At 72.4% G+C, this 56,010-nt stretch carries 52 protein-coding genes and 1 riboswitch (1 of these 53 only partly in view); of the genes, 18 read left to right on the plus strand and 34 right to left on the minus strand.

Going from position 1 to position 56,010, the window contains the following annotated elements:
• Both AB0J10_RS29490 and AB0J10_RS29495 read right to left on the minus strand, forming a co-directional pair.
• Positions 1-884, minus strand: an 884-nt coding sequence (locus tag AB0J10_RS29490) for a DUF5931 domain-containing protein (RefSeq protein WP_363065757.1), incomplete at its 3' end; no start/stop codon positions are given.
• Positions 885-923: 39 nt separating this feature from the next.
• Entirely contained in the window at positions 924-1,676 is a 753-nt protein-coding gene (locus AB0J10_RS29495) for a lysophospholipid acyltransferase family protein (RefSeq protein WP_363065856.1), read from the minus strand.
• A 188-nt stretch (positions 1,677-1,864) separates the two neighbouring features.
• Here AB0J10_RS29495 and AB0J10_RS29500 point away from each other — a divergent pair, with 188 nt between their 5' ends.
• Both AB0J10_RS29500 and AB0J10_RS29505 read left to right on the plus strand, forming a co-directional pair.
• Entirely contained in the window at positions 1,865-2,644 is a 780-nt protein-coding gene (locus AB0J10_RS29500; protein ID WP_363065759.1) for an alpha/beta fold hydrolase, read from the plus strand.
• Positions 2,637-3,272: a hypothetical protein gene (locus AB0J10_RS29505; protein WP_363065761.1), complete on the plus strand. Its 636-nt coding sequence runs from the start codon at positions 2,637-2,639 to the stop codon at positions 3,270-3,272. Before AB0J10_RS29500 ends, AB0J10_RS29505 begins: the two co-directional genes overlap by 8 nt.
• Positions 3,273-3,455: 183 nt before the next feature.
• On the opposite strand, the gene AB0J10_RS29510 is transcribed toward AB0J10_RS29505, so the two are convergent.
• From AB0J10_RS29510 to AB0J10_RS29535, 6 genes are all read right to left on the minus strand, one after another.
• Positions 3,456-4,283: an endonuclease/exonuclease/phosphatase family protein gene (locus AB0J10_RS29510; protein ID WP_363065763.1), complete on the minus strand. Its 828-nt coding sequence runs from the start codon at positions 4,281-4,283 to the stop codon at positions 3,456-3,458.
• A gap of 250 nt (positions 4,284-4,533) precedes the next feature.
• Positions 4,534-5,475 carry an ROK family glucokinase gene (locus tag AB0J10_RS29515; RefSeq protein ID WP_283301076.1) on the minus strand — a complete coding sequence of 314 codons (942 nt, stop codon included), beginning with the start codon at positions 5,473-5,475 and terminating at the stop codon, positions 4,534-4,536.
• A 61-nt stretch (positions 5,476-5,536) separates the two neighbouring features.
• Positions 5,537-5,992 carry a DUF5304 domain-containing protein gene (locus AB0J10_RS29520; RefSeq protein ID WP_363065765.1) on the minus strand — a complete coding sequence of 152 codons (456 nt, stop codon included), beginning with the start codon at positions 5,990-5,992 and terminating at the stop codon, positions 5,537-5,539.
• Between the two features lie 58 nt (positions 5,993-6,050).
• Entirely contained in the window at positions 6,051-7,340 is a 1,290-nt protein-coding gene (locus AB0J10_RS29525; RefSeq protein ID WP_363065767.1) for an ArsA-related P-loop ATPase, read from the minus strand.
• A gap of 11 nt (positions 7,341-7,351) precedes the next feature.
• Entirely contained in the window at positions 7,352-7,801 is a 450-nt protein-coding gene (locus tag AB0J10_RS29530) for an SRPBCC family protein (protein ID WP_363065769.1), read from the minus strand.
• Between the two features lie 65 nt (positions 7,802-7,866).
• Positions 7,867-8,628, minus strand: a complete 762-nt coding sequence (locus AB0J10_RS29535; RefSeq protein ID WP_363065771.1) for a metallophosphoesterase — start codon at positions 8,626-8,628, stop codon at positions 7,867-7,869.
• Between the two features lie 237 nt (positions 8,629-8,865).
• Here AB0J10_RS29535 and AB0J10_RS29540 point away from each other — a divergent pair, with 237 nt between their 5' ends.
• Entirely contained in the window at positions 8,866-10,662 is a 1,797-nt protein-coding gene (locus AB0J10_RS29540; RefSeq protein WP_363065773.1) for an AMP-dependent synthetase/ligase, read from the plus strand.
• Here the strand turns inward: AB0J10_RS29540 and AB0J10_RS29545 are convergent.
• Together AB0J10_RS29545 and AB0J10_RS29550 are read right to left on the minus strand one after the other, a co-directional pair.
• On the minus strand, positions 10,650-12,305 hold the full coding sequence (locus AB0J10_RS29545) for a GMC oxidoreductase (protein WP_363065775.1): 1,656 nt from the start codon (positions 12,303-12,305) through the stop codon (positions 10,650-10,652). The genes AB0J10_RS29540 and AB0J10_RS29545 overlap by 13 nt on opposite strands.
• A 574-nt stretch (positions 12,306-12,879) precedes the next feature.
• On the minus strand, positions 12,880-14,022 hold the full coding sequence (locus AB0J10_RS29550) for a glycosyltransferase family 4 protein (RefSeq protein ID WP_363065777.1): 1,143 nt from the start codon (positions 14,020-14,022) through the stop codon (positions 12,880-12,882).
• 129 nt (positions 14,023-14,151) lie between these two features.
• On the opposite strand from AB0J10_RS29550, the gene AB0J10_RS29555 reads away from it, so the two are divergent.
• Positions 14,152-15,441, plus strand: a complete 1,290-nt coding sequence (locus AB0J10_RS29555; RefSeq protein ID WP_363065779.1) for a glycosyltransferase family 87 protein — start codon at positions 14,152-14,154, stop codon at positions 15,439-15,441.
• A gap of 44 nt (positions 15,442-15,485) precedes the next feature.
• Here the strand turns inward: AB0J10_RS29555 and AB0J10_RS29560 are convergent, their stop codons facing one another.
• The 5 genes from AB0J10_RS29560 to AB0J10_RS29580 all read right to left on the minus strand — a co-directional run bounded on the left by AB0J10_RS29560 (position 15,486) and on the right by AB0J10_RS29580 (position 21,165).
• A complete protein-coding gene (locus tag AB0J10_RS29560) occupies positions 15,486-16,658 on the minus strand; it encodes a hypothetical protein (RefSeq protein WP_363065858.1) in 1,173 nt (390 codons plus the stop codon).
• A 288-nt stretch (positions 16,659-16,946) separates the two neighbouring features.
• Positions 16,947-17,975: an NlpC/P60 family protein gene (locus AB0J10_RS29565; RefSeq protein ID WP_363065781.1), complete on the minus strand. Its 1,029-nt coding sequence runs from the start codon at positions 17,973-17,975 to the stop codon at positions 16,947-16,949.
• Positions 17,976-18,173: 198 nt separating this feature from the next.
• Positions 18,174-19,202, minus strand: coding sequence for an NlpC/P60 family protein (locus AB0J10_RS29570; RefSeq protein ID WP_363065782.1), 1,029 nt, complete (start codon positions 19,200-19,202; stop codon positions 18,174-18,176).
• Positions 19,203-19,521: 319 nt separating this feature from the next.
• Entirely contained in the window at positions 19,522-20,880 is a 1,359-nt protein-coding gene (locus tag AB0J10_RS29575) for an NYN domain-containing protein (RefSeq protein ID WP_363065784.1), read from the minus strand.
• A 42-nt stretch (positions 20,881-20,922) separates the two neighbouring features.
• Positions 20,923-21,165 (minus strand): hypothetical protein, encoded by a 243-nt coding sequence (locus AB0J10_RS29580; RefSeq protein ID WP_269730878.1) that lies wholly within the window; start codon positions 21,163-21,165, stop codon positions 20,923-20,925.
• 113 nt (positions 21,166-21,278) lie between these two features.
• On the opposite strand from AB0J10_RS29580, the gene AB0J10_RS29585 reads away from it, so the two are divergent.
• Together AB0J10_RS29585 and AB0J10_RS29590 are read left to right on the plus strand one after the other, a co-directional pair.
• Positions 21,279-22,004, plus strand: a complete 726-nt coding sequence (locus AB0J10_RS29585) for a rhomboid family intramembrane serine protease (protein ID WP_363065786.1) — start codon at positions 21,279-21,281, stop codon at positions 22,002-22,004.
• The gene (locus AB0J10_RS29590) at positions 22,001-22,282 is read left to right on the plus strand and encodes an Lrp/AsnC ligand binding domain-containing protein (RefSeq protein WP_269730876.1); all 282 of its coding nucleotides are present in this window, start codon (positions 22,001-22,003) and stop codon (positions 22,280-22,282) included. The genes AB0J10_RS29585 and AB0J10_RS29590 overlap by 4 nt, the downstream gene beginning before the upstream one ends.
• A gap of 205 nt (positions 22,283-22,487) precedes the next feature.
• On the opposite strand, the gene AB0J10_RS29595 is transcribed toward AB0J10_RS29590, so the two are convergent.
• From AB0J10_RS29595 to AB0J10_RS29620, 6 genes are all read right to left on the minus strand, one after another.
• Entirely contained in the window at positions 22,488-23,981 is a 1,494-nt protein-coding gene (locus AB0J10_RS29595; protein WP_363065788.1) for an aminotransferase class V-fold PLP-dependent enzyme, read from the minus strand.
• Between the two features lie 226 nt (positions 23,982-24,207).
• A riboswitch (SAM riboswitch) is annotated at positions 24,208-24,325 on the minus strand.
• Positions 24,326-24,399: 74 nt separating this feature from the next.
• Positions 24,400-25,464, minus strand: coding sequence for an anthranilate phosphoribosyltransferase (trpD, locus tag AB0J10_RS29600; protein ID WP_363065790.1), 1,065 nt, complete (start codon positions 25,462-25,464; stop codon positions 24,400-24,402).
• 152 nt (positions 25,465-25,616) lie between these two features.
• On the minus strand, positions 25,617-27,239 hold the full coding sequence (locus tag AB0J10_RS29605) for a ubiquinol-cytochrome c reductase cytochrome b subunit (RefSeq protein WP_363065792.1): 1,623 nt from the start codon (positions 27,237-27,239) through the stop codon (positions 25,617-25,619).
• Complete coding sequence (locus AB0J10_RS29610; RefSeq protein WP_363065794.1) at positions 27,236-28,285, minus strand: Rieske 2Fe-2S domain-containing protein; 1,050 nt, start codon at positions 28,283-28,285, stop codon at positions 27,236-27,238. The genes AB0J10_RS29605 and AB0J10_RS29610 overlap by 4 nt, the downstream gene beginning before the upstream one ends.
• The gene (locus AB0J10_RS29615) at positions 28,282-29,091 is read right to left on the minus strand and encodes a c-type cytochrome (protein WP_363065796.1); all 810 of its coding nucleotides are present in this window, start codon (positions 29,089-29,091) and stop codon (positions 28,282-28,284) included. The genes AB0J10_RS29610 and AB0J10_RS29615 overlap by 4 nt, the downstream gene beginning before the upstream one ends.
• Before the next feature lie 66 nt (positions 29,092-29,157).
• The gene (locus tag AB0J10_RS29620; protein ID WP_093653333.1) at positions 29,158-29,778 is read right to left on the minus strand and encodes a heme-copper oxidase subunit III; all 621 of its coding nucleotides are present in this window, start codon (positions 29,776-29,778) and stop codon (positions 29,158-29,160) included.
• A 189-nt stretch (positions 29,779-29,967) separates the two neighbouring features.
• Here AB0J10_RS29620 and AB0J10_RS29625 point away from each other — a divergent pair, with 189 nt between their 5' ends.
• Positions 29,968-30,366 carry a hypothetical protein gene (locus AB0J10_RS29625; protein ID WP_363065798.1) on the plus strand — a complete coding sequence of 133 codons (399 nt, stop codon included), beginning with the start codon at positions 29,968-29,970 and terminating at the stop codon, positions 30,364-30,366.
• A 28-nt stretch (positions 30,367-30,394) separates the two neighbouring features.
• On the opposite strand, the gene AB0J10_RS29630 is transcribed toward AB0J10_RS29625, so the two are convergent.
• From AB0J10_RS29630 to coxB, 4 genes are all read right to left on the minus strand, one after another.
• Positions 30,395-31,648 carry an Ig-like domain-containing protein gene (locus tag AB0J10_RS29630; protein ID WP_363065800.1) on the minus strand — a complete coding sequence of 418 codons (1,254 nt, stop codon included), beginning with the start codon at positions 31,646-31,648 and terminating at the stop codon, positions 30,395-30,397.
• A 120-nt stretch (positions 31,649-31,768) separates the two neighbouring features.
• Entirely contained in the window at positions 31,769-32,167 is a 399-nt protein-coding gene (locus AB0J10_RS29635; RefSeq protein ID WP_138055782.1) for a cytochrome c oxidase subunit 4, read from the minus strand.
• Positions 32,164-33,894, minus strand: a complete 1,731-nt coding sequence (gene ctaD / locus AB0J10_RS29640; protein WP_363065802.1) for a cytochrome c oxidase subunit I — start codon at positions 33,892-33,894, stop codon at positions 32,164-32,166. The genes AB0J10_RS29635 and ctaD overlap by 4 nt, the downstream gene beginning before the upstream one ends.
• Positions 33,891-34,838 carry a cytochrome c oxidase subunit II gene (coxB, locus tag AB0J10_RS29645; protein ID WP_363065804.1) on the minus strand — a complete coding sequence of 316 codons (948 nt, stop codon included), beginning with the start codon at positions 34,836-34,838 and terminating at the stop codon, positions 33,891-33,893. Before coxB ends, ctaD begins: the two co-directional genes overlap by 4 nt.
• A 340-nt stretch (positions 34,839-35,178) precedes the next feature.
• On the opposite strand from coxB, the gene AB0J10_RS29650 reads away from it, so the two are divergent.
• The gene (locus AB0J10_RS29650; RefSeq protein ID WP_363065806.1) at positions 35,179-36,546 is read left to right on the plus strand and encodes an aminotransferase class V-fold PLP-dependent enzyme; all 1,368 of its coding nucleotides are present in this window, start codon (positions 35,179-35,181) and stop codon (positions 36,544-36,546) included.
• Between the two features lie 149 nt (positions 36,547-36,695).
• Here the strand turns inward: AB0J10_RS29650 and AB0J10_RS29655 are convergent, their stop codons facing one another.
• Positions 36,696-37,670, minus strand: coding sequence for a carbohydrate kinase family protein (locus AB0J10_RS29655; protein WP_363065808.1), 975 nt, complete (start codon positions 37,668-37,670; stop codon positions 36,696-36,698).
• Positions 37,671-37,800: 130 nt separating this feature from the next.
• Here AB0J10_RS29655 and AB0J10_RS29660 point away from each other — a divergent pair, with 130 nt between their 5' ends.
• Entirely contained in the window at positions 37,801-38,031 is a 231-nt protein-coding gene (locus tag AB0J10_RS29660; RefSeq protein ID WP_363065810.1) for a hypothetical protein, read from the plus strand.
• Positions 38,032-38,138: 107 nt separating this feature from the next.
• On the plus strand, positions 38,139-39,626 hold the full coding sequence (locus AB0J10_RS29665; protein WP_363065812.1) for a hypothetical protein: 1,488 nt from the start codon (positions 38,139-38,141) through the stop codon (positions 39,624-39,626).
• A 54-nt stretch (positions 39,627-39,680) separates the two neighbouring features.
• Here the strand turns inward: AB0J10_RS29665 and AB0J10_RS29670 are convergent, their stop codons facing one another.
• Positions 39,681-40,037 (minus strand): iron-sulfur cluster assembly accessory protein, encoded by a 357-nt coding sequence (locus AB0J10_RS29670; RefSeq protein WP_017950180.1) that lies wholly within the window; start codon positions 40,035-40,037, stop codon positions 39,681-39,683.
• 305 nt (positions 40,038-40,342) lie between these two features.
• Between AB0J10_RS29670 and nadA the strand changes: the two genes are divergently transcribed.
• Positions 40,343-41,554: a quinolinate synthase NadA gene (gene nadA, locus AB0J10_RS29675; protein WP_363065814.1), complete on the plus strand. Its 1,212-nt coding sequence runs from the start codon at positions 40,343-40,345 to the stop codon at positions 41,552-41,554.
• A 269-nt stretch (positions 41,555-41,823) separates the two neighbouring features.
• Here the strand turns inward: nadA and AB0J10_RS29680 are convergent, their stop codons facing one another.
• The 4 genes from AB0J10_RS29680 to AB0J10_RS29695 all read right to left on the minus strand — a co-directional run bounded on the left by AB0J10_RS29680 (position 41,824) and on the right by AB0J10_RS29695 (position 45,206).
• The gene (locus AB0J10_RS29680) at positions 41,824-42,510 is read right to left on the minus strand and encodes a response regulator transcription factor (RefSeq protein WP_363065816.1); all 687 of its coding nucleotides are present in this window, start codon (positions 42,508-42,510) and stop codon (positions 41,824-41,826) included.
• Positions 42,507-43,775: a sensor histidine kinase gene (locus AB0J10_RS29685; RefSeq protein WP_363065818.1), complete on the minus strand. Its 1,269-nt coding sequence runs from the start codon at positions 43,773-43,775 to the stop codon at positions 42,507-42,509. Before AB0J10_RS29685 ends, AB0J10_RS29680 begins: the two co-directional genes overlap by 4 nt.
• Positions 43,776-44,120: 345 nt before the next feature.
• Positions 44,121-44,399, minus strand: a complete 279-nt coding sequence (locus tag AB0J10_RS29690) for a hypothetical protein (protein WP_138055773.1) — start codon at positions 44,397-44,399, stop codon at positions 44,121-44,123.
• Between the two features lie 12 nt (positions 44,400-44,411).
• Positions 44,412-45,206: a PspA/IM30 family protein gene (locus tag AB0J10_RS29695; RefSeq protein WP_363065821.1), complete on the minus strand. Its 795-nt coding sequence runs from the start codon at positions 45,204-45,206 to the stop codon at positions 44,412-44,414.
• 289 nt (positions 45,207-45,495) lie between these two features.
• Between AB0J10_RS29695 and AB0J10_RS29700 the strand changes: the two genes are divergently transcribed.
• The 3 genes from AB0J10_RS29700 (at position 45,496) to AB0J10_RS29710 (ending at position 49,068) form a co-directional block, all read left to right on the plus strand.
• Positions 45,496-46,092: a DUF3043 domain-containing protein gene (locus AB0J10_RS29700; protein WP_363065823.1), complete on the plus strand. Its 597-nt coding sequence runs from the start codon at positions 45,496-45,498 to the stop codon at positions 46,090-46,092.
• Positions 46,093-46,268: 176 nt separating this feature from the next.
• The gene (locus AB0J10_RS29705; RefSeq protein WP_363065825.1) at positions 46,269-46,979 is read left to right on the plus strand and encodes a methyltransferase domain-containing protein; all 711 of its coding nucleotides are present in this window, start codon (positions 46,269-46,271) and stop codon (positions 46,977-46,979) included.
• Positions 46,980-47,199: 220 nt separating this feature from the next.
• On the plus strand, positions 47,200-49,068 hold the full coding sequence (locus tag AB0J10_RS29710; protein WP_363065826.1) for an ABC transporter ATP-binding protein: 1,869 nt from the start codon (positions 47,200-47,202) through the stop codon (positions 49,066-49,068).
• Positions 49,069-49,381: 313 nt separating this feature from the next.
• Here the strand turns inward: AB0J10_RS29710 and AB0J10_RS29715 are convergent, their stop codons facing one another.
• Positions 49,382-49,588, minus strand: coding sequence for a hypothetical protein (locus AB0J10_RS29715; protein WP_363065828.1), 207 nt, complete (start codon positions 49,586-49,588; stop codon positions 49,382-49,384).
• 116 nt (positions 49,589-49,704) lie between these two features.
• On the opposite strand from AB0J10_RS29715, the gene AB0J10_RS29720 reads away from it, so the two are divergent.
• From AB0J10_RS29720 to AB0J10_RS29730, 3 genes are all read left to right on the plus strand, one after another.
• Complete coding sequence (locus tag AB0J10_RS29720; RefSeq protein WP_363065830.1) at positions 49,705-50,904, plus strand: bifunctional adenosylcobinamide kinase/adenosylcobinamide-phosphate guanylyltransferase; 1,200 nt, start codon at positions 49,705-49,707, stop codon at positions 50,902-50,904.
• 290 nt (positions 50,905-51,194) lie between these two features.
• Positions 51,195-52,298: a nicotinate-nucleotide--dimethylbenzimidazole phosphoribosyltransferase gene (gene cobT, locus AB0J10_RS29725; RefSeq protein WP_363065832.1), complete on the plus strand. Its 1,104-nt coding sequence runs from the start codon at positions 51,195-51,197 to the stop codon at positions 52,296-52,298.
• 520 nt (positions 52,299-52,818) lie between these two features.
• The gene (locus AB0J10_RS29730; RefSeq protein WP_363065834.1) at positions 52,819-53,574 is read left to right on the plus strand and encodes a hypothetical protein; all 756 of its coding nucleotides are present in this window, start codon (positions 52,819-52,821) and stop codon (positions 53,572-53,574) included.
• Here AB0J10_RS29730 and AB0J10_RS29735 read toward each other — a convergent pair.
• Complete coding sequence (locus tag AB0J10_RS29735; protein ID WP_363065836.1) at positions 53,457-54,245, minus strand: hypothetical protein; 789 nt, start codon at positions 54,243-54,245, stop codon at positions 53,457-53,459. The genes AB0J10_RS29730 and AB0J10_RS29735 overlap by 118 nt on opposite strands.
• Before the next feature lie 68 nt (positions 54,246-54,313).
• Here AB0J10_RS29735 and AB0J10_RS29740 point away from each other — a divergent pair, with 68 nt between their 5' ends.
• Complete coding sequence (locus AB0J10_RS29740) at positions 54,314-55,108, plus strand: adenosylcobinamide-GDP ribazoletransferase (protein ID WP_363065838.1); 795 nt, start codon at positions 54,314-54,316, stop codon at positions 55,106-55,108.
• Between the two features lie 184 nt (positions 55,109-55,292).
• Here the strand turns inward: AB0J10_RS29740 and AB0J10_RS29745 are convergent, their stop codons facing one another.
• On the minus strand, positions 55,293-56,010 hold the 3' portion of the coding sequence (locus AB0J10_RS29745; RefSeq protein WP_363065840.1) for an endo alpha-1,4 polygalactosaminidase. The gene runs 86 nt beyond the window's last position; the window shows 718 of its 804 coding nt (coding positions 87-804); its start codon lies beyond the right edge, outside the window; its stop codon occupies positions 55,293-55,295.

Genomic DNA, 56,010 nt, shown 5'->3' on the forward strand with positions numbered 1-56,010 from the left:
GGGCCCGGGCCCCCCGGGGGGCCGGCCGGGCGCCCCCCCCCGCCCGCCCCCCCCCCCCCCCGCCCCCCCCCGCCCCCCCCCCCGGCCCCCCCCCCCCCCCCGCCCCCGCCCCCCACGACCGCGCCCTGGGTCTCGTCCTCCGACACCCGGGACGCGGGGACCAGTCCGCCGGCGACCAGGGTGCGCAGGGCGACCTCCTGCTCGCCCGCCATCCGGCCGAGCTCCGCCGCCTCGCCCCCGATCGCCGTGCCGCGCCGCTGGACCATGGCCAGCACCTGCAGCACGCTGTCGTGGATGTCGCGGGCCAGCCGCTCGCGTTCCCGGGTCGCGGCCTCGATCTCCAGGGCGCGGGCCAGGGTGCGCTCGGAGGCGCGGGCGACCTCGACGACGTACCCGATGGCGATGGACGCGACCCACACCAGCAGCACGTTGTGGAAGGTGTCCCGGCTGGGCTCACCGCGTTCGATGATGTTGGCCACGGCCACCAGGGAGGAGGCGAAACCCGCCCAACGCCAGCCTCCCTTGATCGCGAAGGCGAGCACCGAGCCCGCCGTCCAGATCGACGGCAGGGTCGGGCCGTCGATCTGCTGCGCCTGCGCGTCGGCGAGCGGGGTGAGCAGGATGCCGGTGAGGGCCACGGTGAGATCGGCGCCGAGGAAACGCTTGGTGCAGGCGGCCGCGTTCGCCACCCTCGGGAGCGTCGCCAGCGTCCAGACCACCAGCACGGCGAGGAAGCCGACGGCCACCGAGGGGCGCTCGTACCCGTCCCGGGCGAAGACGAAGAGCAGGACCGCATAGCCCGTCGTCAGCACGCGGTAAGCGGTCAGCGCACGCCACAGCGGCAGCTCCACCGACATGCGTACGACCCGCTCACGCCTGGCCATGCCTCGATCCCCCCAAACCGTCCGGCCGGACGGACGACGCTACCGGTCGCCGCCCCGCTCCGCCCCGCCGTCCTCCTTCGCGGCCCGGCCCGCTTCCTTGGCGGCCTCCTTCGCCGCCTTCTCGGCGTCCGCGATCTGCCGCTTGGCGGCCGTGGCGTAGATGTCCACGTACTCCTGGCCGGAGAGCTTCATGATCTCGTACATGACCTCGTCGGTCACCGAGCGCAGGATGAAGCGGTCGTGGTCCATGCCGTGGTAGCGGCTGAAGTCGAGCGGCTTGCCGATCCTGATCCCCGGGCTCATCAGCTTGGGGACCACCTTGCCGGGCGGCTGGATCTTCTCGGTGTCGATCATCGCGACGGGGATGACGGGCGCGCCGGTGGCGAGCGCCACGCGCGCCAGACCACCGGGCTTCCCGCGGTAGAGCCGGCCGTCCGGGGAACGGGTGCCCTCCGGGTAGATGCCGAAGAGCTCACCGCGCTCGATGACCTCCACTCCGCTCCTGATGGCCGCCTCCCCGGCGCCGCGCGCTCCGGAGCGGTCCACCGGCAGCTGGCCGACACCCTTGAAGAAGGCGGCGGTGAGCTTGCCCTTCACGCCCGGCGAGGTGAAGTACTCGGCCTTGGCGATGAACGTGACCTTGCGGTCCAGGACCGCGGGCAGGAAGAAGGAGTCGGAGAAGGACAGGTGGTTGCTCGCGAGGATCGCGGGCCCCTCGGCGGGAATGTACTCGAGGCCCTCCACCCAAGGCCGAAAGGCGAGCTTCAGCGCCCCGCCGATGGAGAACTTCATTGCGCCGTAGATCAACTCGAGTGCCTTCCTGGGATCCGTCGAAAAGACCTTAACCCCTGGCGGGACCGCGCTCTCCTCCGTGGTCCCGTGCCGGGCGGGCTCAGCCCTGGTCGGTGTCGGTCCCGTCGCGTACGGTGAGTCTGCCCACCGGGGGGACGCCCCCCGGGCCGCCCCGAAAGGAGATTCCGGTGCCGGTCCTTCCTGGAGCCGAGCCGTACCGCCACGAGGGTGGCGAGGTCGGCGTCCTTCTCTGTCACGGCTTCACCGGTTCCCCCGGGTCGCTGCGTCCGTGGGCGGAGTACCTCGCGGAGCGCGGACTGACCGTCTCGCTGCCCCTGCTGCCGGGCCACGGCACCCGCTGGCAGGACATGGCGGTCACCGGCTGGCAGGACTGGTATGCGGAGGTGGACCGGGAGCTCCGGGCGCTGCGCGAGGAGTGCGGCCAGGTCTTCGTCCTCGGGCTCTCCATGGGCGGCGCGCTGGCCCTGCGGCTGGCCGCCAGGCACGGCGACGCGATCAGCGGCATCGTGGTGGTGAACCCGGCCAACAAGGTGCACGGTGCGGCCGCGCACGCCCTGCCGGTGGCCCGCCATCTCGTCCGCACCACGAAGGGCCTGGCCAACGACATCGCGAAGGAGGGCGTGGACGAGGTCGCCTACGATCGCGTCCCCCTGCACGCCGCGCACTCGCTGCGTAACTTCCTCCGGCTCGTCGACGGTGAGCTTCCGCAGGTCACGCAGCCGATGCTGCTGATGCACAGCCCTCAGGACCATGTGGTGCCGCCGGCGGACTCGGCCCGCATCCTCGGCCGGGTGTCGTCGACGGACGTCCGGGAGGTCCTGCTGGAACAGAGCTACCACGTGGCGACGTTGGACCACGACGCGGAGCGGATTTTCGAGGAGAGCCACGCCTTCATCGGCCGCCTCGCTCCGAGTGTCGGCAAGAAGGGAAGCACGACCGGTGGCTGAGCAGCACGACGCGGACCGGGACCGGGATCCGCAGCCCATCGACGAGGAGGCCGCCTGGGCGGCCATCGTCGCCGGGTACGGCGAGGAGCCTTCGGACCCGCCGGGGGCGAAGCCGTTCAAGTCGGTGGAGGACCTCGCGGGCCTGCAGAAGTCCGTCCGGAACGAAGGACCGGAGCCCGGGGACGGCGACCGCGCCCGCGGCGCGGACCGCGGGAACGACAGGGGCGACGGGAACGACGGGGGCGACGGGGAGGACGAGCGCCCGCGGCCGGAGAAGCCGCTGGGCGGCTCGGTCGTGTTCGCACCCGGAGTGGGTGGCGGGCCGCGCGACTACGAGGTCGCCGAGGCGGCGGACGACGACCTGGACGAGACCGACGAGGGCCATTTCGTCCCGCCGGAGCCCCCACCGCTGCCGGAGGCCGACACGACCGCGAAGTTCGCCTGGCTCGCGGTGATCGGCGGGCCGGTGCTGCTGCTGCTCGCCGTGATCCTGCGGTGGGACATGACGTGGTGGCTGACCACGCTCGGCGTCGGCGGCTTCCTGGGCGGCTTCGTCACACTGGTGGCGCGGATGTCGCACGGGGACGACGAGGACGACGACGACCCGGGCCGGGGTGCTGTCGTCTAGGTCCGGGTCGCGGTCCTCCAGGGCGCGCCCGGAGGCAGTACCGCGACCGGAGCCGGGGCGGACCTGACCGCAGGACCGGAGCCGGCCGCCGTGTCGAGGCCGGCCCCGACACGGAGACGACAGGCGACGGCCGGGACGGGGAGTGGCCGCCGGCGACCGCACCCGGAGGCCGCGCACGACGGGCTACGGGCGATCGCGCCCCGGCGACGGCCCTTCCCCGGAAGCGGGGCGCGTCCCGGCGGCCGGGGCGGCGTCGGCCGGGACACGCAGGGCGGCGAGGACCGGGAGGTGGTCCGTGGCCGCCCTCAGATCGGTCTCGCTGACCCCGGGAAGCCCCAGGGGGACCCCGCAGCCGAGGACCTCGATACCGGAGGTCACGAACACCGCGTCGATCCGCTGGTGCGGGTCCCCCGGGGTCGAGGTGTACTCGCCGCCCCAGGGGCTGACCTCCCAGGCGTCCCTGAGCCCGGCAGCCAGACGCCGGAAACTGCGCCCGCCGGGATGCTCGTTGACGTCGCCGGCGGCGATCGCGTGCGGCACGTCCATCGCGTCGAGCCGGTCGAGCAGCATTCCGGCCTGGGCGTAGCGCTCGTCGGACCGCAGGCTCAGATGGCAGCTGAGCAGCCCGATCCGGGCACCGCCGACACGGACGACGGCGGTGGCGAAGCCGCGCCGGTGCAGACCCGGGGTGAGCGGCAGCAGGACGTCCTCGGTGCGCTCGACGGTCACCCGCAGCGAGCACAGCAGCAACGGCCCCGCGGCGGTCGCGCCGCCGCTCAACATCACCAGCTCGCTCCTGGCCGCGAGCCGGGCGGCGTGCTTGCGCCACCGGAAGAAGCGGGGGGCTTCCTGGACGAAGACGAGATCGGGGCGGCAGGCGCGGATGACGCGGGCGAGGGCGTCCTCGTCGTCGCGCATCGAGCGGATGTTGTAGCTGAGGACCCTGATCACGGCCGAACCGTCGGGCTCGGTGCGGGAGTTGGGCAGCGGTCGCGTCTCGGACGTCACCATGGGCCTCAAGATAACCGGCCCCGGCCGTGTCGCCCCGCCCCAGCACACCGGGCGTGCCGCACGGGCGGAGCGCGGTGCGGCCGGGACGGGCAACGGTCCGCCCGGTCCCGACTGTTCCCGACGGGCCGGCCCCGGGCGCTGCGGGCCGCGGCGGGTCGACCCGCAACGCTCCGCCGGCGACGGCCCCGGGAGCGGCGGAGCGGGGTGCCCGCCGCCCCGGGAGGGGCGGCAGGCACCGGAAGGGCGGGCGTCAGCCCTGGCGGGCGAGGTCCGCCGCGCCGACGAGGCCCGCCTTGTTGCCGAGTTGGGCCGCGAGTACCTGGGCGTGCGGGCGCCACTGTCCGCCGATGAGCCACCGCCGGAAGGACTTGCGGATCGGGTCGAGCACCAGCTCGCCCTCGTCCGAGACGCCGCCGCCGACGATGAAGGCCGAAGGATCGAACAGCGAGGCCAGGTCGGCCAGGCCCGCGCCGGCCCAGCGGGCCAGCTCGCGGAAGGAGTCGACGGCGACCTTGTCGCCCTGGCGCGCCGCCTCGCTGACGTGCCGGCCCTCGATGCCCTCGGGGGTGCCGTCGCCGAGACCGAGCAGGATCGCCGCGTTCTCGGGGGACGCCGCCGCACGCTGGCGGGCGTAGCGGACGAGCGCGCGCCCGGACGCATACTGCTCCCAGCAGCCCTGGCTGCCGCAGCCGCACAGCAGGCCGTCGGGGACGACCCGGATGTGGCCGAACTCCGCCGCGACGCCGAAGCGGCCGCGGCGCAGCTTGTTGCCGATGATGATGCCGCCGCCGAGGCCCGTGCCGAGCGTGATGCAGATGACGTCGTTGTGGCCCTGGCCCGCGCCGAACCGGTACTCGCCCCAGGCCGCCGCGTTGGCGTCGTTCTCCACGACCACCGGCAGGCTCACCCGCTGCTCCACCTTGTCCTTCAGCGGCTCGTGCCGCCACTGGATGTTCGGAGCGAAGAGGACGGTGGCACGCTTGTCGTCGACGTATCCGGCGGCGCCGATGCCGACCGCCTCGATGTCGTGCCCCTTACCGGCTCCGGTGACGGCCGAGCAGATCGCATCCACGATGCCCTCGGCGGTCGGCGGAGTGGGCACCGTGTGCGTCTCAAGGATGGTGCCCTCTTCGTCGACCACGCCGGCCGCGATCTTGGTGCCGCCGATGTCGACGCCGATGGTGAGTCCCATGTGTCCCTCAGTTTTCGGTCGAGCCCCGCTATGGCCAACCGTACCGGAGGGAGTCCCGGCCTCAGTCCAGGTCGATCTTCTCGCTCGGGCCGGGGCCCTCGTCCGGCCGCTCCCGGCGGGCCGGGCCGTCCGCAGGGGCGGACGGCTCGTTCCGGGTCCAGCGGCGCTCATGGCCTTCCACGGCGGAGCGGTACGCGGCCAGCAGCTCGTTGCCCGCGGCGGCGAGATGGTCGAAGACCTGCGGGTTGCGCTCGATGACCGGCTCGACCGCCGACTTCGCCTGGCTGATCAGCTGCTGCACGGCCCCCTGCCCGGCGAGGCCGAGCAGCGGGTTCTGCAGCGACGACATCTTGTCCGCGACCGCGTCCAGCAGCTTGCGCAGTTCCTCGCCCGCGGTACCGGTGGCCTGCTGCCCGTACCGCTCGCTGCGGCGGGCCCGCTCCTCCTCCAGGTCCTCGGCGCACGCCGTCGCCCAGGCGTCGGCGTCGACGGCGGGACGTTCGGTGGCATCGCTCATGGCGTACTCCTCGGAAAGTGCCTCGTACGTCGACGGTACCCGAACGGGGGGCGGCCGTTCAGCGAACCCGCGGCCAGAGTCCGGGGTCGGGCTCGAAGCGTATGCGGAGCTCGCCGTCCCGGAGCGCGGCACCGCTGACGGTGCAGCGCCGCAGCACGGACGGGAGGAGCAGGACGCGCCGGAACGGGCCCACGGTCAGGAAGAGTTCGTCGTCCCTGCGGACCAGTCGGACGCGGTCCTTGGCGGCTCCCGGCAGCGGCAGCCGCCAGACGAGCACACCGTCCTCCGCCCGGCGGTCCTCCACCGTCCAGGCGTTCCCGGGGACGGGTCCGGCGGTGCTGCCGGCGGGCCCGTCGAGCAGCTCCGCGAGTTCGCCGGGTTCCCGGGGGTCGCGGTGGGTGTACGGCACCTCCAGGACCGGTACGGCACCGAACTCCTCGCGCCAGCCCTTGAGGGCGCTCTGCTGGCGCCCCGAGAGGGCACTGAGGAAGGGGTCGGCGGAACCGACCGGGACGATCCGGTTCGCGACCACCATGTCCGGGGCCGGCCCGTGCAGGGCGAGGCCGAGCCGGGCCGTGCGCAGGGCGCTGTCCGCGGCCTCGGGACCTGGTTCGGCGACCAGGCGGACCGAGGCGTCGGGGCTCTCGACCAGGGCCTGGACGGCGGCCAGCTCCTCGTCCCACCGGGCGGCCGTCTCGTAGAGCCACTGCGCGGGCATCGGCACGCCCGCGAGCTGGGCGAGCACGGGGCGCAGCGAGCGGGCGGCCCGGCGCTCCGCGGGGATCAGCCGGCGGAGGTAGCGGCGCAGCTGCTCGGGCAGGGCGAGCAGGGCGAGGGCCCGGCGCAGGGGCGGAAGGTCGACGACCAGCAGGTCGTGGCCGCTCCCGGCGGCGTGCCTGAGGGCGCGCAGCAACGCGAACTGGTCGCTGCCCGGGAGCTCCGTCAGCTCGCCGTCCTCGAAGGGCGCGGCCCCGAGCAGGTCGAGCGCCGCCCCGGCCCGCTCCTGGAAGGTGAGGAACTCGTGGCGGAAGTCGGTGCCCGAGTCGACGCGGACGACGGTGGGGCCGGGGACAGGGGTGTCCGCCCCGCCCGGTCCCGCCCGGCCCGGACCTGCGGCTGCGGAGCCCGATCCGGAGGAGTCCGGACCGGCGGCTGCGGAATCTGCGGAGCCCGGCCCCGGGGAGTCCGGCCGCCCGCCGGCCGCGGGCTCCGTGCCGGCGGGCGCCTCGGAGGGCTCGTCGGACAGCAGCAGGACCCGTTCACCCCGCCGTGCCCCGGCAAGGGCGAGTGCGGCCGCGACGGTGCTCCGGCCGGCCCCGCCGGTGCCGGTGACGAAAACGGTGCGCATGGAGGGGCGGTTCAGCCCTTCGGAACGGACTCGACGCGCTTCTTCAGACCGGCCAGGGCGCGGTCGATGATGACCTTCTCCGCCTTGCGCTTGATCATCCCGAGCATGGGGATCTTGACGTCTACGGTCAGCTGGTACGTGACCTCGGTCCGCTCCCCGCCTGCGACCGGCTTGAGCGCGTACGAGCCGTCCAGCGCGCGCAGCATCTGGGACTTGACCAGCGTCCAGGACACCTTGTCGTCCCCGGTCCAGGTGTAGGCGAGGACGTGGTCGTCCTTGATCGCGCCGGCGTCGAGCACCAGCCGGACCTGGAGCGCGCGGCCCCGGTCGTCCTTCTCCAGGACCTCCGTCTCCTTCACCTCGCCGGTCCACTCCGGGTAGCGCGCGAAGTCGGAGATCACCCCCATCACGTCGGCCGGGGCCGCGTCGATGGTGATGCTCGAGCTGGTGTGTTCCGCCATCGCCTTGGCTCCTCCAGTGAACGCCGGACGGGGTTGCGGTGTGCAATCTATCGCGACCCGGGCGGTCACCATTCCAGGGCCCACGGCCGCCCGGTCGCCGCGAAGTGCCCGACGTTCACGCACTCGGTCGCGCCGATCCGCATGCGCCGTGCCAGCGGCTGGTGCACATGCCCGAAGAGGGAGTACCGGGGCCGGGTCCGGCGGATGGCGTCGAGCAGGGCCGTGCTGCCGCGCTCGAAGCGGCGGGCGACCGTGTCGTACGTCAGTTCCGGCACCTCCGGCGGGATGTGCGAGCACAGGACGTCGACCTCGCCGAGCGCCTCGACCTTGGCGGCGTACTCCTCGTCCGAGATCTCGAAGGGGGTGCGCATGGGGGACCGCAGCCCGCCGCCGACGAAACCGAACACGAGCCCGTCCAGCTCGATCCGCTCACCGTCGAGGACGGTGGTGCCCGGGCGCGCGTACTCCGGCCAGAGGGCCGGGACGTCGACATTGCCGTAGGTGGCGTACGTCGGCGTGGGAAACGCCGCGAACAGCTCGCTGTACTGCCTGCGCACCGCCGCGAGGATCACGGCGTCCCGGTCGAGGCCCGCCCAGAGGCTGCGGCCGAACTCGCGGGCCTCCTCGAAGCGCCGTGCGGTGCGCAGCTCGACGATCCTGTCCGCGTTCTCTACCCCGAAGAGTTCGGGGAAGATGCCGCGCGAATGGTCGGCGTAGTCGAGGAAGAGCACCAGGTCGCCGAGGCAGACCAGGGCGTCGGCGCCGGTTCCCGCCCTGGCCAGATCCGTCGCATTGCCGTGCACGTCACTGACCACATGGACTCGCATGCCGATCACCCTAGAGTGGTCGCCCGATTCCTAGTAGAGGGCACCGGACCTGCGGTTACTTCCGAGTCGTCCGGCTGGTGGAATAGTGTTCGCGATGGTGCGGCACACAGGTGTGACGCAGGGAACATCTGGCCGGGACCCCCTATCGGGAACTGAGTACTGATGGGTAACGTCCGGGCAGTCCCCGGTGCGTTCACACAGAGCCGTGGCGCCGGCGCCCGATGAGGAGCAGCAGTCTTGCGTGAGTTCAGCCTTCCGGCCCTGTACGAGGTCCCGACGGACGGCAATCTGACGGATCTCATCCGCCGCAATGCGACGCAGCACCCCGAGGTCGCGGTCATGGGCAGAAAGGTCGCCGGGGCCTGGGCCGATGTCACCGCCGCGCAGTTCCTCGCCGAGGTGCGGGCCGCCGCGAAGGGCCTGATCGCCGCGGGTGTGCAGCCCGGGGACCGGGTCGCCCTGATGTCGCGGACCCGCTACGAGTGGGTACAGCTCGACTTCGCGATCTGGAGCGCCGGCGGTGTGACCGTCCCGGTGTACGAGACCAGCTCGCCGGAGCAGGTGCAGTGGATCCTCGGGGACTCCGGCGCCGTCGCCGCGATCGTCGAGAGCGAGGAGCACGCCGCGGCCGTCGAGTCGGTGCGCGTCGCCCTGCCGGCGCTGCGGCACGTGTGGCGGATCGAGGGCGGCGCGGTCGCGCAGCTCACCGAGGCGGGGGCGGAGGTCCCCGACGGGACGGTCGACGAGCGCAGCGCGTCCGCCAAGGCCGACGACCCGGCGACCATCGTCTACACCTCGGGAACCACGGGCCGCCCCAAGGGCTGTGTGCTCACGCACCGCGCCTTCTTCGCGGAGTGCGGCAACCTGGTCGAGCGACTGAAGCCGCTGTTCCGCACCGGCGACAGCTCGGTCCTGCTCTTCCTCCCCGCCGCGCACGTCTTCGGGCGGATGGTCGAGGTCGCGTCGGTGATGGCGCCCATCAGGCTCGGCTGCGTACCGGACATCAAGGACCTCACCGACGAGCTCGCCTCGTTCCGCCCGACACTGATCCTCGGTGTGCCGCGGGTCTTCGAGAAGGTCTACAACTCGGCGCGGGCCAAGGCGCAGGCGGACGGCAAGGGCAAGATCTTCGACAAGGCCGCGGCGACGGCCATCGAGTACAGCCGCGCGATCGGCACCCCCCAGGGCGCGCCGTTCGGGCTGAGGATCAAGCACAAGGTGTTCGACAGGCTCGTCTACGGCAAGCTGCGTGCGGTGCTGGGCGGGCGGGGCGAGTTCGCGGTCTCCGGCGGCGCCCCGCTGGGCGAGCGGCTCGGCCACTTCTTCCGCGGCATCGGCTTCACGGTGCTGGAGGGCTACGGCCTCACGGAGACCTGTGCGGCCACGGCGTTCAACCCCTGGGACCGCCAGAAGATCGGTACGGTCGGGCAGCCGCTGCCGGGTTCGGTGGTGCGGATCGCCGACGACGGCGAGGTGCTGCTGCACGGGGAGCACATCTTCACGGGCTACTGGAACAACGAGGCGGCGAGCGCGGAGGCCCTGGCCGACGGCTGGTTCCACACCGGTGACATCGGCACCCTCGACGAGGACGGCTACCTCTCGATCACGGGCCGCAAGAAGGAGATCCTGGTGACCGCGGGCGGCAAGAACGTCGCACCGGCGGTCATCGAGGACCGCATCCGCGCGCACGCGCTGGTCGCGGAGTGCATGGTCGTGGGCGACGGGCGGCCGTTCGTGGGCGCGCTGGTCACCATCGACGAGGAGTTCCTGGCCCGCTGGGCCTCCGACAACGGCAAGCCGGCCGGTTCGACGGCCGCCTCGCTGCGCGAGGACGCGGATCTGCTGGCGGAGGTCCAGCGGGCGGTGGACGAGGGCAACGCCGCGGTTTCCAAGGCTGAGTCGGTGCGGAAGTTCAGGGTTCTCAGCTCCCAGTTCACTGAGGAGGCCGGCCACATCACGCCGTCGCTGAAGCTGAAGCGGAACGTGGTGGCCAAGGACTTCGCGGACGAGATCGAGGCGATCTACCGGGCGTAGTCCTCGGCGAGGACCCGCTCGATGTTGCGCTCGGCGAGCGCGGTGATCGTGAGGAACGGATTGACACCGATGGAGCCCGGCACGAGGGCTCCGTCGGTGACGTACACCCCGGGAGCGCCCCGGACGCGCCCGTGGTCGTCGGTGGCCCGGCCGAGCACACACCCGCCGAGCGGGTGGTAGGTGAAGTCGTCGGCGAAGGTCCTGTTGCCGCCGAACAGGTCGTACCGGTAGATCGTGGCGTTCCTGAGGTTGATGCGGTCGAACAGCTTCCTCGCGGAGTCGACGGACACCTTGCTCTGTGCCGGGGTCCACAGGAGCCGCATCGCGTCGGTGCCGGCGTCGTAGACCAGCCTGCCGCGCTCCGGGTTCCTGGTGATGGCCAGGTAGAGGCTGATCCAGTGCTCGAAGCCCATCGGCAGCGGTGCGATCTCGGCGAAGACGGGGTTGGCGGAGTTGGACCAGTCGTCGATGCCCATCACCGGCATGGTCGCCTGGTGGGCGCCGACGGTGTCCCAGAGGTGGTTGGCCCGGGCCGTCATGACGTTGCCGTTGGTGCCCCACCCGGTGCCGAGGTGCTCGCTGAGATCCGGCAGCGCGCCCGACTCCCGGGCGCGCAGCAGGAGTTCGGTGGAACCGAGGCTGCCGGCGCCCAGGAACAACCGGGTGCAGCCGATGTCACGGGTGGCGACGACCTCGCCGGTCGTGCCGATGCGGTCGACGGTGACGACGTACGTGCCGTCCGGCTCTCTTCGCAGCGCGCGGGCCCGTTGCATCGTCTCGATGGTGACGTTGCCGGTTCCCAGCGCGGCGGCGAGATAGGTCCTGTCGAGGCTGCGCTTGCCGTGGTTGTTGCCGTAGATGACCTCTCCGGCGAGCGCGGAGCGGACCGCCTGGCCGGAGGCCTCGCGCTGCATGTACCCGAAGTCGTAGACGTTGGGCACGAACACCGTCCTCAGCCCGGCCCTGGCGGCGTGCTTGCGGGAGATCCGCGAGAAGCGGTACCACTCGGTGGACTCGAACCACGCCGGGTCGACGGTGTTGACGCCCAGCATCCGCCGGGCGAGCGGGAAGTACCGGTCGTACATGGCCCCGGCGTCGACGTTCGGCAGCATCTCGGAGAAGTACGCGCGCTGCGGGACGACGGCCATCCCGCCGTTCACGAGCGATCCTCCGCCGACGCCGCGGCCCACGTACACCGACATGCTGTCGAAGCGCACGCGGTCGAGGACGCCGGGATAGGGGCTGATGTCCTTGTTGACGACGTCCAGCCAGAGGAACTGGGCGAGCGGGGCCTCGGTGCGGGTGCGGAACCACATCGAGCGGTGGTCCGGGGCGGCGGTGGTGCAGAAGACCTTTCCGTCGGGGCCGGGTGTGTCCCAGAGCCGGCCCATCTCCAGGACGAGGGTGGGGATTCCGGCCTCGCCGAGGCGCAGGGCGGTGACGGCGGCGCCGTAGCCGGAGCCGATGACGAGGGCGGGCGTGTGGTCGGCGGCTCCGGCCCGGGAGGCGGCCGGGACGGTCGTCGCGTGGGCGGTCGTGGGCGCGGGGCCGATACGGGTGAGGCCGAGCGCGGCTGCGGTCTGGAGGGCGCCGAGACCCAGGAGGTGACGGCGCGTCAGATTTGGTGTCATAGTGCGCAGCATGTGCGGATTTTCCGGTTCCGCCTATCCGCTGCGCGGAGCTTTCCGGCGCGGCGCAAGAGGGCGGTTCGCGCCGCGGGCGGGTGGATGTGGCCGGTACCGTGCGCGACCCGGGCGCGCCGGCGGGAGGCGGGCCCCGGGGCCCGAGGCTCGCGGGGCCGGAAGGCCGCGTTCGACGACCTGCCCGGACACGGCAGCACGGGCCTCGCCCGGCCCCCGCGCACGGCGTTCACCCTGTCCGGCCCCCGCGCACGCCGCCCGTCCCGGGGCGCCGCGGCGGGTCCCGGGGAAGCCCCGCACGGACCGGCGCGAGCGACCCCGGCGCGAGGGGCCACGGACCGGCGCGAGCGACCCGGCGCGAGGGGCCACGGGCGCGGGACCAGGGGCGAGGGGCGAGGGGGACGAAGGGGGCCGGTTCCCGGGGGCGCGGGCGGGCGGACCGGACGTCCGCGGGCGGTTCAGCCGGGCGACGCGCCCGCCGCCTCGGCGCCGCCGCCCGCCGCGCTCCGGGCTCCCGGTCCGGAGCGCCGGGCCTGTCCGACGGACCTACGAGCGGTGTCCGTCCGGATCTCCCGGCTCACAGCAGCGCCCTGAGCCGGTCCGCCAGGAGGTCCCGGCGCCAGCGTTCCTCCACCCACTCGCGGCCCCGCTCGCCCATGCGGCGGCGCAGGTCGGGGTCCTGGAGGAGGGTGACGACGCGGTCCGCGGACTCCTCCGGCGAGCCGCCGCGCACGACCCAGCCCGTCTCGCCGTCGAGCACCGCGTCCGGCGCACCGCCGGAGTCGCCCGCGACGACGGGGAGGCCCGTCGCCGACGCCTCCAGGTAGACGATGCCGAGGCCCTCGACGTCCAGCCCGCCGCGGCGGGTGCGGCACGGCATCGCGAAGACGTCACCGGCGCCGTAGTGCGCGGGCAGTTCCTCCCACGGGACCGCACCGGTGAAGCGGACGGAGGCCGCCACGCCCGTGTTCGCCGCGAGCTTCCGCAGGTCCTTCTCGTAGGGCCCGCCGCCGACGATCAGCAGCACCGCGTCCGGCACCTTCGCGAGGATCGCGGGCATGGCCCGGATCAGGGTGTCCTGGCCCTTGCGCGGCACCAGCCGGGAGACGCAGACGACCACCGGGCGGTCGCTGAGGCCGAGCCGTTCGCGCACCGCCTCGCCGCCCGAGCCCGGGTGGAAGGTCTTCTCGTCGACGCCCGGCGGCAGTTGCACCATCCGCCCGGCCGCCTCGGGCGTCAGCGCGGCGGCGATCCGCGAGCGCGTGTACTCGCCGAGGTAGGTGATCGTGTCCGTGCCCTCGCCGATCCGGCGCAGCAGCCGCCGGGATCCGGGCAGCTGGGCCCACCCCGCCTCGTGGCCGTGCGTCGTCGCCACGAGGCGCCGCGCACCCGCCCGCCGCAGCGCGGGAGCCATCAGCCCGAGCGGGGCGGCGGCACCGAACCACACCGAGGTGCACCCGTGCTCGCGCAGCAGTCCCACCGCGCGCCGGGTGACGCGCGGGGTGGGCAGCAGCATCGTCGTCCGGTCGCGGACCACCGTGAACGGCTGCTCGGCGTCGAACGCGGCCGTCGCCTCCGCCCCCTCGCGACCGTGCTTCCAGGTGGAGGCGTAGACGACGATATGTTCGGGGTCCAGGCGCAGCGCCATGTTGTGGAGGAACGCCTGGATGCCACCTGGGCGCGGCGGGAAGTCGTTGGTCACGACGAGGGTCTTGTCCATCGCCGCCGACAGTACCAACGGCGGTCGCGTCCGATCGCGGGCGGACCGGCCCGACCGGCATCATGACAACCGGGCCGGCACGGCGGCGGGGGCGGCGCACAGGGCACGGGACCGATCGAGCGGCACGGGGTGATCATGAAAGGCACAGGGCGTTCCGCCGGGGCGGGCGGCACCGCGGCGAGACCCGCCGCGTCCGGGGTCTCCGTGGCCGCGGCCGCCGGGGCCTTCGCCCTCACCAGGGCACTGCTGCTGCTCTGGGTGCTGAAGGTCCTCCCCGTCCGGGGCCCCGACGTGACCAGTGACGTCGAGGTGATCTACCAGGGCTGGTACGAGGTGCTGAGGACCGGCACGTACCCGCTGGACGACGTCACCTGGCAGTACCCGCCCGCGGCCGCGCTGGCGATCCTCTCCCCCGGCGTGCTGCCGTTCCTGGACTACGCGCGTGCCTTCTTCGTGCTGGCACTGGTCTGCGACGCGGCGGTCCTCGGGCTGCTGCAGTACGCGGGGCGGCGGCCCGGCAGGTCGACGAGGGGGATGTGGTTCTGGATCGCCGGGGTGCCGCTGCTGGGCCCGACGGCGTACGCCCGCTACGACCTGATGGTGACCGCGGTGGCGGTCGCCGCGCTCTTCGCCGCCGCCCGCCGGCCCGCGGTCGCCGGGGCGCTGGCCGGGTTCGGCGCCATGCTGAAGGTGTGGCCGGTGCTGCTGCTGACCGGACTGCGGCAGGGGCGGGCCTGGGGCGCCGCGACGGTCACGGCGGCGTCCCTGCTGCTGGTCCTCTCCGCGTCGATGCCGGGGGCCCTGGCCTTCCTCGGCTTCCAGCGGGACCGGGGCACCGAGGTCGAATCGCTGGGCGCGCTGGTCTTCCACGTGGCACGGCACTTCGGCTGGGAGGGACAGGTGCTGCTGAACTACGGTTCGGTGGAGTTCCTCGGCCCGTACGTCCCCCTGGTCAGCGGCGTGGCACTGGGCCTCACGGCCGCGGCCTTCGGCTGGCTGGCGGTGTGGCGGCTGCGGGCGTCGGAGTTCTCCACCGCGACCCCGGCGGACGCGGCGTTCACGGCCGTGCTCCTCTTCACGACCACGAGCCGTGTGATCAGCCCCCAGTACCTGGTCTGGCTGCTCGGGCTGGCCGCGGTCTGTCTCGCCTTCCGGTCGAGCCGGATGGCCCTGCCGAGCCTGCTGGTCCTGGTCGCCACGGGGCTCACCTTCCTGGAGTTCCCCGTCTGGTTCGACAAGGTGGTCGCGAGCGACCCGCAGGGGGTCGCGGTCCTCGCGGCCCGCAACGGCCTCCTGGTCACGGCCACGCTGCTGGCGTGCCGCCGCCTCTGGACGAGCACCGTCCGACCCCGTGGGCGGCTCGGCCGGCGGGCGCTCCCGGCCCGGTCCCACCGCGACAGGGCGTCGGTCGGGTCCTGAACCGCCGCGCGGACGACGCGCGGGGAGCGGGCCCGGACGCCGGATCACCGGGCCAGCCGCTCGCCCACGTACTCCCGCCAGTCCGCCGTGAAGCGTTCCGGGCTCGTGCCCAGCACCTTGTCGAAGGCCGACTCCACCGCAGCCTCGCGCGCCCCCGCGGCCCCCACCGTCCGGTAGAACGCGCGCAGCCGCTCCTCGCCCCAGCGGTCGGCGATCAGCTCGCAGGCCAGCCAGCCGCCCTCGTACGCCCGCCCCAGCGCCCGGGAGTCGCCCCCGAAGCGGAAGTCGGCATCGGCGGGCAGGGCGGTCGGGAGGTCGCCTCGGACCACGGAGCGGCGCAGTTCCGGTGCGGTCCGGCGGGGGTCCTGTCCGGAGCCGCGGTAGGCGGCCCAGTCGGCGAAGCCCTCGGAGAGCCAGAGCGGGGTGGCGGCCGAGGTGTGGGCACGGGTGGCCACGTGCGCGGTCTCGTGGGTGAGGACGACGCGCCGGCCGAGTTCGCCGAGCAATCCGTACGCCTCGGGGTTGACGGTCACCCGGTCCGCTGACGCCGGGCCACCGCCCCTGCCGGGGGCGGCCGCGCTGCCCGTGGTGACCGCCGCGACGCCCCGGTACTCCTCCGCGGGGGCTCCCAGCAGACGTCCCATGGCGTCCAGCGAGGCGGGCACCACGACCACGACGCGCCCCGCCCAGGCCCCGCCCCACGCGGCCGTGACGGCGGGGACGGCCCGGTCGGCGTCCGCCGCGATCCGCCGGAGCCGCGCCGGCTCCTGACCGACGCCGAGGACCAGGCTGTGGGTGCCGCGCACCACCTCGACGTCGCCCTGCTGCCACAGCTGCTGCCCGCCGCCGCGGCCGGGGCGGTCGGCGGTGATGTACCAGCGGCCGTTCCGCTCGGCCAGTTCCAGACGGCGCGCGGCGGTCACCGGGGAGGGGTCGTACCCGTCGAGCCGGTAGCGCAGCTCGGCGTCGGCCACGGCCCGGTCGCCGGCGCGCCGTACGCCGGTGAGCAGGTACTCCCAGGAGCTCAGCGGCATCTCGGTGAGGTTCGCGAACTCCGCGCGCCCGGCCGCCTTCAGCTGACGGGCGGAGGGGTCGAGGGCCGCCAGATAGCCCGCCTCGTCGTGGCGGAGCACCGCGGCGGCGCGGGCGTCGAGCGTGCGCTGGACCTGCCGGCCGGTGGTGTCCCGCCGGGGTGCGTCGGCGCAGCCGCCGGTCAGCAGGGATCCGGCCAGGACGAGACCGGTCAGGACGAGCGCCGTCCCGCGCCGCCGTCCCGTCCTCCGTCCGAGGAACCCCTCACCAGCCACCCTGCCGATCGTAGGCGAGCCGACGGGCGGGCCCCGGCGGACGCCTTCGGGGAGGCGGCACACCCCGGTCGGGGCACGGGGCGACCAGGCCCACGATCCGGAACGCGCACGGCCCGGAAGGCGATGGTCCGGACCGGCTCGGAGCGGTTCGGGACCGACCCGTCACGGCCCCCGGCCCGGAAGCGGGACCCGCCACGCTCAGGGCCGGGTCACCGAGGCGATCGGCATCATCCCCACCGGGTCGTAGCGCACCGCCGCCCCGGGGTAGGGCGCGTGGACGACCTGCCCGTTGCCGACGTACATGGCCACGTGACTGGCGTCGGATCGGTACGTCACCAGGTCACCGGGCCTCGCCTGGGACAGCGGGACCTGCCGTCCGGCGTACCGCTGCGCCTGGGAGGTGCGGGGCAGCCCCACGCCGGCCTGGGCGTACGACCACTGCGTCAGGCCGGAGCAGTCGAAGCCGTTCGGTCCGTTGGCACCCCAGACGTACGGTCTGCCGACGGCGCTCTGCGCGGCCGCCACGGCCGCGCCCGCTCGCGCGGACGAGGGGCCCGCGCCGCCCGACAGGTCGGGGATGCCGCGCCCGGAGCGGGATGCCCGGTCGTAGGCCGACCGTTCCGTGGCCGGCAACGAGGCCAGCAGCCGCTCGGCCGCCGCGAGCTTGGCCTCGACGGTCCGCTTGTGGCGGGCCAGGGCGGTCCTGGTCCGCTCCAGCTCGGCCAGTGTCCGGGCGGCTTCGGAACGCTCCTGGCCGAGCCGCCGCCGGGCCTGCCGGAGGTCGCTCAGCACGGTCGCCTCCCGGTCGCCGAGCCGGTCCAGCACGGCCGCCCGGTCGAGGTACGTGTCGGGATCTCCGGAGAGCAGCAGGGCGAGCGCGGGATCCAGCCCGCCGGACCGGTAGTGGGCACCGGCCACGGAACCGAGCGCGTCCCGCATCCGGTTGACGGCCTCCTGGCCGCGGGCCGCCCTGTCCTGGGCCCGGGCCACCCGGGCGCGCAGTTCATCGGCCCGCTCGCCCGCCTTGTTGTACTGCTCCGTCGCCTTCTCGGCCTGCTCGTACAGCCGGTCGACCTTGGCGCGGGTGGCGGCGGGGCCGCCGGCCGGGTCGGCTCCGGCCGGTGCGGTACCGAGCGCGGCCGCGGCGGTGGCCGCCGCGGCTGAAAGGAGGGTGACCCGGGCACCCCGGTCGAGACCGGGCACCGGGGGTCGGCGATGGGACGCCACAGGAGCCGTACTCCCTTCCGCTGGACGCAGCCTGAGCGGCTGCTGCGCGGCAGACAGTAACGGCGGGGGGAGGGGACGGCCAAAAGCCGCGTCGGGCACGTACAGTGACGCCCCGCGGGAGACCACAGGTCACCGGCGGGGCGCACCGTCAGCGGCACATGCCGTAATTCGCCCGATTGGGCGCCGGTCGGCGGGGCGTCAGACCCGGACGCCGAACTGGAAGGTGCCCATGTAGTCCATGGACTCGTAGCGGACGACGGCGCCGGGCTTCGGGGCGTGCAGGATCTGGTTGTTGCCCGCGTACAGGCCCACGTGCGAAAGGCCGTTGAAGAAGACCAGGTCGCCCGGCTTGAGCTGGCTGCGGCCGATCTTCACACCGTCGTTCTGCTGGGTGTAGGTGGTCCGGGTGAGGCTCACGCCTGCCTGGCGGTAGGCCCACTGCGTCAGCCCGGAGCAGTCGTAGGAGTTGGGGCCCTCGGCGCCGGAGACGTAGGGCTTGCCCAGCTGGGTGGCGGCGGCGTTGAGCGCGGCGGCGCCGCGCTGGGAGGCCGGCACCTCGTTGCCGAGGTTCACGCGCTCACCCGCGGCACGGCTGGCGCGCTGCTCCTCCTCCTCCATCTTCGCCCGCTCGGCGGCGGTCAGGGTGTTGAGGAGCTTCTGGGCCTCGGAGAGCTTGCCCTGGATCTTGGCCTTCTTCTCGCCGAGCGTCTTGCGGACGTCCTGGAGGTCACCGAGCTTGCGGGTGGCCTCGGCGCGCTGCTGGGCGAGGTCGCGCTGCTTCGACTGGATGTCCTCGAGCGCGGTCGCCTGCTTGGCGCCGAGCTGGTCCATCGCGGACGCCTTGTCCAGGTACGTGTCCGGGTCCCCGGAGAGGAAGAGCTGGACGGACGGGTCTATGCCACCGGAGCGGTACTGCGCGCTGGCCACCGAACCCAGCTTGTCCCGCATGGTGTTGAGCTCGTCCTGGCCACGGGCGACGCGGTCCTGGATCGCGTCGATCTCCTTCTGGAGCTTGGTCTGCTGCTCCTTGGCCAGGCTGTGGTCCTCGGTGGCCTTCTCCGCCTCGTGGTAGAGGGCGTCGACCTTGGCCTTGACCTCGTCCTTGCTCGGCTTGGCCGGGGCGGCCTGGGCGGCCTGGGAGGTGAGGGCGACGGCCGCGGCGGCGGTCGCGGTGAGCACGGTCACACGGGTGCGGCTCGGCTGCTTGGGACGACGGTGGGACGCCACGAAGGCGAGCTCCTTCTTCCTCGAGCCGCCTGCCGGGCCGTGGGGGTCGGAGCCCCGGCTCCGCGCACACTCGACTCCCCCGCGAAAAGGGGTGAACTGCGCGAAATCGGCGGTTCCTTCGCTGTCATCCCGGATGGACGATCAACCGCGCGAAGGTTCGAGGCCTGACCCTAGTGACCTTCCTGTGATCAGTTCAAATCCTCATAAGAAAAATCTGGCCCACGAAGCGCATTCTTTACACACACCCCACTGGCAGTAGCGGCGACTTGACGGTACGTTCCGCGAAATCGGGCATAGGGCACAGGAGTTACGAGTCGCACTACACGCGCGAAAGCCGCTTCAGCAACATCGCGGACGCGACCGGCCTCGCCCCGGCCTTCGCCACCCCGTCGGCGACTTCGCGGTCCGTGGACACCACGACCACGGGCCGGCCCGGCGGCTCGGCCCGGACCAGCTGACGGATCAGCTCGTCCGCGGTCACACCGGGCTTGGAGAACAGCACCCGCACCCCGCGCGGGGGCGCCAGCAGCACGGGCGCGGCGAGTTCGGCGCCGTCGAAGACGCAGGTGATCTCGGCGCCGGTCTGCGCGGCCAGCATCGCGAGTCCGCCGAGCAGCCGCAGTCGCTGCTTCTCCAGCGGCATCGTCGGATAGCCGGTCTTCGTGACGTTGTACCCGTCCACGAGCAGGTGGACCTGGGGCAGCGCCAGCAGTTGGTCCAGCATCGCCGGGTCGGTCTCGGACAGTGCGCGCGCCGCGATGTCCTTGGGGGTCATGCGGCCGGGCTCCACGGCGTCGACGGTGTCGGCCGGGTGCACGGAGGCGGGTGGCAGGGCCAGTTCACGGCGCAGCCCGGAAGCCGCGTCCAGCACGGTGTCCAGCAGCAGCCGCACCCGCATGTCCTCGATCGACCGGCCCTCGCGGGCGGCCTTGCGGCTCGCCTCGACCGCTGCCTCCGCCTCGGCGAGCCTGGCCTTGAGCCGGCGCGCCTCGCTCTCGGCCGCGGATACCTGGGCGTGCGCCTCGGCCCTGGCCCCCTCGTGCTCCGCGTTGCCGCGGCGCACGGCCGCCTCGGCGCGCTTGACGTCGCTCTGGGCGCTGCGCAGCTTGCGGTGCAGCGCGTCCGACTCCTTGCGTGCCGCGTCCAGCTCGGTGCGCAGCCGCTCGGTCTCGGCCTTGTGCTGCGCCTTCAGCCGGTCCAGTTCCTCGCGGAGCCGCTGCAGCTCGCGCCTGCTCTCCTCGTCCGCGCGCTCGGCGTCGACGCGCTGGGCCTCCTCGCCGGCGGCGGCCACCAGCTTGCCCCAGCCGGCCGGTCGCAGCACGTAGGCCGCCGCCGCCACGTCGACGGGGTCGGCCGCCGCGGGCGGCGTCCCGGACTCCAGGGCGGAGGTGAGCTCGGGCTGGGAATCGCGGAGCCGCTCACCGATGCGCTGCCGGAAGACGGGGTCGCCCTCCAGTGCCGCGGCCATGGCGTTGCCCGCGTACTTCGCCCGGCGGGTCGGGGTGAAACGGGCGTACTGCCGCAACTGGGCGGGGAGTTCGGTGACGGTCAGCCCGCCGAAGGCGTCCGAGACCAGTGCGACGACCCGTCGCCGCACGCCTTCCGGCAGCGGGCGGTCGAGCGCCTCGGCGGCGTCGCCGGCACCGGCCGGCCCGGCGCCGCTCTCGGGCTGCTCCACGATCCGTCACCCCACTGTCTTCCCGCGGGTCGCACGGCTCCCTCAGGAGCCGCTGCCCGGCCTGTCCACCAGTTCGATCTGGTCCACGGCGTTGCACCAGCGGCAGCGGACCGACTCGATGGTCTCACTCACCACCTCGCGCTCCTCCACCTTGGGCTCCCCCGCCAGATCCAGATGGACGTACTCGACGACCTTGGAGGACCGGGTCACGTCGAAGCGGGTGAGATTGCCGCACAGGGTGCAGCGCCACCGGGTGGTCTCCGTCGGCATGGGTACCGTCGTCATCGGCCGTCCTCGTCTCCTCGTGCCTACTGCCCGTAACCCTACGACCTCACGGGTCCGCCGTGACACGGCGAGGCGGTCTGCCCGCATCGGTCCCGGTACGCCATGCTCTGGACATGATCGATCGGTGGACGGCGGTACGGGGCATGACGACCGGCCCGGTGGTGACCTACGGAGCGATCGGCATGTGCTGCCTCCTGTTCGCCGTCGGTCCGGTCTCCGGACTCAGCCCGTCGTACGGCACCGGGGACACCCTGCTCACCGCCCAGGCCGTCCACTTCGAACGCTGGGGCGTGATCCCGAGCGAACTGCTGCACGGCTCCCCGAGGGCCCTGCTCACCCCGCTGACCGCGCTCTTCGTGCACGGCAGCTGGCTCCATCTGCTGGGCAACATGCTCTTCCTCCACGTCTTCGGCGCCATGGTCGAGGAGCGCATGGGGCACGTGGAGTTCGCTCTCTTCTACCTGGGGTGCGGCTATCTGGCGCTCCTCGCCTACGCGGCGGCCAACGCGGAGTCGGACCACACGCTCGTCGGTGCGTCCGGAGCCATCTCGGGCGTGCTGGGCGCCTTTCTCTGCCTCTTCCCGAGGAGGCGGGTGACAAGCCTCTATCCCTTCCTCTTCTTCCTGCCGCTGCGCTTCCCCGCCTGGATCGTGCTGGTCTTCTGGTTCGTCCTGCAGTGGCTGGCGGAGGCCCAGAGCTCGTCCACCGGTCCCGGGGTGGCGTATCTGGCACATCTGGTGGGGTTCGGTATCGGGTTCCTCTACGCGTGGGGCCGCTTCCGGCAGGCCGCTAGAGTGAAACCCCCAGCAGCGGCCACCGAGGGAGAAGGACAGCCGTGATCACCGCGATCGTGCTCATCAAGACCAGCGTGGACCGCATCCCCGAGATCGCCGAGTCGATCGCCTCCCTGGACAGTGTCAGCGAGGTCTTCTCGGTCACCGGCACCCACGACCTGATCGCCATGGTCCGGGTCGCGAAACACGACGACCTGGCCGATGTGATCCCGGGCCGGATCAGCAAGATCCCGGGTGTCGAGGCCACCGACACCCATGTCGCGTTCCGTACGTACTCCCAGCACGACCTGGAGGCGGCGTTCGCGATCGGGCTCGACGCCTAGTGCCGGGCGGTGGCCGTCGGGCGCGTTCGCGCTCCCGGCATCGCGGCCACCGGGTCGGCCGGTGCCTGCCGGACCGGGCGGGCCCGGCCCGCGGTGCCCGACGCCGCGCACCCGGCCCGGTCACAGGCGGAGCGGTCGGGCCGACGGACGCCGATGCGGGAGACGCCCCGCCACCGCCCCGTGCGGCCCGCGCCGCTCACACCGCTCACACCGTGGGGACGCAGCGCCCGTCCTCGGTGCGGTAGTTCCACTTCGCACCGTCGCGCACCAGTTCCGTGACCGCCCGAACGAACCGCTCCACATGCTCGTCCGGCGTGCCTGCCCCGAAGCTGACCCGGATCGCGTTCAGCGACCTCCCCCGGCCGCCGGCCGGGTGGACCCGCTCCTCGCTTCGCCCCGGCCCGGCCTCCGGGGCACCGCACTCGCCGGCCTCCCGCGGGTCACCGCCCAGCAGCGTGCGCACCAGCGGGTGGGCGCAGAACAGTCCGTCGCGCACGCCGATGCCGTACTCGGCGGACAGCGCGGCGGCGAAGTGCGAGCTGTTCCAGCCCTCCACGACGAAGGAGATGACGCCGACCCGGGGGGATTCGTCGCCGAACAGCGACAGCACCCGGATCTCGGGCACTTCGGCGAGACCCGCACGGACCTTCGCGATGAGGTGCCGCTCGCGCTCGACGAGGGCGTCGAAGCCCGCCTCCGTGAGCGCCCTGCACGCGGAGGCGATCGCGTGGACGCCGATGACATTCGGCGAACCGGCCTCGTGGCGGGCCGCGGTGGTGTGCCACTCGACGTCCACGCCCCCGTCGCTGCGACGCGAGACCGACCGCGAGGCACCGCCGCCCGCGAGGTAGGGCTCGGCGCCCTGCAGCCAGTCCGCGCGGCCGGCGAGCACACCCGAGCCGAACGGCGCGTACAGCTTGTGTCCGGAGAACGCGACCCAGTCGACGTCCAGATCCCGCACGGAGACGCGGTGGTGCGGGGCGAGCTGGGCGGCGTCCAGGACGATGCGCGCGCCGTGGGCGTGCGCCGCGGCGGCCAGTTCCCGTACGGGCCACAGCTCACCTGTCACGTTGGACGCACCGGTCACGCAGACCAGGGCGGGGCCGTAGGGGTCGCGGCCGGCGAGCGCCGACTCCAGCGTCCGGACCGCCTCCGCCGGGGTGCGCGGGGCGTTCAGGTACGTCACGCGGGCGCTCGTCCACGGCAGCAGGGCGGCATGGTGCTCGGTCTCGAAGACGAAGACCTCACAGCCATCGGGGAGGGCGCCGGCCAGCAGGTTCAGCGAGTCGGTCGTCGACCGCGTGAACACGACCTGGTCGCCGTCACGGCAGTCCAGGAACTCGTGGACCGTGGCCCGGCCGTCCTCGAACAGGTCGGTGGACAGCTGCGAGAGGTACCCGGCGCCGCGGTGGACGCTGCCGTAGTACGGGGCGTACGCGGCGACGTCGTCCCACACACGCTGCAGGGCAGGGGCGCTGGCCGCGTAGTCGAGTGCGGCGTAGGTGACTTCGCCACCGGTCACGAGCGGCACGGTGACGTCCCGGCCGAGCACCGGCAGCGGGGCGTCACAGCAGGGGTCGTGGTCGCCGGCGGCGGTTCGAGGGACGGTGGCGCCGGCCGGGGCCGCGCCGTCCGCCGACGTGGCGGTGAAGGCTGCGGCAGGGGTGAAGGTCGCGACGGTGTTCGGGCGCACGGACATGGCGGTGTCTCCCGGAAGGTGGGGGCGAATGGGTGCGAAAGGACCCGCCGCGGCATGACGGCTCACAACGGCCTTTCCGCACACGGGTGTTGCCTCGACGCGCCGCACCGAGGGTGCGCGCACGGAGGGGGAGGGGGCCGAAGGCCCTAACGCATTCGCTTGCTCACGAGAACAGCTCCCTCGAGGACCAGGACCCCAGGGCTGCGACATTCACCGATGTCCGCGGGGTCCGCGCTTGCCGCGGACCTCGCTGCCCACGGCCTGGTCTTCACCCGGGGCACCCCGCCACGGACGGAGGGTTGCCGGACAGCGGGCCGGGGCCGTAGTCGCTGTCACTCATGACCTTGGAAGGCATCCTGCCACACCTCCGACGGCACGCAAGGCGCAGTCCGCCATCCGGACCGCGCCCCGCGTCACATCACGCGTTGCTCGCCGCCACCCAGCGGTCCAGCGCCCGCTTCGCCGCGCCCGAGTCGATGGACTCCGCGGCCCGCGCCATCCCGGCCCTGAGCCGGTCCACGAGCTCGCCCCCGTCCTCGCCGAGCGCGACCAGCGCCGCGGCCGCGTTCAGCAGGACCGCGTCCCGCACGGGCCCGGTCTCCCCGGCGAGCAGCCGGCGGGCGACATCCGCGTTGTACGAGGCGTCCGCGCCGCGCAGCGCCTCCACCGGGACCAGCTCGACGCCCACGTCCCGGGGGTCGAAGGTCTCCTCGTGCACGGCACCGTCCCGGACCGCCCACACCCGCGAGGTCGCGGTCGTGGTGAGCTCGTCCAGACCGTCGTCGCCGCGGAAGACCAGCGCGCTGGAGCCGCGCGCGGCCAGTACACCGGCCATGATCGGGGCCATCCGGGCGTCCGCGACGCCGGTGGCCTGGGCCCTCACCCGAGCGGGGTTGGTCAGCGGCCCCAGGAAGTTGAACGTCGTCCGGATGCCGAGCTCCCTGCGGGCCGCCGCGACATGCCGCAGCGCCGGGTGGAACTTCACCGCGAAGCAGAAGGTGATGCCCGCCTCCTCGGCGACCGCGGCGACCCGTTCCGGCGTCAGTTCCAGATTGACGCCGAGCTTCTCCAGGACGTCCGAGGCGCCGCTCGCACTCGACGCGGCCCGGTTGCCGTGCTTGACCACCTTCGCGCCGGTGCCGGCCACGACGATCGCGGACATGGTGGAGATGTTGACGGTCCTGGCCCCGTCACCGCCCGTGCCCACGATGTCGACCGTGTCCCCGGGCACCTCGATCGTCCGGGCGTGCTCGTACATCGTCCGGACGAGACCGGAGATCTCCTCGACGGTCTCGCCCTTGGCCCGCAGAGCCACGGCGAAGCCCGCGATCTGCGCGTCGGTCGCCTCGCCCCGCAGGATGCGGTCCATGGCCCAGGAGGTCGCTTCCGCGCTCTGGTCGCGGCCGTACAGCAGGGAGTCCAGCACCTCGGGCCAGGAAAGGCCCGCCGCGGTGGATCCACCTGCGGGGGTCACAGCGCTCATGGTCGCTCCTGGGTCCGTTCGGATGGGAATGCCCCCACCCTATCGACCCCGGGGACGGCGGAGAGCCCCGTCCATGGGATGGACGGGGCTCTCCGCCTGGCTGTCGCCGGGAGGTTCCCGGCCGTGGCGACAGTCGCGGTCAGCGAAGGGGATCAGTGGTGGCCGTGGCCGCTCGTGATCTCCTTGTACTCCTCGACGGTCGGCTTCGCGACCTGGTTGTCCTTGCCGTAGTACGCCTTGCTGAGCCGTGCCCGGAGCTTCTCGGTGCGCGGGACCTTCCGCTCCACGCCGTTCTCGTCCACCGTCGGGCCGATCTCGACCGGCGTGTACTGCTGGTGGGCGGTGAGCGTGTGCAGGGCCTCCTGCGTCAGCGGCTCGTGGACCTCGACGAACTCACCGTGCGGCAGGCGCTTGATGATGCCGGACTCGCGTCCGTGCAGCACCTTGTCCTTGTCGCGCCGCTGCAGACCCATGCAGATCCGCTTGGTGATGATGAAGGCCAGAACCGGTCCGACGAAGAAGAAGATCCGGACGAACCAGGTGATCGAGTTGATCGACAGATGGAAGTGGGTCGCCCAGAGGTCGTTCCCACCACCGATCAGCAGCACGAAGTACCAGGTCAGCCAGGCCACGCCGAAGGCGGTACGGGTCGGGGCGTTGCGCGGGCGGTCCAGGATGTGGTGCTCGCGCTTGTCCCCGGTGACCCAGGACTCGATGAACGGGTAGACCGCGATGCTCACCAGCACCAGCGGGAAGATCACCAGCGGGATGAAGACGCCCAGGACCAGGGTGTGGCCCCAGAGGTTGATCTCCCAGCCGGGCATCACGCGGATCAGGCCCTCGGAGAAGCCCATGTACCAGTCGGGCTGGGCGCCCGTGGACACCAGGTCCGGCCGGTACGGGCCGAGCGCCCAGATCGGGTTGATCGTGGCGATCGCCGAGATGACCGAGATGACGCCGAAGACCAGGAAGAAGAAGCCGCCGGCCTTGGCCATGTAGATCGGCAGCAGCGGCATGCCGACCACGTTGTTGTTCGTCCGGCCGGGACCCGCGAACTGCGTGTGCTTGTGGTAGAAGACCAGGATCAGGTGCGCCACCAGCAGGCCGAGCATGATGCCCGGCAGCAGCAGGATGTGGATCGAGTAGAACCGGGCCACGATGTCGCCGCCGGGGAACTCCCCGCCGAACAGGAACATCGAGAGGTACGTGCCGACGATCGGCACGGACAGGATCGCGCCCTGCATGAAGCGGACACCGGTGCCGGAGAGCAGGTCGTCCGGGAGCGAGTAACCGGTGAAACCGGTGAACATGCCCAGGACGAACAGCAGGAAGCCGAACAGCCAGTTGATCTCGCGCGGCTTGCGGAACGCGCCCGTGAAGAAGACGCGCATCATGTGGACCATCATGGCCGCGAGGAAGATCAGCGCCGCCCAGTGGTGGATCTGCCGGATCAGCAGACCGCCGCGGACGTCGAAGCTGATGTCCAGGGTCGAGGCGTACGCCTCCGACATCAGCACGCCCTGCATCGGGACGTAACTGCCGTGGTACTCCACCTCGTTCATCGACGGGTGGAAGAACAGCGTCAGGTACACACCCGTGAGGATGATGATGATGAAGCTGTAGAGCGCGACCTCACCCAGCATGAAGGACCAGTGGTCCGGGAAGATCTTGCGCATGTTGGCCTTGGCGAGGGAGTAGATCCCCAGCCGGCCGTCGGCCCAGTCGGCGACGCGCTCGCCGGCCGGAGCCTTCCTCTTGTCCGTTGCAGTGCTCATCCGCGCTCCCAGAAGGCAGGACCGACGGGCTCGTCGAAGTCGCTGAGCGCTTCGAGGAAGCCTTCGTCATTCACACCGATCCGCAGCTGCGGAAGGGCGTGACCGGCCGGGCCGAAGATGACGCGGGCGCCGTCGGAGAGGTCGAAGGTGGACTGGTGGCACGGGCAGAGCACGTGGTGCGTCTGCTGCTCGTACAGGGAGATCGGGCAGCCCACGTGGGTGCAGATCTTCGAGAACGCGACGATGCCCTCGTGGGACCACTCGAGCTCGCGCTTGTCCTTGATGTCCTCCGGCTGGATCCGGACGATCATCAGGGCGGCCTTGGCGATCTCGGTCTGGAAGCTGTGGTCGTGCTCGGTCAGACCCTCGGGCATGGCGAAGGTCAGCGAACCCACGGCCACGTCCTCCGGACGCAGCGGCTCGTGCGTGTTCATGTTGATGAGCTGCTTGCCCTTGGCCCACAGCGTGTGGCGGAGCTTGTCCTCCGGCAGCGGACCGAGGTCGCGCAGCAGCACCACACCGGACAGCGGCACCATGGCCAGCGCGCCGAAGAGGGTGCTGCGGATCAGCTTGCGCCGGCCGAAGCCGGACTCCTCCGCACCCGCGGCGAAGTCGGCCAGGACCTTGGCCTTGACCTCCGGCGGGGCCTCGATCGGGTGACGCTCGTCCACCAGCTCCTGGTCGGACATCAGGGTGCGGGCCCAGTGGACCGCGCCCGCGCCGATGCAGAACAGGGCGACACCGAGCGTCACGCCCAGCGAGAAGTTCAGCGCACTGACGTGACCGAACGGCCAGATGTAGACGATCTTGTCGACCGGGAAGATCACGTACGACGCGATGAACGCGATCGTCGCGAGCATCGACACGGTGAACAGCAGGGCGACCGTGCGCTCGGACCGCTTGGCGGCCCGCTCGTCGATGTCCTGGATGCGCGGCCGGTGGGCCGGGAGGCCCGGGTCGGCGAAGGGGTCCTTCGTCGCCACGGCGCCGTGCGCGTGCTCCTGCTCGGAGGGCAGGGTCTCTTCGGGAATGTCTTGGCTACTCATGACTTCTTGGCCTTAGCGGTGTGGGCCGCGACCCAGATGGCGGTGGCGATCAGCGCACCCAGACCGAACACCCATGCGAACAGTCCCTCACTGACGGGTCCGAGCCCACCGAGGCTCAGTCCGCCCGGGGTCTCCGATTCGCCGCTGTTCACCGTCTGGATGTACGCGATGATGTCGCGCTTCTCCTGCTCCGGCATCGTCGTGTCGGGGAAGGACGGCATGTTCTGCGGGCCGGTCTGCATGGCCTCGTAGATGTGCTTCGGGCTCACGCCCTCGAGGTTCGGGGCGTACTTGCCGTGCGTCAGCGCACCGCCCTCACCCGTGAAGTTGTGGCACTGGGCGCAGTTGGTGCGGAACAGGTCGCCGCCTCGGGCGATGTTCGCACCTTCGGGGTTGTACTGCTTCTCGGTCGGCGTGACCGGACCCGGGCCCAGGGAGGCGATGTACGCCGCGAGCTGGTCGATCTCGGCCTGCGAGTAGATGTTCGGCTTCTTCGGCACCTGGGCGCCCGGCTGCTGGGCGGGCATACGGCCGGTGCTGACCTGGAAGTCCACGGCGGCAGAACCCACGCCGATCAGGGACGGCCCGTCGGAGGTGCCCTGACCGCCGGTTCCGTGGCAGCTGGCGCAGCCGACGGTGTAGAGCTTCTTGCCCTCCTCGATGGCGAGGGACTGGGCGGTTTCATCGGCCTGCGCCCTGTCCGCGGGCGCGAACGCGGCGTACAGCCCCCCGGTGGCCGCCAGCGCGAGGAGTAGGACGACGACCGCCGCCAGCGGATGGCGTCGTCGTGCGGAGAGCTTTTTCACGGATTACCCCGGTGTCAGGATCTTCTGCGTCGATGCTTCTGGAATGTGTGCGGGTACGGAGCCCGGCTACTTGATCATGTAGATCGTGGCGAAGAGGCCGATCCAGACGACATCGACGAAGTGCCAGTAGTAGGACACGACGATGGCGGCGGTTGCCTGCTCGTGGGTGAACCTCCGGGCCGCGTACGTCCTGCCGAGAACGAGCAGGAAGGCGATGAGACCGCCCGTCACGTGCAGGCCGTGGAAGCCGGTGGTCAGGTAGAAGACCGAGCCGTACGGGTCCGACGAGAGCGAGAGGCCCTCGTGCTTGACCAGCTCGGTGTACTCGAACACCTGGCCGCCGATGAAGATCGCACCCATCACGAACGTGATCACGAACCAGGTGCGGAGCTTCTTCACGTCACCGCGCTCGGCGGCGAAGACGCCGAGCTGGCAGGTGAGGGAGGAGAGCACCAGGATCGTGGTGTTGGTCGCCGAGAACGGGAAGTTCAGGGTCGAAGCCCGTTCTGCCCAGTACTCGGCCCCCGTCACCGATCGCAGGGTGAAGTACATCGCGAAGAGGGCCGCGAAGAACATCAGCTCGGAACTCAACCAGATGATGGTTCCGACGCTGGTGAGGTTCGGCCGATTGACCGACGGGTGCGCGTGCCCGGTTTCTACTGTCGTTGCTGTCGCCACGACCGACATTATGTCGGTCGCTTATCCAGCCCTCACTCCGGGGGGTGCCGTTCGGTGTGTCAGTGAGCCGTGTCCAGCCCGAACGGCCCATCAAAAGCAGTCATTGAGCCGGTACGGGCGGTGCTGAACGGGCCCGGTGAGGAGTAGCATCCGGCGCATCGGTGCAGCCCAGTTCTCCCCGACGAACCCGGAGGAACAATGCAGTCGACCGCCACGGTGCTGGTGTACAGCGACAACGCCGGCACCCGCGAACAGGTGCGGCTCGCCACGGGCCGCCGCCCGGCCGCCGACGTTCCCGCGGTCGAGTTCATCGAGTGCGCGACCCTGCCCGCGGTCCTCAAGGAGCTGGACAGGGGCGGGATCGACGTGTGCGTGCTCGACGGCGAGGCGGTGCCCGCGGGCGGGATGGGCGTCTGCCGGCAGATCAAGGACGAGATCTTCCGCTGCCCGCCGGTCCTGGTGCTGATGGGGCGCCCGCAGGACGCCTGGCTGGCCACCTGGAGCCGTGCGGACGCGGCGGTGACGCTGCCCGTCGAGCCGGTGGAGTTCGCCGGCGCCCTGGCGGGACTGCTGCGCGGGCGTCAGGCCGCGGCCTGACGCCGCGGGGCCCGTCTCCGGTACCGCCTCAGACCCTGGGGCGCAGCCGTGCCTCGTCGGCCGCGCTGCCGCCCTCCCGGGTTCCCGCCAGCAGCGCGCTGCCGGAGCGCCACTCGTCCCATTCGAGGTTCCAGTCGCCGAAGCCGTTCCCGAACGGGTCCATCGGGGCGCCCAGGCTGTTGACGACCTTGACGATGTCACCCTCGCGGACGGTCTTGAAGAACCAGGCCGCATTGCCCGTGGACATGCCGGTGCAGCCGTGGCTGACGTTCGCGTACCCCTGGGAGCCGACGGACCAGGGCGCGGCGTGGACGTACTCGCCGCTCCAGGTCACCCTCGTCGCGTAGTAGACGGGCAGGTCGTACGACTCCGCGCTGCCGACCGGGATGCCGATGCTGGTACCGCGCATGCGGACGAAGTACTCCTTGCCGAGCACGACCTTGACGCCGTTGCGCGTCGAGAAGCCCGGCTTGCCGGTGGTCACCGGCATGGTTCTGATCACTTCCCCGTTGCGTTTGACCGTCATCTGGTGCGTGGAGGCGTCGGTGACGGCCTCCACGCGGTCGCCGATGGTCAGCTTCAGTGGCTTGGTGGGGCCGCCGTACAGCCGGTCGCCGACCTTCACGCCGTCCAGGTTGCTGCGCACCTCGACGGAGGCGCCGGCGGGCCAGTACTCCTTCGGGCGGTAGTGCAGCTTCTTGTCGTCCACCCAGTGCCACGCGCCCTCCACCTCGGGCGACGAGGTGACCTTGAGGGACCGTTCGACCGCGGCCCGGTCCGCCTCGGCGGCCACCGGGCGGCTGAGCTCGGCGGTGATGGGCTGGCCGACCCCGTAGGTGCCCGTCTTCGGGCCCAGCTCGACGCCCAGGAGCCGCTTCGGCGACGCGGTCTCGAAAGTGAGGGTGCGGACGCCGGGGGCACCGCCGCCGTTCTCCGTGGAGACCCGGACGGTGTAGCGCGTTCCGGCCGCCAGAGGGCCCGTGGAAAGCCATCTCGTACCGTTCGCGGAGAGTTCGCCCGCCAGGTAGCGGCCGGCGGTGTCGACTGCGGTGACGTCCGTGATCCGGCCGTCCTTGCCCTTGGCGGTGACCACCAGGGGCTTGTCCGGGTCTGCCTTGGTGCCCGGGGGAGGCGCGTTGAAGGCGACCTGGCGCGCCGCGTCGTACGGCCTCGCCGACAACGGGTGGCTGTCCTGGCCGCCGCACGCGGTCGTCCCCGCCCCGAGGGCCAGGGCGAGCACGGTGCAGCTCGCTACGGTGCGCTTGCGCGGCGTGACGTTCATGAGCACACGCTATGAAGAACCCCCGGCAGCGGCGCGCCGGATGACTGCAAACGAGGGGCCCGGACACCACCCGTACGGGTCAGTGTCCGGGCCCCTGCGTGGTCCGGAGCGGTGCGTCCGCTACTGGTTCTGGTTCTCGCCGCGGTAGTACTCGAACACCCAGCCGAAGACGCCGACCAGGATCAGCGGGGCGGAGAAGTACATGATCCACCAGCCCATCGCGACGGCCAGGAAGGCCAGCGCGCCGCCAAAGGCGAGCGAGAGCGGCTGCCAGCTGTGCGGCGAGAAGAAGCCGACCTCACCGGCCTCGTCCGCGACGTCGGCCTCCTTGTCGTCCTGCGCCATGGCGTCCACGCGCCGGGCCGTGAAGGCCAGGTAGTAGCCGATCATGATGCTCAGGCCGAAGGCCAGGAAGAGCGCCGTCGTACCGGCCGGCTCCTTCGACCACACGCCGTAGAGGATGGCCATGGCGAGGATGAAGACGCTCAGCCAGATGAACATCCTGCCTTGGATCTTCACTTGCCGGCCTCCTTGTCAGCGGTGATGGCACCGTGACCGGCGTGGTCGAGCTGGTCGAGAGCCGCGATCTCCGGGTGGTGCAGATCGAACGCCGGGGATTCGGAGCGGATCCGCGGCAGGGTGAGGAAGTTGTGCCGCGGCGGCGGGCAGGACGTCGCCCATTCGAGCGAACGGCCGTAGCCCCACGGGTCGTCGACCTCGATCTTCTTGCCGTACTTGGCCGTCTTCCACACGTTGTAGACGAACGGGAGGATCGACAGGCCGAGCAGGAACGAGCTGATCGTCGAGATGGTGTTCAGCGCGGTGAAGCCGTCGGCGGCCAGGTAGTCGGCGTAGCGGCGCGGCATGCCCTCGGCGCCCAGCCAGTGCTGGACCAGGAACGTGCCGTGGAAGCCGATGAACAGCGTCCAGAAGGTGATCTTTCCGAGGCGCTCGTCCAGCATCTTGCCCGTGAACTTCGGCCACCAGAAGTGGAATCCGGCGAACATCGCGAAGACCACGGTGCCGAAGACGACGTAGTGGAAGTGCGCGACGACGAAGTACGAGTCGGAGACGTGGAAGTCCATCGGGGGCGAGGCCAGGATGACACCGGTCAGACCACCGAAGGTGAAGGTGATCAGGAAGCCGATCACCCAGAGCATCGGGGTCTCGAAGGACAGCGAGCCCTTCCACATGGTGCCGATCCAGTTGAAGAACTTCACACCGGTCGGTACCGCGATCAGGAAGGTCATGAAGGAGAAGAACGGCAGTAGCACTCCGCCGGTGACGTACATGTGGTGGGCCCACACGGTCACGGACAGACCGGCGATCGCGATGGTCGCGGCCACCAGGCCGATGTAACCGAACATCGGCTTGCGGCTGAACACCGGGATGATCTCGGAGACGATGCCGAAGAACGGCAGCGCGATGATGTACACCTCCGGATGGCCGAAGAACCAGAAGAGGTGCTGCCACAACAGGGCGCCGCCGTTGGCCGCGTCGAAGATGTGGGCGCCGAACTTGCGGTCCGCCTCCAGCGCGAACAGGGCCGCCGCGAGCACCGGGAAGGCCAGCAGGACCAGCACACCGGTCAGCAGGACGTTCCAGGTGAAGATCGGCATGCGGAACATCGTCATGCCCGGGGCGCGCATGCAGATGATCGTGGTGATGAAGTTGACCGAGCCGAGGATCGTGCCGAAGCCGGAGAAGGCCAGGCCCATGATCCAGAGGTCGGCGCCGACACCCGGCGAGCGGACCGCGTCCGACAGCGGGGAGTAGGCGAACCAGCCGAAGTCGGCCGCTCCGTTCGGGGTGAGGAAGCCGCCCACCGCGATGAGCGAGCCGAAGAGGTACAGCCAGTACGCGAACATGTTCAGCCGCGGGAACGCCACGTCGGGCGCGCCGATCTGCAGCGGCATGATCCAGTTGGCGAATCCGGCGAACAGCGGCGTCGCGAACATCAGCAGCATCACGGTGCCGTGCATCGTGAACGCCTGGTTGAACTGCTCGTTCGACATGATCTGCGTACCCGGACGGGCGAGTTCGGCGCGCATGAAGAGCGCCATGACGCCGCCGATGCAGAAGAAGAAGAACGAGGTGGCCAGGTAGAGCGTGCCGATCGTCTTGTGGTCGGTGGTGGTGAGCCACTTCACGACCACGTTGCCGGGCTGCCGGCGCCGGACGGGGAGCTCGTTCTCGTACGAGTCATCGGCCGCCGCGGCACCCTGGGGTTCGTTGAGGATGCTCACAGTTGGTTCTTCTCCGCATTCCGGGCCGGGTCAGACTGCGCGATGCCCGACGGGATGAAGCCGGTCTGCCCCTTCTCGGCCAGCTCCTTCAGGTGCTGCTGGTAGCGCTCCGGGGAGACGACCTTGACGTTGAAGAGCATCCGGGAGTGGTCGACACCGCAGAGCTCGGCGCACTTGCCCAGGAAGGTGCCCTCCTGGTTCGGAGTGACCTCGAAGACGTTGGTGTGACCCGGGATGACGTCCTGCTTGAACAGGAAGGGGACCACCCAGAAGGAGTGGATGACGTCCCGCGACGTCAGGATGAAGCGGACCTTCTCGCCCTTCGGCAGCCACAGCGTGGGTCCGGGGTTGCCGGTCTGCGGGTTCCGGTCGCCCGGGATGCCGGCGTCGTAGACGCCCTCGGCACCCTTGGGGAAGTCGTTGGTGTACTTGTCCGGAATCGCGTTCAGGTTCTTCTGCGCCGCGGCATCGCCGGTGGCCGGGTCCCCGTCCACGTCCTCGAGGTAGTTGAAGCCCCAGCTCCACTGGTAGCCGACCACGTTGACGGTGTGGGCGGGCTTGTCGGAGAGGGCGAGGAGCTTCGACTCGTCACGCGCGGTGAAGTAGAACAGCACCGAGACGATGATGAGCGGGACCACGGTGTACAGCGCCTCGATGGGCATGTTGTACCGGGTCTGCGGGGGAACCTCGACCTTGGTCCGGCTGCGCCGGTGGAAGATGACGCTCCACAGGATCAGACCCCACACCAGCACGCCCACGGCGAGGGCAGCCGCCCACGAGCCCTGCCAGAGGGAGAGGATCCGGGGAGCCTCCTCCGTGACGGGGGTGGGCATACCGAGGCGGGGGAAGTCCTCCCAAGTGGGGGAGCAACCCGTGGCGGATGCCACGATCAAGCCCGCCGTCAGCACCTGCGGCAGCTTCCGCCGCATCGGGCGCCGCGACATGGGGGTACCGCCCCCGCCGTTCGGGCGGTGGGGGAGGTCGGAGCCGTTGGGACTCACGTAGCGCCTTCCCGAGAGTCTCGCCCGCGCGACCGCCCGCGGCCGTCTCGCTGGTCGGTCGCCGGCCCTGACGCGGGCAGGGGTTTGGATGTTTATGCGGACCAAACCCTACTGGACGCTATTTGGGGTCGCGCATGGAGGGTGCCCAACGCGCCGTCCGACGACCCGAAGGGGTGGACTGCGAGGTTCCGGAGGCCGTGCCACGCCTGGCCAGGGCCCCCCGACTGAGCACCCGCGGCCGCCTTCTGACGCCTTCTTACGACCCGCGCGTTAGCGTGGGCCCGTGCCCTACTTCGACGCCGCCTCCTCCGCCCCCCTGCACCCCGTCGCCCGGCAGGCGCTCCAGGCGTCCCTGGACGAGGGATGGGCGGACCCCGCCCGGCTGTACCGCGAGGGCCGGCGCGCGCGGCTGCTGCTGGACGCGGCACGGGAGGCGGCGGCGGACGCCGTGGGCTGCCGCCCGGACGAGCTCGTATTCACCTCTTCGGGGACACGGGCCCTCCATACGGGCATCTCGGGCGCGCTCGCGGGCCGCCGTCGCGTCGGAAGCCACCTGGTGGTGTCCGCGGTCGAGCACTCGGCCGTGCTGCACGCGGCGGAGGGCCGGCCCGTCACCGAGGTGCCCGTGGACCGCTGGGGCGCGGTGTCACCGGGAGTGTTCGCGGAGGCACTGCGCGAGGACACCGCACTGGCGTGCCTGCAGTCGGCGAACCACGAGGTGGGCACCGAGCAGCCGGTCGGCGAGGTGGCCGCTCTCTGCCGGGCGGCGGGGGTGCCGCTGCTCGTCGACGCCGCGCAGTCCCTCGGCTGGGGCCCGGTCGACGGGGACTGGTCGCTGCTCACCGCGAGTGCGCACAAATGGGGCGGCCCGGCCGGCGTGGGACTGCTCGTGGTCCGCAAGGGCGTCCGCTTCGCCTCCCAGGACCCGGCGGACGAACGGGAGTCGGGGCGCGCCCCCGGCTTCGAGAACATCCCGGCGATCGTGGCGGCCGCGGCGTCGCTGCGGGCCGTGCGGGACTCCGCCGCGTCGGAGGCCCGGCGGCTGCGGGGGCTGGTGGACCGCATCCGCACCCGGGTCCCGGAGCTGGTGCCGGATGTAGAGGTGGTCGGCGACCCGGTGCGCCGCCTTCCCCATCTCGTCACCTTCTCCTGCCTCTACGTCGACGGGGAGACGGTGCTGCACGAGCTGGACCGCGCGGGCTTCTCCGTGTCCTCGGGCTCGTCCTGCACGAGTTCGACGCTCACTCCGAGCCATGTGCTGCGGGCGATGGGCGTGCTGAGCGAGGGCAACGTACGGGTGTCCCTGCCGTCGGGCACGGCGGAGGAGGACGTCGACCGGTTCCTGGAGGTCCTGCCCGGGGTCGTCGCCGGGGTCCGCGGCAGGCTGGGAGCACCGACGGCCGGGGCTCCGTCGTCCGCCGGGACCGGGTCGCTCGTGGTGGACGCCCTCGGCAGGCGCTGCCCGGTCCCCGTCATCGAACTCGCCAAGGTCATCGGGGATGTGCCGGTCGGCGGCACGGTCACGGTCCTCGCCGACGACGAGGCGGCCCGGCTCGACATCCCGGCCTGGTGCGAGATGCGCGACCAGGAGTACGTGGGCGAGTCCCCGGCGCCGGGAGGAACGGCCTACGTGGTGCGCCGCCGCGGCTGACGCCGACCCGCGGCGGGGCGCGGCGGCGGGCGCGCGTCCGCTCGCGGGCAACGCGGAGCCGTGCCCTGCGGCGCGGGGCGTTGCGTGCAGGGCCCGGCCCGCAGGGCACGGGGCCCTGCGGGCGGGGCGTTCGGGGCGCGGCCCCGGGGTCAGGAAAGGTGCGCCCGGACGTCCGACGCCGCGTCGTGGCCGTACGCCTTCGTGAAGCGGTCCATGAAGTGGGCGCGGCGGAGCGTGTACTCCTGGGTGCCCAGCGTCTCGATGACCAGCGTGGCGAGCATGCAGCCGACCTGCGCGGCGCGCTCCAGGCCGACGTCCCACGACAGCGCCGACAGGAAGCCCGCGCGGAACGCGTCGCCGACGCCCGTCGGGTCGACCTTGGAGTCCTCCGCGGGGCAGCCGACCTCGATCGACGGCTCGCCCTTGCTCTCGATGCGCACACCGCGCGAGCCGAGCGTGGTGACGCGGTGGCCGACGCGGTGCAGGATCTCCTCGTCCGTCCAGCCCGTCTTCGACTCGATGAGCCCCTTCTCGTACTCGTTGGAGAAGAGGTAGGTCGCCCCGTCCAGCAGTATCCGGATCTCGTCGCCGTTCATCCGCGCGATCTGCTGCGAGAAGTCCGCGGCGAACGGGATACCGCGGGAGCGGCACTCCTCCGTGTGGCGCAGCATCGCCTCGGGGTCGTCGGCGCCGATCAGCACCAGGTCCAGTCCGCCGACCCGGTCCGCGACCGACTTCAGCTCGATCTGGCGCGCCTCGCTCATCGCGCCCGTGTAGAAGGAGCCGATCTGGTTGTGGTCGGCGTCGGTCGTGCAGACGAAGCGCGCGGTGTGCAGCACTTCGGAGATCCGCACGGACGCGGTGTCGACGCCGTGCCGGTCGAGCCAGGCGCGGTACTCGTCGAAGTCGGAGCCCGCCGCTCCGACCAGGACCGGGTTGGTGCCGAGCTGGCCCATCCCGAAGCAGATGTTGGCGCCGACCCCTCCTCTGCGCACGTCGAGGTTGTCGACGAGGAAGGAGAGGGAGACCGTGTGGAGCTGGTCCGCGACCAGTTGATCGGCGAAACGGCCGGGAAAGGTCATCAGATGGTCGGTGGCGATGGAGCCGGTGACTGCGATTCGCACGGCTGAGTGCTCCTGGAGGGGAGGCGGAGTTGACGGTTAACGCTACCGGTTGAGAGAGGCCCCTCTGTAGTAGGGAAACTACCCGATAGTAGGGCTTTTGCCTCAGCGTAACCCTGCGTACGGTTCCGGTATGCCGAACCCCACGTCGTACATCGCCTTCCGGGAGCACCGGTCGGTCGAGCCCGGGCAGATCGAGATCAGCCTGGCGGAGCTGCGCGGCGACAGCGCGCGGATGGCGCCGCACTGGGCGGTGCCGCCGATCGCAGCGGCCGCCCCGGTGTCCCCGTCGCTGATCCACGGGGTGGTCGTCTCCCCCGCCTCCGCACGGCTGGTCGACTCGATGCCCGTGTACGGCGACTGACGCGCCCCCAACGCTCCGTTACGGCACACGGCGCACTCCGGGAACCGCGCGCTCCCCCACTCCGTCCCATGGGTGTCCCCGGAAAGGGTCCCCGAAGGAGCGATGCGGTGAGCAGCACAGAGCGCCCCCAGAACAGCGCCGACGGCGCCGGTGGTCCCGAGGGGACCGCGGTCCGGCGTCCTCGGAGGTCTCCACTGGCCGTCGCGTCCGTGGCCGCCGCGGTTCTCGTCGCGGGCGGCGGCGGCGCCTGGTTCGCCACGACAGCCGGCGACGGCGGGGGCGGCGCACCGGGTTCCGGCCCCGAGCCCCCGCCGCTGGCGCTGGACGGCGGCCCGGGCATCGCGGTCGGTGAGCCCGGCCCCGGCGGCGTGGAGTACCGGGCCCGGGGCGAGCTGCCGGAGGGCCCCGGCTCCGCCCGTGTGTACGAGGCGAACGGGACGGTCGGCAGGGCGCAGGTCGAAGCGCTGGCCGAGGCACTCGGCGTGCCGGGCACACCGCGGCTGGAGGGCGAGGTGTGGAAGTCCGGCACGGACGGCGACGGCGGCGGCCCCCTGCTCCAGGTCAACCGGCAGGCCCCGGGCACGTGGACGTTCAGCTCCTTCGGCCCGCCCAAGGGCGACGACTGCCTGAAGGACAAGAACGTGTGCCGACCCGGCGGCACGGCCCCCTCAGCGCACCGGCTCCCGGACGTCAGGACGGTGGACGAGGAGGCGGCGAAGAAGGCCGCCGCTCCGGTGCTCGCCGCACTGGGCCTGGGCGACGCGCGGCTGGACGCGAAGCAGGTCCTGGGCGCGTACCGGGTCGTGCGCGCGGATCCGCCGGTGGGCGGTCTGCCCACCTACGGCTGGTCCACCAGCCTGCACGTGGGCGCCGACGGCACCGTGGGGAACGGCAGCGGGCAGCTGGTGAAGCCTGCCGAGGGCCCCGAGTACCCGGTCGTCGGCGCCGAGGAGGCGCTGAAGCGGCTGAACGCGGAGCGCGGGGGCGGTGGCCGGGTCGGCATCGGGGGGTGCGCGACGCCGGGGCCGCTCGCGGAGAAGGAGCCGGCCGCTCCCTGCGAGCCGGAGAGCGGTTCGCCGGCCACGGCCGAGGTGGTGACGATCACACGGGCCGAGTTCGGGCTGGCCGTGCACTCGGTCGAGGGGCGGCCCGCCCTGGTGCCCTCATGGCTGTTCACGACCGAGGCGAAGTCCGGCTCGAAGGGCTCCACGATCATCCAGCCCGCCGTGGCGCGGGAGTACCTGGAGCCGGACCCGCGGCAGGCGCCCGTGCCGTCCGGCACCGCGGTGCCCTCGCCGCCCGATTCCTCGAAGCTGCCGGAGACGACGGTCCGGGGCGTGGAGTCGTACGCCGTGGCGAAGGACGGGCGCACCTTGACGCTGCGCTTCTGGGGCGGGGTGTGCAGCGCCTACTCGGCGGAGGCGGAGGAGACGGGCACCGAGGTGAAGGTGAGGATCATCGAGTCCCGGCCGGATCCGGGGCGGGTCTGCATCCTGATCGCCAAGGAGCTGACGGAGAAGGTCACGCTGGACGAGCCGCTCGGTGAGCGCACGGTCGTCGACGTGGAGAGCGGCGACGCCGTGCCCCGCAAGTGAGCGGTTGTGTCCCGCGGTGGTGCGGGCGTCCGGCGGCTCGGCTGGTCCGGCGGCTCAGCTGAAGGAGTCGCCGCAGGCGCAGGAGCCCGTCGCGTTCGGGTTGTCGATCGTGAAGCCCTGCTTCTCGATCGTGTCGACGAAGTCGATGGAAGCGCCACCGAGGTACGGCGCGCTCATGCGGTCGGTCACGACCCTGACCCCGTCGAACTCCTTGACGACGTCGCCGTCGAGCGAACGCTCGTCGAAGAAGAGCTGGTAACGCAGGCCGGAGCAGCCGCCGGGCTGAACCGCGACGCGCAGTGCCAGGTCGTCCCGGCCCTCCTGCTCCAGCAGGGCCTTCACCTTGGCCGCGGCGGCGTCGGACAGGAGGATGCCGTCGCTCACGGTGGTGGTCTCGTCCGATACGGACATCTGCTTCTCTCCCGGGTTGTACGGACTGCTTGCCGACGTTGGCAACCGGCAGGACTCCGGATTCATTCCGGACCGGCCCTGGTCTTTCCCTTTCATGCTCGCACATGCCCTCCCTCGGGTCATCGACCTGTGGACAGCTCGGCACCGGGAATTGCGTCACATCGACGCTATGGACATCGTCAAAGTGACGTGAAGCGGTTATGATAGATAGCGTCAAATAGACGAAAAGGCTCTCCGGTGCACCCCGGGGATCCACCGGCGGCGGCTCCGCCGCCCCCGACCGAAGAGTAGAAAGGGTGCGTGACGTGACCACCGCCCAGCCCTCCCTCACCGCGCCCGGCGCGGCAGTGGGCTCCCAGGATGTCCAGCCGACGCCGCTCGCCCTGCTGCTGCTCGGACGCGAAGCCGACCCCAGGAGCGAGCGGGGCGTCGAGTGCCCCGGCGACCTCCCCTCCCCGTCCGACCCGGACCTGGTGGAGCGCGCCCGCGCGGCGAAGGAGAAGCTCGGCGACAAGGTGTTCGTGCTCGGTCACCACTACCAGCGCGACGAGGTCATCCAGTTCGCGGACGTCACCGGCGACTCGTTCAAGCTCGCGCGGGACGCGGCGGCCCGGCCGGAGGCCGAGTACATCGTCTTCTGCGGTGTGCACTTCATGGCCGAGTCGGCGGACATCCTGACCGGTGACGACCAGAAGGTCGTCCTTCCCGATCTCGCCGCCGGCTGCTCCATGGCCGACATGGCCACGGCCGAGCAGGTCGCGGAGTGCTGGGACGTCCTCACCGAGGCCGGCGTCGCGGAGCGCACCGTTCCCGTCTCGTACATGAACTCCTCGGCCGACATCAAGGCGTTCACCGGCAAGCACGGCGGCACGATCTGCACGTCCTCCAACGCGAAGCGCGCGCTGGACTGGGCCTTCGAGCAGGGCGAGAAGGTCCTTTTCCTGCCCGACCAGCACCTCGGCCGGAACACCGCCGTCCGTGACATGGGGATGTCCCTGGACGACTGCGTCGTCTACAACCCGCACCGGCCGAACGGCGGTCTCACCGCCGAGCAGCTCCGCGGCGCGAAGATGATCCTCTGGCGCGGCCACTGCTCCGTGCACGGCCGCTTCTCGCTGGACTCCGTGAACGACGTCCGCGAGCGCATCCCGGGCGTGAACGTCCTGGTCCACCCCGAGTGCAAGCACGAGGTCGTCGCGGCGGCGGACTACGTGGGCTCCACCGAGTACATCATCAAGGCGCTGGAGGCCGCGCCGGCCGGCTCCAAGTGGGCGATCGGCACGGAGCTGAACCTGGTGCGCCGCCTGGCGAACCGTTTCGCCCCCGAGGACAAGGAGATCGTCTTCCTCGACAAGACGGTCTGCTTCTGCTCCACGATGAACCGGATCGACCTGCCGCACCTGGTCTGGGCCCTGGAGTCCCTGGCGGAGGGGAACCTGGTCAACCGGATCCAGGTCGACAGCGAGACCGAGAGCTTCGCAAAGCTCGCCCTGGAGCGCATGCTGGCGCTCCCCTGACGGTGACGGGCGCGCCCGCCGCGTCCACAGACCCCGCGTCGCCCCGGTACACGGCCCTTCCGTGTACCGGGGCGACGGCGTTGCCCCCGCTCGCCGTGGAGGTGACGCCCCTGATGCCGTCGACCGCCTTGATCGTGCTCCCGAGCGGCTCGACGACCTGCGTCTCTACCACATCGGACGACGCGCGCATCCGTGCGGACGGTCCGTCGGTCCAGGTCCGAACCCCTGTCCGCCGCACGCTCCGCACGGAGTCGCTGCCGGATGGGGACTCAGTCCACCCGTGGGCGTACCAGGCCCGATTCGTACGCGATGACCACCAACTGCGCCCGGTCGCGGGCGCCGAGCTTCGCCATCGCGCGGTTCACATGCGTCTTGACGGTGAGCGGGCTGACCTCCAGCCGGTCCGCGATCTCGTCGTTGGAGTGGCCGCCGGCGACCAGGACGAGGACCTCGCGCTCGCGGCCCGTCAGCGCGACCAGCCGCTCCGAGTACGCCCCGGAGTCCCGTCCGCCCTCCGAACCCCCGCCCTGCGCGAGGAACTTGGCGATCAGCCCCTTCGTGGCCACGGGCGAGAGCAGCGCGTCGCCGGCGGCCGCGATCCGGATGGCGTTCAGCAGTTCATCGGGTTCCGCGCCCTTGCCGAGGAACCCAGAGGCGCCGGCCCGCAGTGACTGGACGACGTACTCGTCCACCTCGAACGTCGTCAGCATCACCACCCGCACCTCGGCGAGTCCGGGGTCGGCGCTGATCATGCGGGTTGCTGCGAGGCCGTCCGTGCCGGGCATCCGGATGTCCATGAGCACGACGTCGGCGCGGGCCGAGCGGGCGAGGTCCACGGCCTCGGCGCCGTCCGCGGCCTCCCCCACGACCTCCATGTCGGGCTCGGAGTCCACCAGCACCTTGAACGCGCTGCGCAGCAGAGCCTGGTCGTCGGCGAGCAGCACCCTGATGGTCATCCGTCCTCGTCCCCCTCCGCACCGGCCCCGACCGGCAGTATCGCCTGCACCCGGAAGCCGCCTCCGTAGCGGGGGCCGGCGGTCAGCGTGCCACCGAGGGCCGTGACGCGCTCCCGCATCCCGATCAGGCCGTGCCCGCCGCTGCCGCCCCCGGCCGCCGGGTCGCCGTCGGCGCCCTCCCGCACGGTGCCGGCGGGACGGCCGTCGTCGAGGACGGTGACCTCAACCGTCCGGCCGACCCGTACGACGCTCACCTCCGCCCTGGCCGTCGCCCCGGCGTGCTTGCGCACATTGGTGAGCGCCTCCTGGACGATCCGGTACGCGGCGAGGTCGACGGCGGCGGGCAGCGCGGTGTCCCGGTCGGTGCGGGCCAGCTCGACCGGCAGGCCGGCCCGTCGGAAGCCGTCCAGCAGCGGGTCGAGGACGGCGAGTCCCGGGGCCGGTTCGGTGGGCGCCTCGGGGTCCCCCGACTGCCTGAGGAGACCGACGGTGGTCCGCAGCTCGTTCAGCGCCGAGCGGCTCGCCTCCCGCACGTACGACAGCGCCTCCTTGGCCTGGTCGGGCCGCTTGTCCATGACGTGAGCGGCCACTCCGGCCTGCACATTGACCAGGGCGATGTGGTGGGCGACGACGTCGTGGAGATCGCGGGCGATCCGCAGCCGCTCCTCGGCGACACGGCGGCGGGCCTCCTCGTCGCGGGTGCGCTCGGCCCGTTCGGCCCGCTCCCGTATGGCGTCGACGAAGGCACGTCGGCTCCGTACGGCGTCGCCCGCGGCGGCCGCCATGCCGGTCCAGGCGAAGATGCCGAGGTTCTCCTGGCTGTACCAGGGCGCGGAGCCGAACAGCATGGCCGCCCCCGTCAGCACGGTCATGGTCGGCAGGCCGACCCGCCAGGTCGTCGGCCGGTCGGTGCGGGAGGCGACGGTGTAGAGGGCGATCACCGCGGACATGGCGATGGGCGCGGGCGGATCGCCGGCGACGAGCTCGGCGAGGGACACGGCACCGGTGACCGCGAGCACGGTCACGGGGCGGCTGCGCCGGAACACCAGGGCTCCGGCGGCCGCCGTCATCAGCAGCAGGCTGCGGAGCTCGGGCGTGCGGGTGCCGAACGTCGGTCCGTGCGGCCCGTGGGGGTCGGCGAACGACGCGACCACCATGCAGACGAGCACCGCCGCCGCGAGGCCCGCGTCACACGCCGTCGGATGCGCGCGCAGCCAGGAACGTGTCGGCGCGAGCCGGCTGAATCCGGTCAGAGGTGCGGTCACGTCAGGCAACGGTACGGGGTCGGGTCCGGGCGGAGGCCGGGCGGAGGGAGCCGGGGGCAGTGGGCACGCGACCGGGCGGACGGGCGGACGGACCGCGGGCCGGAGGGAAGCGTCCGGACGGACGGAGGCGGAGGGCGGGAGCCGGAAGGCGGGAGCCGGACGCAGGCGCGCGGGCCGGACGACGTGGCCTGCGGCCGGGCCGGAAGCGGCGACCAAGCGGCCCGCGGCCGGACGGGGATGTCCGGGCGCGGGCCGTCGTCGAAGCCCGGTCCAGGGCCGGACGGGGTGTCCGGCCGAGGGCCGTGGTCCAGAGGGCCGTGGTCGAAGCGGGAGCCGGGGCCGGGATCAGCCCGGGATGAGGCCGTTGTCGCTGAGCATGGCGCGGACCTCGTCGAGTGTCGCGTCCGGGGAGGGCAGGATCAGCTCGGAGGGCTCCAGTGCGTCGTCCGCGAGCGGTGCCCCGCAGCGGCGCACCTCGTCGAGCAGGGCGCACAGGGTGCGGCGGAAGCCGTCCCGGTCACCCGTCTCCATCTCGGCGAGCAGTTCGTCGTCGAGCTTGTTCAGCTCGGCGAAGTGGCTGTCCGCCACCGTCCACTGGCCCTCCCCCATGATCCGTACGATCATGACGCGCCGTCCCTACTGCTTGTCGAACTTGTGCTGGGCCCGGCCCTGGGCCTGGTCCTGCGCCGAGCCGTCGCCGCCCTCGATGGCCTGCTGCTGCGTGCTGCCTCCGGCCAGCTCGGCCTTCATCCGCTGCAGTTCCAGCTCGACGTCCGTGCCTCCGGAGATGCGGTCCAGCTCCGCCGCGATGTCGTCCTTCGCCATCCCGGTAGGGTCGTCCAGCGCGCCGGACGCGAGCAGCTCGTCGATGGCACCGGCCCGCGCCTGCAGCTGGGCGGTCTTGTCCTCGGCGCGCTGAATCGCCAGGCCGACATCGCCCATCTCCTCCGAGATGCCGGAGAACGCCTCCCCGATCCGGGTCTGGGCCTGGGCGGCCGTGTACGTGGCCTTGATGGTCTCCTTCTTCGTGCGGAAGGCGTCGACCTTGGCCTGCAGCCGCTGGGCGGCGAGGGTGAGCTTCTCCTCCTCGCCCTGCAGCGTCTGGTGCTGGGTCTCCAGATCGGTGACCTGCTGCTGGAGCGCGGCACGGCGGGACAGCGCCTCGCGCGCCAGGTCCTCGCGGCCGAGGGCCAGCGCCTTGCGGCCCTGGTCCTCCAGCTTGGAGGACTGGCTCTGGAGCTGGTTCAGCTGCAGCTCGAGGCGCTTGCGGGAGGTCGCCACGTCGGCGACGCCGCGGCGGACCTTCTGCAGCAGCTCCAGCTGCTTCTGGTACGAGTAATCGAGGGTCTCGCGCGGATCCTCGGCCCGGTCAAGGGCCTTGTTTGCCTTCGCGCGGAAGATCATCCCCATACGCTTCATGACACCGCTCATGGGCTTCGCGCGCCCCCTTCTGACGGACTCAGCTCCGGCTTCTCCAGAACCCACAGTACGGGCCCTGCATCCATTACCGCACTGTTCGAGCGCCGATGCGCTCATCCCCAAGGACGACCTGCGGGCCGTCCCGCTCCCGCGCAAGGAGTAGGCGGTGTTCAGGGGAGGCGGCGGTCGTGTCGCGCCGGGCACGTTCCTGCTGCTTCTGCCCGTGAGGACGCGCGCCGTTGCCGGATCGTTCCCCAGGAGGCTGGGGCAGTCGCCCCGCCACCCCGTACCCTTGTGTTTTGTGTTCCGTAGCCGTTCCAAGGAAGAGAAGGCCCCCACCGGCAAGGTGACGGCGGACCTCTCCAAGCAGCCCCGCGACCCCGAGGCCCCCAAGGGCCGCCCGACCCCGAAGCGGAGTGAGGCCCAGACGCAGCGCCGCCGGGCGCAGTCGGCACCCCTCGACCGCAAGGAGGCCATGCGCCGCCAGCGCGAGGCCCGCCGTGCCGACCTGGCCAAACAGCGCGAGGCGCTGGCCGGCGGCGACGAGCGCTACCTGCCGCCGCGCGACAAGGGGCCGGTGCGTCGCTTCGTCCGCGACTTCGTGGACTCGCGGTTCTGCATCGCCGAGTTCTTCCTGCCGCTGGCCGTGGTGATCCTGGTGCTCTCCATGATCCGCATCCCCCAGCTGCAGAACATCGCGATGCTGCTCTGGCTCGGTGTGATCGTGATGATCGTGGTCGACTCGATCGGCATCTGGATCCGACTCAAGAAGCAGCTGAACGACCGCTTCCCGGACGAGCCGAAGCGCGGTGCGGTCGCCTACGGTCTGATGCGCACGCTCCAGATCCGCCGGCTGCGCCTGCCCAAGCCCCAGGTCAAGCGCGGAGAGCGGCCCTGAGCGCGGACGTCTCCGCGAAGTCGGACGTCTCCGCGAAGTCCGACGTCCCAGGCAGAGCCGACGTCCCCGGCAGGGGCGACGTCCCCGGCAGGGGCGACGTCTCGGGTTTCGCGAGCGGGGCCGCCGCCTGGCTGCAGGGCCTGGGCGGGCTGCGCAACACGGTCCGGCAGGAGCTGGTGGCCCGGCAGCTCGACGAGCAGCTGGCCGCACGCTTCCCCGTCGGGCAGCGGCTGCGCGTCCTCGACGTCGGGATGGGCCAGGGCACCCAGGCCCTGCGTCTGGCGCGGGCCGGGCACAGGGTGACCGGGCTGGAGTCCGACGCCGGGATGCTGCAGGTCGCGCGTGAGGCCCTGGCCCACGAGCCCGAGGGCATCCGGGAGCGCTTCCGGATGATCGAGGGCGACGGCCGGGACACGGGCGTGCACTTCCTGCCCGGTTCCTTCGACGTGGTGCTGTGCCACGGCGTGCTGATGTACGTCGAGGAACGGGACGCGATGCTGGCGGGTCTGGCGCGGATGCTGGCACCCGGCGGTCTGCTGTCGCTGCTGGTGCGGAACGCGGACGCGCTGGCGATGCGGGCCGGACTGGCCGGGGACTGGGACGGGGCGCTGACCGCCTTCGACTCGGACACGTACACCAATCGTCTCGGCCTCCAGGTGCGCGGCGACCGGCTGGCGTCGCTGACGGCGACCCTGGCGGGGATCGCGGCGCCGCTGCATGCCTGGTACGGGGTGCGGGTCTTCACGGACACCGCGGCGGACGACGCGGAACCGCCGTCCGGGGACGAGCTGACCCGGCTGCTGGCGGCCGAGGACCGAGCCGGCCGGACGGACCCGTACCGCTCGGTGGCGGCGCTGCTGCATCTCTGCGGAGTGCGCGGCCAGTAGCGGCGCGTGCGGGGTTCACGCACGCGCGGGTTCAGGCGCGTGCGGGTTCACGCCCGTGCGGGCCGTGGGTCGGCGGTCCCGGCGGGTGCCTGCTCATCGGGGCGGTGGCGGACACCGGCCGCCGCCGGGGCGGATCGCTCGGGGCGGCGCCCGAGGCACCCGGTCGCACGAACGCCGGCGCCCGCTCAGGCAGCGGGGCCGTCGGTGCGTCCGTCTCCGTGTGACCACTGCATCAGACCTGACCACGACGGACACGCCCCGCCTGCCCGCCCGGGACACGTTCCGGGCGCTCTACCGCCATTTCCGGCCGCACCGCTGGACGGTCGCGTTCGGGGCCGCCCTCGCGCTGCTCGGGGCCGTGAGCGGACTGCTCCAGCCGCTGGCCGCGAAGGCCCTGGTGGACCGGCTCGGCGCCGGCGAGTCGATCAACGGCATCCTGCTGGTGCTCACCGCGCTGGTGGTCCTCGGCACGGCGATCCACGCCTTCGGCGCCTATGTGCTGGAACGCACCGCCGAGTCGGTCGTGCTCGCCGCTCGCCGCACGCTCATCGGCCGTCTGCTGAGGCTGCGGGTACCGGAAGTGGAGCGCACCCAGCCGGGGGATCTGATGTCCCGGGTCACCTCGGACACCACCCTCCTGCGGGCCGTCACCACCCAGTCGATCGTCTCGGCCGTCACCGGATCCCTCTCGTGCGTCGCGACGCTCGTGCTCATGGCGGTCATGGACGCCGTGCTGCTGGGCGTCACCGTGGGGGTGATCGTCCTGATCGGCGGAGCAGTCGCACTGGTGATGCCGAGGATCGCGCAGGCCACTCAGCGGTCGCAGGAGGCGGTCGGGGAGATCTCCACCGTGCTGGAGCGGGTGTTCGGCGCGTTCCGTACGGTCAAGGCGTCGGGCGCCGAGGAGCGCGAGGCCGCCGTCGTGGAGACGGCGGCGCGGCGCGCGTGGCGGTACGGCGTGCGGACGGCCAAGTGGCAGTCGGTGGCTGCTTCGTCCGTGGGGCTCGCCGTGCAGGTGTCGTTCCTGGCAGTGCTGGGGATCGGTGGGGCGCGGGTCGCCTCGGGGGCGATATCCGTGTCCACGCTGATGGCGTTCCTGCTCTACCTGTTCTATCTCATCGAGCCGGTGACGGAGCTGGTCGAGGCTGCTTCCCAGTACCAGGTGGGGTCGGCGGCCGTCGCCCGGATCGCGGAGGCGGAGCGGCTGGAGACGGAGGAACTGCACCCGGCGGGACCGGAACGGCCGGCGGGACCGGCCGGGAGGCAGGAGGTGCCGGCGGGTCCCGTGGGGAGGTCCGCGCCGGCCGGGGCGCGGCCACCGGAGGCGGGGCCGGACGCCACCGGCGGGGCGGCGTCCGTGCGCTTCGAGGACGTGAGCTTCCGGTACCGGGACGATCTGCCGTACGTCCACCACGGCGTCACCTTCGACGTGCCCGGCCCCGGGATGACGGCCTTCGTCGGCCCCTCGGGCGCGGGCAAGACGACGGTCTTCGGCCTCGTCGAGCGGTTCTACGAGCCGGTCGGCGGCCGGGTACTGGTCGACGGCAGGGACGTACGGGACTGGTCCCTGCCCGCACTGCGCGCCGCCATCGGCTACGTCGAGCAGGACGCTCCGGTGCTGGCCGGGACCCTGAGGGAGAACCTGGTCTTCGCGGCGCCCGACGCGACGGAGGACGAGATCCGGGACGTCCTCGTCCGGGCGAGGCTGGACGCACTCGTGGACCGCTTGCCCGACGGGTTGGAGACCGTGGTCGGGCACCGCGGCTCGAAGCTCTCGGGCGGCGAGCGCCAGCGGGTCGCGATAGCCCGCGCCCTGCTGCGGCGGCCCCGGCTGCTCCTCCTCGACGAGGCGACGTCGCAGCTCGACGCGGTCAACGAAATGGCGCTCCGGGACGTGGTCGCCGAGGTCGCCCGCGAGGTGACGGTCCTGGTGGTCGCCCATCGGCTCTCCACCGTGACGCTGGCAGACCGGATCGTGGTGATGGACGCGGGGCGGGTCCGTGCGACGGGCACCCACTCGGAACTGGTGGCGGAGGACCCCCTCTACGGGGAACTCGCGGCGACACAGTTCCTGTCCGCGACGCGGTGAGTCGGCGGAGGCGCGGAGGCGCGGAGGCGCGGAGGCGCGGGGAGGCGGAGGCCGGAGGGGCGGCGCTGCGACGAGCTCCGAAGGACACGGGGCCGTCGGAAACGGGCCCGTGCAAAACGGACCCGTCGGAAATGGGAAAACGGGCCCGTCGGAAGCGGGCCGACCCACGCCGCCCGCGGACCGCAGAACCGTCGGAGGCAGGCCCGCCGGACACAGGCCCCGCAGCTCGGCCCCGCCGAAGGCCCGGTTCGGCACGAGCAGCCGCGGACCCCGCGCCGCGTCGGCGGCGCCGCGGGTCCGCGGCTGCGAGGAGTCAGCTCTCGGCGTGCAGGCTCATGGGTCCGTAGATGCGGCTGCCGTCCTCGTAGAGGAAGACCTGGTCGGCGCCGCCCTCTAGGAGATCGCGCCAGACCTCACCGATCCAGGACTCGGCGTCCCCCTGCGTGCTGAACTCCTCCGGCTCGACTGCCGGCTGGACCTCCGTCCCGTCGGACTTCTCGAACCGCCACGTCCATGCCATGTGCGCCTCCTGGTCCCACCACGTGATCGCTGTGCCGATCGTCCTTGCCGATCACCTTGCTGCCCGCAGCGTAGCCGGGCGCGCACCCGCCGCGGGGACGCGGGAAGATCGTGACCGTGGAACTGACTCTGCTCGGCACCGGAGCCCCCACCGGACTCCCCCGCCCCGACTGCACCTGTGCGGGCTGCGCCGCCGCCCGCGGCGACCGGGCGCGCGCCGCGACGGCCCTGCTCGTGGACAGCGCGCTGCTGCTGGACCTGACGCCCGGTGCCGCCCTCGCGGCGGCGCGCGCGGGCCATTCGCTCGTGGGCGTACGCCAGGTGCTCCTGTCGCACCCGCACAGCGGGCCCGCCGTGGAGCTGCCCGCCGGGCTGCCGTCGGCAGGGCGGGTGCCGGACGGCCGGGAACTGACGCTGATCAGCGGGCACCGGGTGCGGGCGGTGGCGCTGGACTCTCCCGGCACGGGCTACGAGGTCACCTCGCCGGACGGTGAGCGGCTGCTGTACCTGCCGCCCGGCGGGGCACCGGCCGGTGTCACGGACGGCGATCCCCTCCCGTACGACATGGTGGTCGCCGATGTGCTGGGGCGGCCGGACGGTCTGGCGAGGCTGCGGGCGCGCGGCGCGGTGGGGCCGACCACCGATGTCGTCGCCGTCCACATCGACCACGACGTCCCGCCCGGTCCCGAGCTCGACCGGCGGCTGGCGGCGGCGGGCGCCCGTGCCGTACCGGACGGGACGACGCTTTACGTGGGCGAGTACCAGGACGTACCGGACGTGCCCCGGCGGACCCTCGTCACCGGCGGGGCGCGGTCCGGGAAGTCGCTGGAGGCGGAGCGGCGGCTGGAGTCCTTCCCCGACGTCGTGTACGTGGCGACGGGCGGGACGCGTGGCGACGACACGGAGTGGGCGGAGCGGGTCGCGGCCCACCGTGAACGCCGGCCGGGGAGTTGGCGGACGGTGGAGACCTGCGACCTCGTCCCGCTGCTGGCCGAGAACGGCCCTCCGCTGCTCGTCGACTGCCTGGCGCTCTGGCTGACGGACGCGATGGACCAGGTGGGAGCCTGGGACGACGAACGATGGGAGACGGTCGGCCGCGCGGCCCTGCGCCATCGCACGGCCGCCCTCGTCGAGGCACTGCGGGCCACGCGCCGTACGGTCGTCGCCGTCACCAACGAGGTCGGTTCGGGCGTGGTCCCCGCGACCGCGTCGGGCCGCCGCTTCCGGGACGAACTGGGGCGTCTGAACGCCGCGTTCGCCTCCGAGTGCGAGCACGTGCTGCTGGTGGTGGCGGGGCAGGCGCTGCCGCTCCGGTGACCCCTGACAGGGCCGACGGTTCCGGGCCCGGCACCGTGGCGGCCCCGCACGGGCCGGCGCCGGGCCGTCGTCGAGGCGCGGGACGAGGCCGGTTCCACACCTCCCGTACGTCCCCCCGCCCGTGTGCCCCGTCGGGCCGGGGCACGCCCGCGTGAACCGCGCGCGACCGGCGCAGCGGCCGCTCCCGGCCGGGACCGTGGGCGCGGAGACGCGTCGCGGCGCTGCTCCCCGCCGTCGGAGATCGCGACGCGGCGGCGGGACGGCGGGCGCGGGCCGGTACTGTTCGGCGAATGAGCTCGCTGAATCTCGACGACTTCTCCGATCTGATCGAGCGCCCCGACAGCGGTGTGCGGCGCGATGCCGAGGAACGCCGGGAGCGGCTGGCCGTGCCGCCGGGCGCCCTGGGGCGGCTGGACGAGCTGGGTGAGTGGCTGTCGGCGGCGCAGGGTGCCGTGCCGGTTCGGGCCGTCGAGCGACCGCGGGTGGTGCTGTTCGCAGGGGACCACGGGGTGGCGGAGCTGGGGGTGTCCGGCCGTGCGGCGGGCTCGGCGCACGAACTGGTGCGTTCGGTGCTGGACGGATCGAGCCCGGTCGCGGTGCTGGCCCGGCGGATGGATGTGCCGGTGCGGGTCGTGGACGCCGGTCTGGACTGCGACCCCGATCTGTTGCCGGAGAACGTCGTCCGGCACCGGGTGCGGCGTGGCAGCGGGCGGATCGATGTCGAGGACGCGCTCACCCCCGAGGAGGCCGAGCGGGCCGTGCGTCTCGGCGTGGCGATCGCCGACGAGGAGGCCGACGCCGGCACCGATCTGGTCGTGCTCGGCGATCTCAGCGTCGGCGGCACGACGCCTGCCTCCACTCTGGTGGCCGCACTGTGCGGGACGGACGCCTCCGTCGTCACCGGCCGCGGCGGCGCAGGTATCGACGATCTGGCGTGGATGCGCAAGTGCGCGGCGATCCGCGACTCACTGCGCCGGGCCCGGCCGGTGCTGGGCGATCAGTTGGCCCTGCTGACGGCCGTGGGCGGCGCGGATCTGGCCGCGACGACCGGCTTCCTGCTGCAGGCGGCGGTCCGCCGGATGCCGGTGGTCCTGGACGGGGTCGTGTCTGCCGCGTGCGCCCTCGTCGCCCAGCGGGCGGCGTTCCGGGCGCCGGACTGGTGGCTCGCTGGGCAGGTCAGCGGGGAGCCGGCCCAGGCCAAGGCGCTCGACCGGATGGCCCTGGAACCGCTCCTGGAGCAGGGGGTCACGGTCGGGGAGGGCACGGGCGCCCTGCTCGCCCTCCCCCTCGTCCAGGCGGCCGCCGCGCTCGCCGCGGAGCTGCCCGAGCGCCCGGCCGGCGGCGGAAGCGACACCGTGGAGGCGACCCCGGCCGAGGAGGGGACGGGAGCGTGACCGCCGTCGGCGGCGAGGCCCGCTGAACGGCGACGCCCCCTGACACGAGCGGGTACGGCGGGCCGCCGACCAGCCCCACCCGGCCGCTCACGGAGCACCGACCGGCCCCACCCCGCCGGCCGCAGGGCGCACCCGCCACGGGCCGCCCGCGCACCGGCCACCCGGCGGTCGCCGGGCACCCGGCCCCCGGCCCCCGGCCCCCGGCCCCCGGCCCCCGGCCCCCGGCCCCCGGCGAGAGATCGGGATCACTCCGGCCCGTGTCAACTTCGGCGCACTGCGGCGGGTCTTGCACCACGGCGCGACGCTCGGGCGGGACGGCGCCGGGGGTGGCGCCCGCCATCCGGTCCCGGGACCCGCCCCGCCGGTGGTGGAACGAGTCGTCGTACCGCGCCCATGCCGAGTACCGACCCGTCCGGGAGCCACCTTCCATGCTCGCCCACGAGGCCGCCGGTCCCCCGCCGACCGGGACCGTCCGCCGCCCACCCGCGCCGGCCCGCCGCGCGCCCTCCGCGGACGGCCGGTGAGCCGGGGGCGCGCGTTCGCGCGCCGTGAGTGGGGGCCGCTGTACCGGACCGTGCGCACGGCCCTCACGACGAGGACGTGGCGTGCGATCCCTCTCACGCTCACCGCGGTCTGCCTCACCGCCCTCTGCCAGCTCGTGCAGAACCGGTCCTGGGGCTACGAGCCGGTGCAGGCCGTCGGCTCGGTGCGCGCCGAGGACCCGCTCTGGCTCGCTCTGCTCCGCACTCCGCTGTCCCTGTTCGTCCCGGCGCTCGACCTGCCGGTGTGGGGCGCGCTGGCGCAGATCCTCCTGGTGTTCGGCATCGCCGAGATCTGCCTGGGCCGGCCGCGCACTCTGGCGGTCGCGTACGCGGCGACGCTCGCCGGGACCCTGTACGCGCGGGCCGGGGTCGCGCTCGGGCCTGACCATCCGCTCGGACTGCCCGCCTCGGACGCCCATGTCGTGGACACCGGCCCGTCGGCCGCTGTGGTCGGCCTCGCCGTGTACGTGTGCGCCCGCTGCGCCGCCCGGCTGACGATGGGTCTGGTGGTGGTCGCCATGGTGGTGGAAGTGGTGGTGAAGCCAAATCTGGCCGGCAAGGAGCACCTGGCGGCGATCGCCGGGGTGTTCGCGGCGCTGGCCGTGACGGCGTGCTTTCAGCGCGGTTCGCGGTCCCGGCCGGTTCCGGGGGCTCCGGTGACCGGCAGCCGGTCCGGGGCGCCACCGATCAGGTCCTGGAACTTTCGGCGCGGCCCGCTCCAGCGCCGGTCGTGACGGAAGGCACGCAGCATCGACCTGGCCCGGGAGCGCGGGCGGTGCCGGTAGAGGCGCTTGGCCCAGAGAGAGGTGGGTCTGGCCAGCCGCAGCGCCCCGATGATCGCGACGAACGGCACCAGGGTGCCGATGACCGCCATGCGCAGCTTGCCCTTGAAGAGGGTGATCAGGACGAACATGAAGTTGACGGCGAGGGTGAGCAGGAAGGCCCGCCGGTCGTCGCGTTCGTCCGCCGTGAGGTCGTTGACGCCGAGCGGCGCGAAGCCGCCGAGGGTGAGCAGCAGCACGGACGCGGTGAGGACGACGACTTCGACGCTCTTGCGGCCCTCCTCGGTCCAGTAGACGTCGTCCAGGTGGAGGATCAGCGCGAACTCGTCCAGGACGAGCCCCGCGCCGACGCCGAAGACCACGGCGAACACCACGGTCCCGGCGCCGGTGTGCTGGCTGCTGGCGACCGAGCCGAAGCCGCCGACCACGGTGAGCACGACACCCGGAACCACGTGGTGGATGTGGAGCCCGCCCGCCTTGACGTTCCCGAAGGGCCCCTTGCCCGCCCGGATCATCCGGGTGACGGTCCGCGTGATCAGGAACGTCAGGACGAACGAGGCCAGCGCGAGAAGCAGCGGGAGCTTCCCGGGCTCCACGATGTTGCGGTAAAACCAGTGACCCATGCCACCCGCTCCCGTTTTGTCCGTCATGCGCAATTTACCGTCGCGGCGCACCGGCTACCCTGCGCGCGGTGAGCTCCCTCAACACAGACGGACCCGTGGGCCTGCGGTTCGCCTTCGGCACCCTCACGGTGCTGCCGGTGCGCGTGACCCGCTGGGACCGCGACGCGGCACGCGCGGGTATGCGCTGGGCCCCGCTCGCCGGACTCGTCGTCGGCCTCTGCGCGGCGGCCGCCGGCGGGCTGCTCCTGCTGCTCGGCGCGGGTCCGCTGCTCGCCGCGGTCGCCTCCGCCGCCGTGCCGGCCGTCCTCACCCGCGGTCTGCACCTGGACGGACTCGCCGACACCGCCGACGGCCTGGGCAGCGGCAAGCCCACCGAGGACGCACTGCGGATCATGAAGCGGTCGGACATCGGGCCGTTCGGGGTGATCACCCTGCTGTTCGTGCTGCTGGCCCAGGTCGCGGCGCTGTACGAGCTCTACGGGCGCGGCTGGACGTACGGGGCGACGGCGGCGGCGACCGCCGGGGTCGTCGCCCGGCTGGCGCTGACGCTCGCCTCCCGCTCCGGCGTCCCGGCCGCCCGCCCTGAGGGGCTGGGCGCGATGGTCGCCGCCACCGTCCCGGTGCGGCAGGCGCTGGGGGTCGCCCTTGTGGTCGCGGCCGTCTGCGCCGCCTGGGGAGCGCTGCCGGGCGGGTACGGGCCGTTGCGGCTCGTGCTGTCCGTACTCGCCGGGACCGCCGCCGCCGAACTGCTGCTGCGGCACTGCGTACGGCGCTTCGGCGGGGTCACGGGCGATGTGTTCGGGGGGATCGCGGAGACGGCGGCGACGGCGGCACTCGTCGCGCTCGTGGTCGGGCCCCGGTAGGCCGGAGCGCCGCGCGCCGGACGGCACACGGCCGGATCCCGGCAGCTTCCGTGCGGCCCAGCGGCCGTCCGGATCACCGCCCCCGTGGCCGCGCCGGGGCCCGTCCGCCGGCCGCCCGTCCTCGGACCCGCCCGGGTGCCGCGGGCAACGGCTCCGCCGGCCGCCGGAGACCCGCCGAACCGGGTCAGCAGGGCCGGCGCCAGGCGTCCAGCTCGTAGCGCTTCAGCATCGAACTCAGTCCGAGCCGCCGCGACTGGGGGCAGAAGCGGCCGGTCGGCACCTCGTACTCGACGTGGAACACGGCCTTGCCCGCCTCGACGAACGGCGTCAGCGCCGCGCACTCCGCGTACTGCGCGCACTGTTCGTTGACGGCGAAGTCGAAGTCGCCGACGAGGGCGGGGATCTGGTCCAGGTCGTTCTTCAGCCCGACCGACAGCCCTCGTTCATGGGCCATCCGGGCGATCAGCCGGTTGTAGCGGAGCTGGTCGCCGGCGGTGAGCGGGAAGCCGGTGTCGTTGGCGTAGCCGTCCATGTTGTCGGGCTCGACCGCGTCGAAGCCCTTGTCCCGGCACATGTCGAAGCGCTCGGCCATCAGCGGCTCCAGCACGTCCGTGCGGCGGATGTCGAGCCAGCGCTCCCCCGGCCAGCCGTTCCCCTTGCCGAGCAGTTCCCGGGGGAACCGCGCGGCGTCGGGGCGGAACTCCTCCCAGGCGCCGGTGGACAGGTAGCAGATCACTTTCCGGCCGCGTCGCTGGAGGTCGGCGACCGTGGACCTCGGGTGCTCGAAGCCGTCGATGTCGTACACCGGGACGTCCACGTCCGGGTCCAGCCGGCCGCTGAGCTGCCACTGCCACGGCGTGCCGGGCCCCGGCAGCCAGCGGGTGGGGCGCGGCGGCGCGGGA

It is taken from the genome of Streptomyces sp. NPDC049887 (genome assembly GCF_040656535.1).
In the GTDB taxonomy this organism is placed as follows: domain Bacteria; phylum Actinomycetota; class Actinomycetes; order Streptomycetales; family Streptomycetaceae; genus Streptomyces.

What these genes read in the sequence shown, in the direction of transcription:
- AB0J10_RS29595 (WP_363065788.1), bottom strand. Translation starts at nt 23,981, where the DNA reads ATGTCCGTGCGCCCGAACACCGTCGCGACCTTCACCCCTGCCGCAGCC.
- AB0J10_RS29530 (WP_363065769.1), bottom strand. Translation starts at nt 7,801, where the DNA reads ATGGCGGAACACACCAGCTCGAGCATCACCATCGACGCGGCCCCGGCC.
- AB0J10_RS29680 (WP_363065816.1), bottom strand. Translation starts at nt 42,510, where the DNA reads ATGACCATCAGGGTGCTGCTCGCCGACGACCAGGCTCTGCTGCGCAGC.
- AB0J10_RS29495 (WP_363065856.1), bottom strand. Translation starts at nt 1,676, where the DNA reads ATGAAGTTCTCCATCGGCGGGGCGCTGAAGCTCGCCTTTCGGCCTTGG.
- AB0J10_RS29580 (WP_269730878.1), bottom strand. Translation starts at nt 21,165, where the DNA reads ATGACGACGGTACCCATGCCGACGGAGACCACCCGGTGGCGCTGCACC.
- AB0J10_RS29695 (WP_363065821.1), bottom strand. Translation starts at nt 45,206, where the DNA reads ATGAGCGGTGTCATGAAGCGTATGGGGATGATCTTCCGCGCGAAGGCA.
- AB0J10_RS29630 (WP_363065800.1), bottom strand. Translation starts at nt 31,648, where the DNA reads ATGAACGTCACGCCGCGCAAGCGCACCGTAGCGAGCTGCACCGTGCTC.
- AB0J10_RS29625 (WP_363065798.1), top strand. Translation starts at nt 29,968, where the DNA reads ATGCAGTCGACCGCCACGGTGCTGGTGTACAGCGACAACGCCGGCACC.
- AB0J10_RS29610 (WP_363065794.1), bottom strand. Translation starts at nt 28,285, where the DNA reads ATGAGTAGCCAAGACATTCCCGAAGAGACCCTGCCCTCCGAGCAGGAG.
- trpD (WP_363065790.1), bottom strand. Translation starts at nt 25,464, where the DNA reads ATGAGCGCTGTGACCCCCGCAGGTGGATCCACCGCGGCGGGCCTTTCC.
- AB0J10_RS29690 (WP_138055773.1), bottom strand. Translation starts at nt 44,399, where the DNA reads ATGATCGTACGGATCATGGGGGAGGGCCAGTGGACGGTGGCGGACAGC.
- AB0J10_RS29605 (WP_363065792.1), bottom strand. Translation starts at nt 27,239, where the DNA reads ATGAGCACTGCAACGGACAAGAGGAAGGCTCCGGCCGGCGAGCGCGTC.
- AB0J10_RS29525 (WP_363065767.1), bottom strand. Translation starts at nt 7,340, where the DNA reads ATGCGCACCGTTTTCGTCACCGGCACCGGCGGGGCCGGCCGGAGCACC.
- AB0J10_RS29620 (WP_093653333.1), bottom strand. Translation starts at nt 29,778, where the DNA reads ATGTCGGTCGTGGCGACAGCAACGACAGTAGAAACCGGGCACGCGCAC.
- AB0J10_RS29515 (WP_283301076.1), bottom strand. Translation starts at nt 5,475, where the DNA reads ATGGGACTCACCATCGGCGTCGACATCGGCGGCACCAAGATCGCGGCC.
- AB0J10_RS29510 (WP_363065763.1), bottom strand. Translation starts at nt 4,283, where the DNA reads ATGGTGACGTCCGAGACGCGACCGCTGCCCAACTCCCGCACCGAGCCC.
- AB0J10_RS29585 (WP_363065786.1), top strand. Translation starts at nt 21,279, where the DNA reads ATGATCGATCGGTGGACGGCGGTACGGGGCATGACGACCGGCCCGGTG.
- AB0J10_RS29520 (WP_363065765.1), bottom strand. Translation starts at nt 5,992, where the DNA reads ATGAGCGATGCCACCGAACGTCCCGCCGTCGACGCCGACGCCTGGGCG.
- AB0J10_RS29535 (WP_363065771.1), bottom strand. Translation starts at nt 8,628, where the DNA reads ATGCGAGTCCATGTGGTCAGTGACGTGCACGGCAATGCGACGGATCTG.
- cobT (WP_363065832.1), top strand. Translation starts at nt 51,195, where the DNA reads ATGAGCTCGCTGAATCTCGACGACTTCTCCGATCTGATCGAGCGCCCC.
- AB0J10_RS29545 (WP_363065775.1), bottom strand. Translation starts at nt 12,305, where the DNA reads ATGCTGCGCACTATGACACCAAATCTGACGCGCCGTCACCTCCTGGGT.
- AB0J10_RS29670 (WP_017950180.1), bottom strand. Translation starts at nt 40,037, where the DNA reads ATGTCCGTATCGGACGAGACCACCACCGTGAGCGACGGCATCCTCCTG.
- AB0J10_RS29660 (WP_363065810.1), top strand. Translation starts at nt 37,801, where the DNA reads ATGCCGAACCCCACGTCGTACATCGCCTTCCGGGAGCACCGGTCGGTC.
- coxB (WP_363065804.1), bottom strand. Translation starts at nt 34,838, where the DNA reads ATGTCGCGGCGCCCGATGCGGCGGAAGCTGCCGCAGGTGCTGACGGCG.
- AB0J10_RS29715 (WP_363065828.1), bottom strand. Translation starts at nt 49,588, where the DNA reads ATGGCATGGACGTGGCGGTTCGAGAAGTCCGACGGGACGGAGGTCCAG.
- AB0J10_RS29550 (WP_363065777.1), bottom strand. Translation starts at nt 14,022, where the DNA reads ATGGACAAGACCCTCGTCGTGACCAACGACTTCCCGCCGCGCCCAGGT.
- AB0J10_RS29735 (WP_363065836.1), bottom strand. Translation starts at nt 54,245, where the DNA reads ATGGGTCACTGGTTTTACCGCAACATCGTGGAGCCCGGGAAGCTCCCG.